This is a genomic window from Achromobacter sp. 413638 (genome assembly GCF_043119405.1).
Taxonomy (GTDB): Bacteria; Pseudomonadota; Gammaproteobacteria; order Burkholderiales; family Burkholderiaceae_B; genus Achromobacter.
Genome location: NZ_JBICCO010000064.1, coordinates 1 through 40,810, shown reverse-complemented (window position 1 = coordinate 40,810; position 40,810 = coordinate 1). Strand labels below are relative to the sequence as shown.

Below are 40,810 nucleotides of genomic sequence, written 5' to 3'. Positions count from 1 at the left end.
GTCGGTGCGCCGGACGGCGGCGCCGTCGCCGTGGCCTGCTGGCTGGCGGCGCTGCGGCCGCATGTCGGGTCCGTGTAAATAGCGGGTCCGTGTAATAATTTTGGGGACGTTTTCCCTTTTGGCGTATCTCCATTGACTGCAAGCGACATCGACCGGCGCCGGGCGCCGCAACGGGGCGGCCGGCCATGAAGGCGGAACGCGATGCGTCCGGCGCCCGCCGCGCGGCCTGGCCGGCGCCGCTGGGCGGCGCCATGCTGAGCGACGCGCGTCTGGGCGAGGCCGGACCGCAGCTGTTCGACCCCGCCCGCTATGGCGAGCGCGCCCGTCCGGTGGACGCCGGCGGCCGGCAGGCCGCCTGGTTCGTGCACGGCGAGGGCTGGCAGGGCGTGCTGCGCCGCTACCGGCGCGGCGGCATGATCGCCCGCCTGAGCCGCGACAGCTATCTGTGGGCCGGCGAGGACCGCACGCGCAGCTTCCGCGAATATCGGCTGCTGGCCGCCATGCGACGTCAGGGCCTGGACGTGCCGGCGCCGCTGGCCGCCGCCTATTGGCGCCAGGGGCCGGTCTACCGAGCCGCGATCCTGGTCGAACGCATTCCCGGCGTGAAGCCGCTGGCCCAGATGCTGGCCGAGCCGCTCTGGGAGCCGGTGGCCGCGGCCATCGTCCGCATGCACCGGGCCGGCGTCTGGCACGCCGACCTGAACGCGTTCAATATCCTGATCGGCGGCGAGGGCCGCGTCTGGCTCATCGATTTCGACCGGGGCACCCAGGGACGGCTGTCCGATCGCCAGCGCCAGGGCAACCTGGAGCGGCTGCGGCGTTCGCTGAACAAAGTGGCGGGGGACGCCGGCGAGCGCTTCTGGCTCAAGCTGCGCGACAGCTACTGGACGGCGTGGGGCGTGGGCATCCAGCCTTGACGCGGGCGAGGGCCGTCCGTCCGGGGCCGATGGGGCGCAGACGAGGCGATCGTCCCCCGATTTGCGGCAAAAAGCCCCCCAAAGTTGGGGAGGTCCGCGTTAAAAAGCTTTATCATTGCGCCTTTTGGCACTCCTGAAATACACGCATAGGGCAAGGGGGTTCGTATATGAAACTAGGGGCGGGAATGCGCTGGGCGCTCGGGGCGATGCTGGTCGCGGCGGCCGCGACGCCGGCGGTCGCGCAGAACAAGGTCGTCAACGTCTACAACTGGGCCGAATACACGGCGCCGGACACGATCCCGGGTTTCGAGAAGGAAACCGGCATCAAGGTCCGCTATGACGTCTACGACAGCAACGACACGCTGCAAGCCAAGCTGCTGGCCGGCAAGTCCGGCTATGACGTCGTTGTCCCGTCCACGCATTACGCCTCCCGCCAGATCGAGGCGGGCCTGTTCCAGAAGCTGGACAAGTCCAAGATCCCGAACTGGAAGTACCTGGATCCCGACGTGATGGCGCTGGTCGCCAGCGTCGACCCGGGCAACCTGTACGCCATCCCCTGGGGCTACGGCACCAACGGCCTGGGCTACAACGTCACCAAGGTCAAGCAGATCCTGGGCGACAACGTCGACCTGGGCAACTGGGACATCCTGTTCAAGCCCGAGAACGCCGCCAAGCTCAAGGAATGCGGCATCTCGATGCTGGACGAGGCCGCGCAGGTCTTCCCGGCGGTGCTGAAGTACCTGGGCAAGGATCCCAACAGCGCCAACCCCGACGACTACAAGGCCGCGCTGGACCTGCTCAAGCAGATCCGCCCGTACATCCGCCAGTTCAGCTCGTCCGGCTACATCGACGAGCTGGCCGTGGGCGACCTGTGCATGGTCTACGGCTTTTCGGGCGACGTGATGATCGCCCGCAAGCGCGCCCAGGAAGCCAAGAAGTCCTATGAAGTGAATTACTTCATTCCCAAGGGCGGCGCGCCGGCCTGGTTCGACCTGATGGTCATCCCGAAGGATGCGCCGCATCCCGAGGAGGCCCTGGCGTTCATCAACTACATCGAGACGCCCCAGGTCCACGCGGCCATCACCAACACCATGTTCTACCCGAACGCCAACAAAGAGGCGCGCAAGTACGTGGTGAAGGACGTGGCCGACAATCCCATGATCTACCCGTCGCCCGAGGTGTCCAAGACCCTCTATGTGATCAAGGCCCAGCCCTTGAACGTCCAACGCCTGCAAACGCGCATGTGGGCCGAGCTGAAGTCCGGAAGATAAGCGATCATGAGCGATAGCCGTTACTCGGCGCAGCACGCGGCCGATCCGGACGAGTTCGTCCGGATCGCCGACGTGGTGAAGATTTTCGGCGACGTGGTCGCCGTGCGTTCCGTCAACCTGTCGGTCAAGCGCAACGAGATATTCGCGCTGCTGGGCAGCTCCGGCAGCGGCAAGTCGACCTTGCTGCGCATGCTGGCGGGCTTCGAGGAAGCGACCTCGGGCCAGATCCTGCTCGACGGCGAGGACATCACCAGCACGCCGCCGTACCGCCGGCCCGTGAACATGATGTTCCAGTCCTATGCGCTGTTCCCGCACATGACGGTCGAGGCCAACGTGGCCTTCGGCCTGAAGCAGGAAGGCGTGCCCCGGGCCGAGATCCACGACCGCGTGTTCGAGGCGCTGGACCTGGTGCAGATGGCCGGCTACGCGCGGCGCAAGCCCAACCAGCTCTCGGGCGGGCAGCAGCAGCGCGTGGCGCTGGCACGCAGCCTGGTCAAGCGGCCCAAGCTGCTGTTGCTGGACGAGCCCATGTCGGCGCTGGATAAGCAGATCCGCCAGAAGACCCAGATCGAGCTGGTCAAGATCCTGGAGCAGGTCGGCGTGACCTGCATCATGGTCACGCATGACCAGGAAGAGGCCATGACCATGGCGCATCGCCTGGCCGTCATGACCGATGGCCAGATCGTCCAATGCGGCACGCCGCAGGATGTCTACGCCTTCCCGAACTCGCGCTTCGTCGCCAGCTTCATCGGCTCGACCAATATGTTCACCGGCACCATCGTGGTCGACGAACCCGACCACGTCGCCATCGAGTGCGCCGAGCTGACGCGCCCGCTGTACGTCAGTCACGGCGTGAGCGAGCCGCTGGGCATGGACGTGCACGTGTCGATCCGGCCCGAGCGCCTGGTGGTGTCGCGCAACCAGCCCGAGGGGGACTACAACTGGGCGCACGGCATGGTCAGCCACATGGCCTGGATGGGCAGCTACGCGCTGTACCAGATCCGGCTGGATTCCGGCACGATGGTCGAGGCCAGCGTGCCCAGCCTGCTGCTGGCGCAGATGGATGCGCCCGGCATCGACGAAGAGATCTTCGTCAGCTGGGACGCCGACAGCGCCACCGTGCTGTCGTCCTGAGCGCGGCGCGGAGGTCCATTCCATGAGCCGCTTTTCTCCCCGCGACTGGCTGCCTTCAGGCAAGACGCTGGCGGTGGTGCCGCCGTTCGCCTGGCTGCTGGTGTTCCTGCTGGTGCCGTTCCTGCTGGTCTTCAAGATCAGCTTCGCCGAACTGCAATTCGGCGTGCCGCCATACACGCCGCTGGCCGAATTCAAGGACGAGGCGGTGCAGTTCAGCCTGCACCTGCGCGGCTACATCCTGCTCCTGACGGACAGCCTGTACTTCGCCACGTATCTGAACTCGGTCAAGATCGCCGCCATCACCACGCTCTGTTGCGTGTTGATCGGCTATCCGATCGCCTATTACATCGCGCGTTCGTCGCCCTCGGTGCGCAACCTGCTGCTGCTGGGCGTGATCCTGCCGTTCTGGACCTCGCTGCTGCTGCGCGTGTACGCCTGGGTCGGCATCCTGCGCAACGACGGCCTGCTCAACAACCTGCTGCAGGCCCTGGGCATCATCTCCAGCCCGCTGGAAATCTATCGCACCGACCTGGCGGTCTATATCGGCATGGTCTATGCCTATCTGCCGTTCTTCATCCTGCCGCTGTACGCCACGCTGGTGAAGATGGACCTGCGCCTGCTGGAAGCCGCCTATGACCTGGGCGCCAAGCCCTGGCAGGCGTTCTGGCAGATCACCGTGCCGCTGTCGCGTCAGGGCGTGATCGCCGGCGCCATGCTGGTCTTCATCCCGGCGGTGGGCGAGTACGTGATCCCGGAAATGCTGGGCGGCGCCAACACGCTGATGATGGGCCGCGTGATGTGGAACGAGTTCTTCAACAACACCGACTGGCCGATGGCCTCGGCGGTGACCTGCGTGATGGTGCTGCTGCTCCTGGTGCCGCTGGCGCTGTTCCAGTACAACCAGGTCAAGCAGCAGGAACAGGCCGGCGGGGGGCGCAAATGAACGGTCCCAACAAGACGCTGCGCGCCCTCGCGCTAGGGCTGGGGTATTTCTTCCTGTATGTGCCCATCGTCAGCCTGATGGTCTTCTCGTTCAACGAGTCGCCGGCGGTCACGTCCTGGACCGGCTTCTCGATGCGCTGGTACCACTCGCTGTTCAACGACGACGCGCTGCTGCGCGCGGCCTGGCTGTCGTTCCGCATCGCCGCGCTGACGGCTACGGCGGCGGTCATCCTCGGCACCTGGGCCGGCTATGTGCTGGCCCGCATGGGGCGCTTTCGCGGCTTCACGCTGTACGTGGGCATGCTGAGCGCGCCGCTGGTCATTCCCGAGGTAGTGCTGGGCATCTCGCTGCTGCTGATGTTCGTCGAACTGCGCGGCCATCTGGGCTGGCCCGCCGAGAATGGCATGTTCACCATCTGGGTCGGTCACGTCACGCTGTGCATGGCTTTCGTCGCCGTGGTCATCCAGACCCGCATCCGCGACCTGGACCGCTCGCTGGAAGAGGCCGCGCTGGACCTGGGCGCCACGCCGCTGGTGGTGTTCTTCAAGATCACGCTGCCGCTGATCGCGCCGGCGCTGGCCTCGGCCTGGCTGCTGTCGTTCACGCTGTCGCTGGACGACGTGGTGCTGGCGTCCTTTCTGTCGGGCCCCAGCTCCAGCACGCTGCCGATGGAAGTGTTCTCGCGCGTGCGGCTGGGCCTGAAGCCCGAGATCAACGCCCTGGCCACGCTGTTCATCCTGGCGGTGGGCACCTGCGTGATCCTGGCCAACCGACTGCAATCGCGCAAAGAGACCGAATTCAAATGAAATCAACGACTTTGTATGGCTTGAGCAAGTGCAGCACCTGCGTCAAGGCGCGCGACTGGCTGAGCGCGCATGGCGTCGCGCATGATTTCGTCGACTACCGCGATCATCCGGTGGCTGCCGCCACGCTCAAGGCCTGGGCCGGCAAGGTGGGCGGCTGGGAAAAGCTGGTCAACCGCACGTCCATGACCTGGCGCGCGCTGCCGGACGAGCGCAAGGCCGCCAGCACCGACGCGCAATGGACCCAGCTGATCGCCGAGTACCCGGCGCTGGTGCGCCGCCCGGTCACGGTCACGCCGGACGGCGAGGTCACGGTCGGTTTCAGCGAAAAGCGCTACGGCGAACGCTTCGCCTGATCGCGCAGCGCCATGGCCGGCAAGGCAATTCCATCGGGCAGCGCCGCAGCGGCGCTGCCCGATGTTTTTTTCGACCGCGACGCCCGCGAGCTGGCGCGCGACCTCTTGGGCAAGGTGATCCGGCACCGCGTCGACGGGCTGTGGCTCTCGGCCCGCATCATCGAGACCGAGGCCTACTATCAGGCCGAGAAGGGCAGCCACGCCTCGCTGGGCTACACCCACAAGCGGCGCGCGCTGTTCATGGACGGCGGCGTCATCTACATGTACTACGCGCGCGGCGGCGATTCGCTGAACTTCAGCGCCGCCGGGCCGGGCAACGCGGTGCTGATCAAGTCCGGCCATCCCTGGGTCGACGCGCGTTCGGGGCCAGAGGCGCTGGCGCGCATGCAGGCGCTCAATCCCGACGCGGCGGGGCGCGCGCGTCCGCCGCACAAGCTGTGCGCCGGCCAGACCCTGCTGTGCCGCGCCCTGGGCTTGAAGGTGCCTGACTGGGATGCGCGCCGCTTCGATCCCGAGGCGCTGTACGTGGAGGACGTGGGCGAGCGTCCCGCCGCCCTGATCCGTTGTGCCCGGCTGGGCATTCCGGCCGGCCGCGACGAGCACCTGCCATACCGCTATGTGGACCCGGCCTATGCCGCGTTCTGCACCCGCAACCCGCTGCGGCGCGGCCAGGTCGCGGGTCGCGACTACGTCTGGGTGGATGGGCGGGGCAGGGAATTGCCACCGCCGGGCGGGGCGTAGCGGGCGCAGCCCTGTTCAGCGCGCCAGGCGCCGGCTGAGGTCAGGGCACTGCCGAAAGCGCCGTCTCAGGCGGAGCGGTCTGTGGCTACGCGCGCCCGGCGCTCCATCGAGGCCAGCATCTCGGCGTACTTCCGCCGCACGCGGCGGCGGTTCAGGCGCCGGCTCCAGGCGTACAGCGGAATCAGGGGCAGCGAGCCGAAGCCGTCGATCAGGTACAGCCCGGGCTTGCCGTCGGCGTTGCGGCCGCAGGCGATGTTGGAGGGCGAGACGTCATGCAGCACGACATGGGCGTCGGCCAGATCCTCGAAGAACTCGTCCAGCCGCGCCCGCAGGGCCTCGTCCAGCCGGCCCTGGCGCGCCAGGCTCGCCACCGTGGGCGCGATCCCGCCCGCGTCGTCGGTGATCTTCTCCACCAGCAGCCCCAGCCCCAGCGATGTCTGCGCCACGCCCACGATGCGGGCCAGCGGCACCTGCCATACACCGGAGGGGCGGGTGGTGGTGTTGACGTATTCGGTGATCTCGTTCAGGTAGACGCGGTAGGCGCTTTCACGCTGATACTGCTTGTACCAGCGCTTGAATGGCCGCGCTTGCAGGTAGCGGGCGCGCGCCTTCATGTCCATCACCTTGACGAGCAGGGAAGGGGCGTTCGGGTGCTGGAAGATGTGACGGTCGCCGCCGACCGCCAGGGGGGATTCCGCGTCCAGGTTCAGGGGACCGAAGATCGATTGAAACGAGACTGGGTTGCTACAGGATGGAAGATCGGCGGAGTTCAAAACAGTTGCGTGCTCATGCAGATTGTTAACAGTTTAAAGCTGTTGCGCGGAGCAGGCAGGCATACCCGACTGACGGGGCTGGCTTTTTATCCAGGGCCGTCCAGAGCCAAAATACCGGGCCGCATCCTAAAATCCCTGTTTTGGAGGCGAGTCCCTTGACCTTGAATGACATCCTGCTTTGGGTCGCGGCCGGTGGCGCCGTGCTGGCCTGCCTGCTTGGCCTCGCGGCCTGCCTGCGCCCGTCCGCCGGCCCCGCCCGCCTGGACGCGCTGCTCGAAGGGCTGGAACGCACCGAGCGCGCGCTGCGCGCCGACATCGCCGAGGGCCAGCGCGGCCTGCGCGGCGAACTGGCGGAGTCGGCCCGCGCCCTGCGCGCGGAGCTGGGGCAGGCCCAGGATGAGCTGCGCGCCGGCCTGGGGCGCGACGCCCAGGCCGCCCGCGCCGAGTCCGCCGAATCGCTGGCCCGCTTCGCCGCCGGTTTCGGCGAGCAGCTGCAGGGGCTGATCCAGATCAACGAGCGCCGTCTGTCCGAAGTGCGAGCCACCGTCGACCAGCGCCTGCAACTGCTGCAGGCCGACAACGGCGCCAAGCTCGACGAGATGCGCCGGACCGTGGACGAAAAGCTGCACGCCACGCTGGAACAGCGGCTGGGCGAATCGTTCAAGCTGGTCTCCGAGCGGCTGGAGGCAGTGCACAAGGGCCTGGGCGAAATGCAGGCGCTGGCCGCCGGCGTGGGCGATCTCAAGCGCGTGCTGACCAACGTGAAGTCGCGCGGCACCTGGGGCGAGGTGCAACTGGCCAGGCTGATCGAAGACAACATGACGCCGGACCAGTACGCCAGCAACATCAAGCCGGTGCCGGGCAGCGACGCGATCGTGGAATTCGCCGTGCGCCTGCCGGGCAGGGCGGGCGGCGCGCCGGTCTGGCTGCCGATCGACGCCAAGTTCCCCAAGGAAGAATACGAGCGCCTGATGGATGCCCAGGAAGCGGCCGACGCCGAGGGCGCGCGCGCGGCCGGCGCGGCGCTGGGCAAGGCGGTGGAAGCGCAGGCCCGGCTGATCGCCGCCAAGTACGTGGCGCCGCCGCACACCACCGATTTCGCCATCATGTTCCTGCCCACCGAAAGCCTGTATGCCGAGGTGCTGCGGCGCCCGGGGTTGCTGGACCGGCTGCACGGCCTGCGCGTCAACGTGGCCGGCCCCAGCAATCTGGCGGCCTTGCTGAACAGCCTGCAGATGGGCTTTCGCACCCTGGCCATCGAGCAGCGCTCGTCCGAGGTCTGGCAGGTGCTGCGCGCCGTCAAGACCGAGTTCGGCAAGTTCGGCGAGGCGCTGGCCAGCGTCAAGAAGACGCTGGACAACGCCAGCAACAAGATCGGCCAGACCGAGGTGCGCACGCGCGCCATGCTGCGCAACCTGAAGAGCGTCGAGGCCTTGCCCGAGGCCGATGCGCGGCTGGTGCTGGGCGGGCAGTCCGGTCAGGATGCGGACGATCCGGGCGACGCCGGGGAGGCGGACGCCGGCTATTCCGCTGTGGCGGCAGAGCCACCCCGGCAGGCGTGATTCCTAGCCGCCCGGCAGGAGGCAGCTTGTTGCCCCGCCATACAGTGGATATCCTCATGCTTGCGGCAATCCGCCGTCGATATCTGGAGCATCGCAAGCATGGGCACCGCTGAACGCCACGATCCTTCTTCCCTCGACGCGACCTGGCTGGCCGCGGCCATCGCCGATGGCCAGACCACGGCCAGCCAGGCCATGCGCGAGGCCCTGGAGCGGGTCGCCGCGCGTAATCCCGACATCAACGCGGTCTGCGGACTGCGGGAAGACCTGGGCCTGAGCCTGGCCGCCAGGACGGACGAGGAACTGGCGGGCCTGACGCGGGACGGGCGGCGCGCCCTGCTGGCCGAGCGTCCGTTCCTGGGCGTGCCGACCTTGCTCAAGGACCTGGGCACGGCCGCGCTGGGCCTGCCCAGCGCCATGGGCTCGGTGCTGTACGGCCAGGTAGAGTGGAACGTGGACGCTGAAATCGTCGTCCGCTACCGCCGCGCCGGCCTGATTCCCTTTGGCCGCAGCACCAGCGCCGAGCTGGGGCTCAGCCCCACTTCCGAATCGCCGGTCTACGGCGCGCCCACGCAGAATCCCTGGAAGCCCGGTCATAGCGCCGGCGGTTCCAGCGGGGGCGCGGGCGCCGCGCTGGCCAGCGGCATGGTGCATATCGCGCACGGCAGCGACGGCGGCGGTTCGATCCGCATTCCCGCGTCCTGCTGCGGCGTGCTGGGCCTGAAGCCCTCGCGCGGCCTGATGCCGCTGGGCCCGCTCAAGGGCGAAGGCTGGGGCGGGCTGGCCACCGAGCACATGATGACCCTGTCGGCGCGCGACTGCGCCGCCGCCCTGGACATCAGCGCCGGCGCCGACGTGGGCGCGCCCTATGCCGCGCCGGCCTTGCCCGCGCAATCCTTCCGCGCGATCGTGGCGGACGCGGCGCGGGATCCGCGCGCCGTCGCGCCGCGCCGCATCGCCTGGCTCAACACGACCTACGAAGGCGACGCGATCGATCCGGAAGTCGCGGCCGCGGTAGCCGAGGCCGCCAGCCTGTTCGCCTCGCTAGGGCACGAACTCGAGACCGCCGCGCCGCCCGTGGGCTCGGAAGAGGTCCTGTCGCCGATGCTGCCGCTGATCGCCAGCGCCGCGGCCAATGCCATCGACGCCTTCGTCGCCGCGCGCGGCCGGCGCCTAGCGGCCGACGAACTCCAGCCCACCACGCTGGGCGCGCGCGAGTACGCGCGCAACATTTCGGGCGCGCAGTACGTGTCCTGCGTCGACGCCTGCCACGAGATCACGCGCCGCGTCGGCCGTTTCCTGGACCGGCGCGACGGACAGGGCTACGACCTGTTCCTGTCGCCGACGCTGGCCGGCCTGCCCGCCGCCATCGGTCGTTACGCCATGGACAACGCCGATTACCTGGCCTACCGTCTGGGCAAGAAGGGCGTGATCGGCTATTCGCCCTTCGCGCCGCTGGCGAACCTGACCGGCATGCCCGCGATCTCCATTCCCTTCGGGCTGTCGCGCGATGGCCTGCCCATTGGCATCCAACTGATGGGGCCGTTGGGCAGCGAGGCCTTGCTGTTGGCGCTGGCGGCGCAGGTCGAGGCCGTCAAACCATGGCAGCGGGTGGCGCCGATGGCCCGCTAGCGGCAAGGCCGGGGCAGCGGGCGCGCCGCGCCCGCCCACGGCAACAGGGAGAGATCATGGCATCGTTTTCGACGCATACCGTGTTCAACCAGGTTCCGCCCCTGGAGGACTATTCCCTTTACGAGACGGATCCCGCGCTGCGCGCGGCGGTGGCGCGCGAAGGCGCGGCGGCCTGGGAGGGCGACCTCGCCGCCCATGGCGCCTGGCTCGGGCGGGCGCAGACGCTGGCCGCCGGGGACGAGGCCAATCGCCATCCGCCCAGGCTGATCAGCTATGACCGCGGCGGCCATCGCGTCGACCAGATCGAATTCCATCCGTCCTGGCGGCTGCTGATGGGCGGCGTGGTGGCGCGCGGCCTGCACAGCCGTGCCTGGGCGCAGCCGGCGCCGGGCGCCCAGGCCGCGCGCGCCGCCGCCTACCTGATGCAGGGCCAGGTCGAGGCCGGCACCTTGTGTCCGACCACCATGACTTTCGCGGCCGTGCCGCTGCTGCAACGCGAACCCGCCGGCGTGGTGGACTTCGGCGGCGACTGGCTGCCCGTGCTGTATTCGCGCGAGTTCGACGGCGCGGACGCGCCGCTGACCGCCAAGCGCGGCGCGCTGATCGGCATGGGCCTGACCGAAAAGCAGGGCGGTTCGGACCTGCGCGCCATCAGCACGCGGGCGACGCCGCTGGGCGCGCCGGGGCGCGGCTGCGCCTATCAGCTGGTGGGCCACAAATGGTTCTATTCGGTGCCGCAGGCCGATGCGCACCTGGTGCTGGCCCAGGCCGACGAGGGGCCCAGCTGCTTCTTCGTGCCGCGCTGGATACCGGGCGGGCCGCGCAACGCCGTGCGCGTGCGCCGCCTGAAGGACAAACTGGGCAACCGCAGCAACGCCAGCGCCGAGGTCGAGTTCGAGGACGCCTGGGGCGTGATGGTGGGCGAGCCGGGCCGCGGCCTGTCGGTGCTGCTGGAAATGGCCGCCACCACGCGGCTCGATTGCGTGCTGGGCAGCGCGGCGCTGTTGCGCCAGGCGCTGGTGCAGGCCGCGCATCACGCGCGTCATCGCCAGGCCTTCGGCAAGCCGCTGGCCGAGCAGCCGCTGATGCGCAACGTGCTGGCCGACCTGGCGCTGGAGAGCGAGGCGTCCATGGCGCTGGCGCTGCGGCTGGCGCGCGCCGTCGACGAGCGCGCCGACCCCGGCGCGCGGGCGCTGGCGCGCGTGGGCACGCCGGCCGCCAAGCTCTGGGTCTGCAAGCGCGCCGTGGCGGCGGTGGCCGAGTGCCTAGAGGCCTGGGGCGGCAACGGCTACGTGGAAGACGGTCCCATGCCCAGGCTGTACCGCGAGACGCCGGTGAATTCGGTCTGGGAAGGCTCGGGCAACGTCATGGCGCTGGACGTGCTGCGCGCGTTGCAGCGCGAACCCGAGGGCATGCCCGCGCTGGCGCGCGAGCTGGACGCGGCCGCCGGCCAGTACCGCGACTACGACGCCGCGCTGGCGCAATGGCGCGCCAGCCTGGCCGACCCGGCGCAGGCCGAGGTCCAGGCCCGCCGCATCGCCGCCGGGCTGGCCCGGCTGTGGCAGGCGGCGCTGTTGATCCAGCACGCGCCGGCCGCCGTCGCGGACGCCTTCGTGGGCAGCCGGCTGGCGGCGAGCGGCGGCATTTTCGGCGAATTGCCCGCCGGCGCCGATGTCCGCGCCATCCTCGCGCGCGCCTGGCCGGACGCAGCCGCATGCTAAATTTCCCTACTTCCCCGTACCGCCTTACCCATTTGGAACGCCATGCTTTCCCAGCAAGAACTCAAGCAGCAGGCCGCCGACGCGGCCCTGGAATTCGTTGAACAGGTCGCCGGCCCGGACGCCATCATCGGCGTGGGCACCGGCTCCACCGCCGACCTCTTCATCGACGGGCTGGCCCGTTTCAAGGGCCGCATCGCCGGCACGGTGGCCAGCTCGGAACGCAGCGCCGCCCGCCTGGCGGGGCATGGCCTGAAGGTGCTGGACCTGAACGACGTGCGCTCGATGCCGATCTACGTGGACGGCGCCGACGAGATCAACGCCGGCCTGCACATGATCAAGGGCGGCGGCGGCGCGCTGACGCGCGAGAAGATCGTCGCCTCGGTGGCCGAGCGCTTCATCTGCATCGCCGACGAATCCAAGCTGGTCCAGACGCTGGGCAAGTTCCCGCTGCCGCTGGAAGTGATTCCGATGGCGCGCGAGTCCGTGGCCCGCGCCATGACGGCGCTGGGCGGCCAGCCGCGCCTGCGCGAAGGCTTCGTGACCGACAACGGCAACATCATCCTGGACGTGTCCGGCCTGTCCATCACCGACGCGCCGGCGCTGGAAGCCCGCGTCAACAACTTGCCCGGCGTGGTGACTTGCGGTCTGTTCGCGCTGCCCGGCGCCGACGTGGCGCTGCTGGCGACGCAGAACGGCATCCGGCGGCTGGATCGCGCCTGATGATTTCCCCCACGGCTGCGTTTGCGCGGCTGTGGGCGACAGGCATGGCGCGCCGGCTCAAGCGGACGCGTGTTTTTCGGGCTCGACCGACAGGCGCAGGCCCAGGGTCTTGAGCACCGCCAGCAGCGTCTTCAATGTGGGATTGCCATTGGGCGACAGCGTGCGGTAAAGGGACTCGCGGCTGATGCCGGCTTGCGCCGCGACGACGGCCAGGCCACCGTAGGCTTCGGCTACGGTGCGCAGGGCGAGCAGGCCCGCGGCCCGGTCGTCGGGGTCGTCCAGCGATTCCAGGGCGGCCTTGAGATATTCGACGGCCAATTGGCGATCCGCTCGCAGTTCGGCGACTTCCGCGGCGTGGTGAGATACCGCGCCCTTGAGCTTGCTCATGCCTGCCTCCGTTTCCATTCCTGCCACAACGCCTGGGCGACCTTGATGTCGCCAGCCTGGCTGCCTTTGTCTCCGCCACACAGCAGCAAGACGACAGCCTTGCCGTGCCGGCCGCAGTAGACGCGATAGCCAGCTCCGGTATGTATGTGTAGTTCGATGACGCCCGCGCCCACCGGCTGCGAGTCGCCGAAATTGCCCATTTCGAGCTGCCGCAGGCGCACCCGGATACGGGCCTGGGACGACTTGTCGCGTAGCGTATTGAGCCATGCGGAGAAGGGTTCGCCGCCATCCTCGCGCTGATAGCGCAGCAATTCCAGCATGGTATGATTGTAGCTTGAAAGCTACTCCTTGTGGGTGAGAGCCACCGGTGGGCAAGCCGGCGAGGCCCGGGATCAGTGGGGAAGCGCAGCCTGGACGCTTGCGCCGGGCGCAGGCGTGTCCAAGGATCGTAATGCCTTCCTTGCAGCGGTTTGCCGGGGTGTTCATAATCCTGTCACACATGGGTCATAACCTTGCGGGCTGTGCAGGCCCATCACGAAAACGCTTACTTTCCGGGGCAATGCAATGAAACCAACCACGCAGGGAGCCCGGATGACCGAGCACACAAACAAGCAGTTCGACGCTGATCTGGAAAACGTCCGCTCGCAGTTCCTGCAGATGGGCGGCGTGGTGGAAGCCATGATCCAGGAAGCCATCGACGCGCTGGCCAGCGGCGACATGGCGCTGGTGGACAAGGTCCGCGAGCGGGAAAAGGAAGTCAACCGTCACGAAGTCGAGATCGACGAGAGCATCAGCCGCATCCTGGCCCGGCATCAGCCCACGGCCATCGACCTGCGCATGCTGATGGCGGTGTCGAAGATGCTGACCGACATGGAGCGTTCCGGCGACGAGGCCGAGAAGGTCGCCACCGTCGCGCGCCGCATCCATGAGGGCGAGCTGCGCCACTTCCCCGTCATCGAGCTGCGCCACATGGCCGCCAATGTGCGCACCATGTTGCACCAGGCGCTGGACGCCTTCGCCCGCCTGGATCCGATCCAGGCGGCCGCGGTGGTGCGCAGCGACAAGGAAGTCGACAAGGAATGGAAGGGCGCGCTGCGCCACCTGATCACCTACATGATCGAGGATCCGCGCACCATCTCGCGCTCGATCGACATGATCTTCATCGCCCGCGCGCTCGAGCGCATCGGCGATCATGCCAAGAACATGTCCGAGCGCGTGATCTACATGGTCAAGGGCGCGGATGTGCGCCACACCGGCGTGAAGAACACCGAGCGCCTGGCGCGCGGCGAGGAAGACGAACGCAACGAGGCCGAGTAAAGCGCGCGGGGGCTGGCGTCAGCCGGCCTCGGCCCTGATTCCCGATCGTCCGGCGCAAGCCGAAAAAACCCCTGGAGCGTGGGCTCCAGGGGTTTTTCATTTCCGGCTTGGCGCATGTCGCCGAAGGGGAGGCAGCGTCGTGCGCCAGTCGGTGCGCGGACGCCTGCCGCAGGCGGCTTTATTAAGACTTCTTGGATATTTGTATTAATGATTCAGCGTAAGTCTGATCATTAATCCATTGCCTTTTCTATTGATTTTTGCAGTTGTATTTTCGAACTTTTCAATTAAGAAATTTCTCGAAGAAATTCCATTTAAGTCTCCCCATCATAGCGACTGCCTGAATCGGGATGCTACCCAGCTACCCGGTCAGGTTGCTCCTTGCCTCGTGGCAAGGAACAACTTCAACCTTTGGCTGGTTCACTATGAAACTCAATAAAATCATTCTCGCGATCGGGTTGGGCGTGGCAGCGGTTGGCGTCGCCAATGCCGCCAACGTGTCCAAGAAAATCACCCTGACGGCCCAGATCAACGACGCCATCTTCGTTTCCAAGGCGGATGGCGCCACCTGGTACGGCACGGAAGAACTCGAGGCCGCCGACTATCGTCAGCAATCCTTCTCCAAGACGCTGCCTGTCCGCGTCTGGACCAAGAACTCGGACTTCAAGGTCTCGCTGCAGCAGCCGCTGAAGATGACCAACGGCGTCTACGAAATGAAGAACGCCAAGGTTTCGCTCACGTCCGGCGCTGGCACCGGCGAGGTGAAGTTTGGCTCGGCGCTGACAGTCAAGCAGGTGACGACGACCGCCGACGGCTTTGATGAAGTCCACAACGTCACCGTCCACGTGGACGCGCCCACCAAGACCACCGGCGGCCCGGATACCAACGGTAGCTACAGCGGCGATCTGGTCATGGTGTTCGAACCCGTTGCCGCGACCGGCACCGGCGGTTCCGGCGGCTCTGGCACCCCGACCCCGTAAGTCGCACTGCCTCGGGCGCGGCAATGCGCCCGTTCCCGGACCCCGGTCTCGCATCGGGGTCCGCGCGTTCTCTCTCCCTTCCTCCCGTGAGTCCTTCTGGGTATTCCAGGCGATATCAGCATGTCTGTACGACAGACTTCCTCTCGGCTATGCATGGCGTGGGCGTGCCTTTCGGTCATCGTCCCCGGGCGCGCGCATGCGCAGGCGGTCGTCAGCTACGGCGTGCCGGAAGGCTTCAGCGAGATCGAGCTGGACAACACGGCCAGCTATGTGGCGACCTACGACGGTAAAACGCTGCCCGGCCTGGTCAACTATTCGCAGAAGCGGGCGGCGCTGGGATTCGATGCGGAGCTGTACGCGGCCAATGGCATCTCGGTGGAAGAGATCAACGCCATCCGCAACGTCGTGTCCAGGATCGACTACAAGCAGTGCGTCAATGGCTGCGACATGCAGGTCGCGGGCCACTATGTCACCGTCGACAAGGTGCGTCGCACGCTGGATATTCGCAGCTCGCGGTCGGATTACCTGGCGCCGTCCACGTCGGTGGGGCTGGTCAGCAGCCACGCCATCGACCTGCGCGGCTCGTCGGACGGCTATCGCAGCGCGAACGTCTATGGCAATACCTGGCTGGGTTTGCCAGGGCGCAGCTTTGGCTACGCAAGCTGGTATGGCGGTCGCAGCCGCACGCAGGGCCGCAGCACCAGCAACCAGGGGCTGTCGTCGTATTACCTGCAAAAGAACTTCTCCGGCACCTATGTGCGGGCGGGCAAGCAGAACAGCATCGACTACGCGTCCGGCTCGGTCAGCACCGTGCTGACCCCCAGCTTCGACCGTTTCGTCACCATAGGCAGCCAGGACAATCTGCGCAATCAGCGCAACGCCGGCTCGCTGGTGCTGTATGCGACGGCCGAGGGCAACTACGAGTTCTACCGCAACGGTCGCCTGGTGTGGAAGCGGCCGGCCACGCTGGGCCGCAACGAGGTCAGCTATCTGGACCTGCCCGGCGGCTACTACCCGCTGGAAATCCGCCTGGTCGACCGCAACGGCAACGTGCTCAACAGCGAAACGCGGGACATCAATAACCTGAACTTCGCCAGCGGCCAGAATTCCTGGCACGTCACGGTGGGCCAGGAGATGAACACCGGTGAAAACCTGGTGCAGGCCTCGGTCAGCCGGAACCTGAGCCAGTTCTACCTGAACGGGTCCGTGGTTCGGAGCCAGCGCTCGGAATGGGCCACGGAAGTGAATCTGACTCGTCCTTCCAAGTTCGGCGAGACCGACATCACGCCGACCGTCGGCGTGCTGGCCGGCGAGCGCGGCAAGGGCGGCTACGCCAACCTGCAGGTGAGCGATCCGACCCTGGGCAGTCTCTGGGTCAGCCGCTATCTGAACAACGATGTATCGCGCTTTTACTGGGGTTCGCCCAGCACCAGCGTGTCGTACAGCCATCTCGTGCGCGGCGTATCGCTGGGCTACAACTACTACAAGCAGCCCTTCGGCGAAACCCATCAGGCCGAAGTGCGTTGGAACTACCGTCCCAACGGGCTATGGTCCACCTTCGCGCTGGGGGTGCAGAAGGGCGGCTACATGAGCCGCGACGGCGGCTACGCCGTCTACTTCAACATGACCTGGACGCTGGACAAGACGCAGGCCAGCTTCCGCGCGGCGCAGTATGGCGGGCAGACCCAGATGAGCGGCGACTACCGCCGCGATTTCCAGGACAGCTACGGCTCCACGTCGCTGGGCACGACCGTGACGCGCCAGGATCGCGAGACCAGCCTGACGGCCTATGGCAGCCGTTCCGGCACGCGTGGCGACACGTCGCTGAACCTGGGCCACAACGGCCGCAGCACCAGCGCGGACTTCAACTATCGCGGCATGGTCGCGGCCAGCGCCGACGGCCTTGCCCTGGGACGCTATAGCGGCGGCGGCAGCGCCTTGTTGCTCAAGACGCCGGAGGTGTCCGGCACGGACTACGGCTTCAACGTCGAGGGCCATCCGGTGGCCGGCGGCGGCACCTATGCGGTACCGCTCGGCATGTATGACGACGTGTCCTTCGCCCGCGTGGTCAGCGGCAACGACGGCCTGGACATGAACATCGAGGTGCCGGCCAACATCGTGCGCGCGCACCCGGGCCAGGTCTATCCGGCCCAGGCCAAGGTCGACATCAACATGGTCTACAGCGGCCTGCTGACCGGGCCGGACGGCGAGCCGGTGGGCGGCCGGATTCTCGAAACCGGCGACACGGCCCATCCGAACGGCCTGTTCTCGATATCGGCCAAGACCGTGTTGCCCAAGATCACCGTGCAGCAGGCCGGCAGGAGCTACGTCTGCGACCTGTCCGACGGAGGCAGCGACGGCCGCTACCGCTGCGAGTAACCGAACAAGGGATTCTTCTAGATGACGCCACGATCGATTTTCTTTCTTGCCCTGGCAGCCTTCATGGCGCTGCCGGCCGCGCGCCAGGCGCGCGCCGAGGGCGAACTCATGGTGATGCCGGCCAGCCTGCAGGTCGTGCCCGGGCACGACTACGCGGTGACGGTCAAGAACGTGGGCGATGGCCCGCTGTACCTGAACATCGCGCTGCAACAGGTGATGAACCCCGGCATGGAGCACGAGCGCAAGGTGCCGCTGAGCGAGATCGAGCGCCCCGGCCTGCTGGCCCATCCCGACCGCTTGTCGCTGGGTCCGGGGCAGTCGCGCAAGATCGCGCTCAAGTCGCTGGTCGAGCCCACTGCCGAGGCGCTGTACCGCCTGTACGTGATCCCGGCGAAGGTCATGCAGGTGGAGCAGGCGCCGCAGGACAAGATCACCGCGCCGATGTCGGTGGCGATCGGCTACGGGGTGCTGGTGCGCCACATGCCGCCGGTGGCCAAGCAGACCACGGGCTGGACGCACCGTTGCGAGGGGCGTGAGATGGTGCTGGAGACCACGGGCAATGTGCGCGTGGTGCTGCCGGATGCGCAGGCGGGCAAGTCCGCCACGGCGCGGAGTCTGGCCTTGTTCCCTGGGGTGCCGCAGCGCATCGCGGATGGCAGCCTGCGCTGGACCGAGAGCGGTGCCTCGCGCTCGCTCGAGTGCGGCTGATAGCGGGGCCGTCGGGATATCACGATGGAACACTTCAGCGGCATGCTCGCGCGCTCGATACGATGGCTTCCCCTGGCGGCGCTGGTCTTGGCATGCTTGCTGGATGCCGGCGCCTCGGCCCGGGCCTGGCCAGCGGTCTGGCCCACGGATTCAGCCGACGTGACCGACGCCGGTGCGTATTCGAATTGCAGTTACTTCGAAGACGCCACCAGAGCCAACATAACAGTGGACGTCAAGTTCAGAGGGGCCGCCGGCAATGTGGCCGGCAAGACTTTCATGAGCAGGGGCCTGCTGTTCCATTCCTACGACGCGCAGGGCAGGTTGAAGGTCATTGCCGGCAATACGAGTGGGGCGCTCAACGGCGTAGAGGGCAATGGGGCCCATACGGGCGGCAACTACCGTCTGTTTCACGCCATCGGTTCCAGGGATCCCTGGACCAACGCCAATCAGTTCACCGCAAAGGTCGTGATCACCGTTCCGCTCGCCCTGATTGCCGATTGGCCGGCGCTTGCCATCTATCCCGTCAACACGACCATCGACCAGACCGTGGTGTTGCCGAGAGCCGGCGCGGTGTACATCGGCAAGGGCACCAAGGGATGCCAGGTCATTACCGACCATACCAAGCCGCCGCCGCCGGCGGAGGTGACCGAGATCAAGGTCAGCGCGCCCGATTGGGATCTGGGCGAGCTTGCGCGCGGCAAGGAAACCAGCCGGACATTCGCCAATCCCAATGAGCAACTCTGTTTCACCTACGCGTCGAAGTACATCGGCTTCGAGAAGTACTTGATCAGCGCCAACAACCGCAATGGCGAAGATCTGGGCAAGTATCTGCTGGTCAATGCCGATGACGCTACGCAGACCGTTCCCTACACCCTTGGCCTGGTCGGTCCAAGGGAAACCGTGTCCCTGCCCAGCGCGACCCCGATCCAGTTCACGCTGAGCAAGGATGGCAGAACCTGTTTGAACGCCACGTTCAAGGCCTGGGCCAGCGACCAGGTCAAGGGCGGGGATTTTAGCGATGTGCTTACATTCACCATCACCACTCAGTCCTAGGCGCGTCCTGAAGGCGCGCTGGATCGGCCGCGCGGCGATGCTGGCCGCATTGCTGTGCTGCGCGCTGGCGCCGGCGGCGGGCATGGCCGCTGGCGTGCTCAAGCTGTCGCATGCCGAAATCTGGCTGCGCGGCGATGGCCGGACCAGCCGCCTGTATGCCGAGAATGCCGGCGATACCACGCTGTATCTGGATGTGGAGCAGCGCCTGCTGCGCAATCCCGGCGAGCAGCCCGAGGAATTGACGCCAATTGGCGAGGTGCGCAATCCGACGCTGCTGGTGGCGCCCGTGCGCCTGGCGCTGGCGCCGGGGCAGCGCGCGCCGATCACGTTGAAGGAGCTGGCGCGCCCGGACAGTCCGCAGGTCTGGCGGGTGACGTTCCGGCCCCGGGAAAAGCTGCTGATGGAACCGGATCCGACCCAGGCGATGGCTGCGCCGCTGGTGGTGAGCATCGGCTACGGCGTGTTGATTTATCAAGTGCCGACGCCCTGATCGTTGATGTCGTTGTTATCGAAGGAGCTCGCATTCATGAAACCCGGAGTTTTCCCGCGATTCACGTGGCGCGCCGTCGCGCGCAGCAGTTTGTGGGCGGTCTTGCTGGCGGCGCTGTGCTTGTTCGCGGGTCGGTCGGCATGGGCTGCCACTTACGCTGCCGACGTTATCGACGGCAGCTACCGCGACTGCCGCATAATCTGGAGCGGCGATCGGCTTACCGTCAGCTTCACCGTTGATTTCAAGGCCGCGTCCGGGAATATGGCTGGCAGGACGTTCTTGTCCCGGGGGATAGCCATTTATGCATACGATGCAGCGGCCAAGCCGATGATCCCGGCGGCTACTATCGTGGCGATCAATGGCACTCAACGCAGCAACACGACCACAGTCGGCGACTTCACGATGGCGTTTGCGGTTCCAGCCTACCCTAGAGATCACTGGATGAATGCCGGGGCATTCACCGCCAAGGTCAGTGCCGATTTATACATGGGCACGTCGAACTACTGGCCGGCCGTCTCGGTGCAGGCGGCGAATGTGACAACGGGTAGTTGGGATTCCGTGCTCTCAAGAACCGGCGCGCTGTACATCGGCCCGAACATGTCGGGCTGCCGAACCATCGATCCGACCAAGCCGCCGCCATCGCCGGTCACCACCGAGATCAAAGTCACGGCGCCGGACTGGGACCTGGGTGAATTGGAGCGGGGCAAGGAAACGACGCGGACCTTCGTCACCGACGCGCAGCGGCTGTGCCTTGCCTATGACGCCAAGTACATCGAATACGACAAATACCTGATCAGCGTAAGCAACCTCAATGGCGTGGCCGATAACAAGTTCCTGCTGGTGAATGCGGCGGATGGCAGCGAGACGGTTCCGTATACGCTGAGTTTCACGGGGGGCGGCGCGCCGATGGCGTTGCCCAGTATCAATGGACTGCCGTTGACGTTGGGCAAGAGCGGGCGGACGTGCCTGACGCCCACGTTCAAGGCATGGGCCGATGCCAAGATCAAGGGCGGCGATTTCAGCGATGCGCTTACGTTCACCATCACGACCCAACCCTAGGCGTTCGAGGGCGCACGCGACTCGCGGTCTGGCGGTGCCCGTGGGCCTGGCGCTGGGGCAGCGCGCGCATATCACGATAAAGAACCCGGCGAGCCCGGGAATGGCGAGGTAGAAAGGAAAATGAACTTATCTCGCGGCGCCATCTGGCGTCCACTAATGGCGGTTTTTCTGGCCGTGCCTGGGCTGGGCGCGTGTCCGGCAATGGCTATGGCGCAGCGGGCCTTACCCTTGCTTGAGGGCTGCCATGCCTATTGCGGCATGCCGCCGCCATGCTTTCATCGAGGGGAATGCCTGTGAAATCAATCCGCAAAGTCATCATGCGCTGTTCGATGCCGGGCTTGTTGGCCGTGTTGTGGCTATGCACGGGCCGGGTGGCTTGGGCAGCCTCCTATGCCGAGGTCATCGACGGTACCTATGAAAATTGCAGCCTTGTGCAATCTGGCGACAGGGTAGCGGCTTCCTTTACCGTCAGGTTCCAGGCCGCGTCTGGAAATATTGGCAACTCACTTTACTTTATGTCGAGGGGCTTGGCAGTATTCTTTTTCGATGAAAAAGGCAATAGAAAGCGCTCGGACGGGACGGTGGCAGTAACGATGAATGGCATGAACCCAACCAACAGCCTTACTGAGTTCAATTCCAACCACACCTACTATCGGTCGAATGTGGGCGTCGCACACTGGTCCAATGCTGGGAGATTCACTGCCACTATCAGCGCAGAGTTCGCTGCCAGCGAGCTAAACAAGTGGCCGGCCGTCGGCTTTCACGTGTCGAACGAGTCCAACCTCGATCGGTTTTATGTGCAAAAGGGGGCGCTCTACATGGCCCTCAAGCTAGGGGGGTGCCGACTCATCAAGGCGGGCGAGGCGACGCCGCCGTCGCCGGTCACGACGGAAATCACGGTTAGCGCGCCGGATTGGGACCTGGGGGAGTTGGCCCGGGGCAAGGAAACGACGCGCACGTTTGTCACCGATGAGCAGCGGCTGTGCTTTGCTTACGATCCGAAGTTCATTGAATTCGACAAGTATTTGATCAGCGCGAGCAATCGCAATGGCGTTGCCGAGAGCAAGTTCCTGCTTGCCAGCGCGGAAAATGGCAACGAGACAATTCCCTATACGTTGAGCTTGGCGGGGGGCGGCGCGCCGGTGGCGTTGCCCAGTATCAATGGATTGCCGTTGACGCTGAGCAAGAGTGGCAGGACATGCCTGACGCCCACGTTCAAGGCCTGGGCTGGCGCAACGCTCAAGAGTACGGATTTCAGCGATGTGCTTACGTTCACCATCGTTACCCAGCCCTAGGCGCGGCATTCGTCGCTTTGATATGGGAGTACATATGAGAGTATTCATGAAGACCCCGCTTTTTTCTCGGCCGGAGTCCGGCGCGTGCGCGCATTCTCCTGACGTGCCGCGCCCGTCCTATTGGCGCGTTGTGGCGATCAAGCCTCTCATTCTGGCCTGCCTGTGGGTGCTGCCCATCATGATGCCGGCGCTGGCCTTGGCCGATATCACCGTCACGGGCAAGACCTCCAGCACCATCAAGGCCTACGTCAGGCCGCTGGAATTCATCGAGGTGACCAACGAGCTGGGCGGCTGGCAGGACAACCTGGAAATGCAACAGCTGGGTGGCTGGAACACGCCCTATGAAGTGGCGCTGCGCCTGCGCGTGACGTCCTTGCCGAACAAGTTCCAGGTGCGCCTGGACGCGCCGCTGGTGCTGCAGAACGCCAAGAAGCAGGTGTTTCGCCAGCCCACGGTGACGATGGGGCCCGAAGGCGGCGCGCTCAAGCCCCTGCAGGTGGCGCAGAATGCCGAATTCGAGAACCCGGCGCCTGCTGTCGCGGGGACGAATTCCGTCGGCATGTACGCGCTCAAGGTTGCCGCCTTGCCTCCCGAAGGCGATTTCCGGGATGTCGTGGGCACGTATCAGGGCGTCTTGTCGATGACGTTCGAGGCTGTCGCCATCAAACCCTGAGGACCAGCCGCTGGCGGCGGTATTCACGATATGCCAACTCCCATGAAAGCAATCGCCTTATTGCCAAGCGCCCTCCTGGCCCTGCTGTGCAGCGCGCCGGCCTCGGCGCTGATCGATGTCTATCCCAAGGAGATCGAGGTGCGCGACGAGGCCGTGCAGGTCACGGTATCGAATCAGGGCGACCGTCCGGAGTACGTGTCGGTCTCGCTGTCGCGGCTGCTCAATCCGGGCGTGCCGCTGCGCGATGAAAAGCTGGAGCCCATTGGCCAGACGACGGCGCCGACCCTGTACGCGGCGCCGTTCCAGATGAGTCTGTCGCCAGGCCAGAGCAAGCGCATCGCGCTCAAGCCGCTGGATGGCGTGAAGGTGGAGCAGGTGTACCGGCTGGTGGTCAAGCCTGAGGTTGGAAAGATGGAAACCGGCCGTCAGCAGGTGGCCGGCATGGTGGTGGTCAACATCGCCTACAGCGCGCTGGTGCGCCAGGTGCCGGAGGACCGGGAATCCGCCATCCAGGTCGAATGCGTGGCCGAGGGCGCGCGGATCACGGCCACGGGCACGGTGCGTCATCGGGTCGAGCGCGCACAGGTGGATGGGCGCGAGATCGACGCCTTCAACGTCTACCCGGGCACGCCGAGGCTGCTGCGCGGCGCGCGCGTCGCCGTGCCCGGTCAGCCGGCCTGCGGCCCGGGCTGATTCATGCCGGCGTCGGCGTCCACGGCGCCAGCGTCCAGCCGCGCCGCAGCCTCGGATCCGGCACGCCGGGCTTGCCGGACGCGATGCGACCCGCCAGCCGGCGTCCGAAGGCCGGCATGTCCGGCACGGTGATCTCCAGGTCGTACCAGCCTTCGCAGCCGGCGTACTTGAGCTCGATCGCGCCGCCGGCCTGCACGTGCGCCACCGCGCGCCAGCCGTCGCCGATGCGCGATTCCACTTTCATGGGCTGGTGCGCCTCGCCATGGTTGATCAGCCGCAGGCGCAGGCCGGCGCTGACCGGCACCAGCTGCGCCTCGAGCAGGCCGCCGTCCCGGGCGTCGCCGCGAAATTCGCGGTGGAATCCGTCCGGGCCCAGCAGCCACAGTCCGTAGTCGCCGCGAGCCGACAGTCGCCAGCCATCGTCCAGCCGCGATCCCGCGCCCAGCGTGTAGCGCCGGGGCGGCGTGCTCAGGTCCAGGCGATCGTACACATGCAGCACGGCCCCCGCGCTGCCCGGATTGCGGAAGGTCAGGCGGTAGCTTTCGCCATCGGCCGTCATGCGGCCCACGGCTTCCAGCGCGTAGGGCAGGGCGCAGTTGCGGCGCGTCGAGATGGCGTGGCCGCCGGGCGGCTCGCCCGCGTGGTCGCGCTCGCCGCTGAAGTCCAGCGCCGAGGTCAGGTCGCCGGCGACGGCGCGGCGCCAGGCGCTGATATTGGGTTCCATGACGCCATGGCGCGCTTCCAGGAAACGGATCACCGAGGTGTGGTCGAACACCTGCGCGTTGACCCAGCCGCCCCGGCTCCAGGGCGACACCACCAGCATGGGCACGCGCGGCCCCATGCCGAAGGCGCGGCCGTGCAGGGCGGCGGGGTCGTCGGGCGTGCCGGCGCTGGGGCCGGTGCGCGCGTCGTGGTATTCGCCGTCCAGCTCCACGGTGGACAGGCCGCCCGATTGCGCGCCGTCGTTGCGCGCGGGCGGGGCCGGCGGCGGCACGTGGTCGTAGAAGCAGTCGTTCTCGTCGTAGGTGACGAAGAAGACGCAGCGGCTCCAGACCGCCGGATTGCGCGTTAGGATGTCCAGCACCCGTTCCGTGTAGGCGCCGCCGGCGCGCGGCGACGAGACTTCCGGATGCTCGGAGTCGGCGGCGGGCGCGATGATCCACGAGACCTGGGGCAGGCTGCCGGCGGCGACGTCGCGTGCCAGGTCTTGCAGCGTGCGGGTCGACAGGGCGCGCTCGCGCAGCGGCGCGTCACCGCCGGCGGCATGCGCCGCGCGGTATTGGCGAAAGCCGGCCAGGGGATTGTCGTTGAAGTTATCGGCCATGTCCTGGTAGATGCGCCAGTCCACGCCGGCCTGCTGCAGCCGTTCGGGATAGGTGGTCCAGGCATAGCCCTCGGCGGCGGGGCCGAGGCGGTCATGGGTGTTGACCAGGGCCGGGCCGCCGGCCTCGCCGCGCGGATCGTTGGCGCCGGTCCACAGGAACAGCCGGTTGGGATTGGTGCCGGCCTGCATCGAGCAGTGATAGGCCTCGCACAGCGTGAAGGCGTCGGCCAGCGCGGTCTGGAACGGCAGCTCGGCGGGGCCGTAGGCGCCCATGCCGAGACGGCCCTTGGCGGGCAGCCACTGGTCCATGCGGCCGTCGTTCCAGGCGCGCTGGGCGTCGTCCCAGGTGTGCGGCGTGATGTAGCCCACCGGCGTGTCGCTGCGATGCTCGGGCTGCAAGGCATAGGGACCGGTGCGGATGCCGTCGCCGGCCTGCGTCAGCACGTCGCCGCCGGGCGTGGGCGCGGGATGCGGATCGGCGAAGCCGCGCACGCCGGGCAGCGTGCCGAAATAGTGATCGAAGGAGCGGTTCTCCTGCATCAGGATGACGACGTGGCCCACGTCCCGGATCGTGCCGCTGCGGCGATCGGGCTCGATCGCCAGCGCGCGCTTGATGGCGTCCGGGAGGTCCTGGAAATGGGGAGAACGCGGTTCGACTTTCATGACGGCATTAATACGGCCTGCGACAGGCGAATCTTAAGGCCATCGGCGCATCGCGCCACGATGCGGCGCGCGCGTCGCGACTGATGCCGGTCAGATGTTTGCAAGTCGTTACCCTTTTCCGGGACGGCGGCGCGCGATTTCTATAGGATGGGGCCCCGCGTACCCACTATCGCGGCCCCGGATGGGGCCGTCCGCCCGCGATGCGAATCAAAGTGCTTGCCTGGTCTGTCGTGACGCTCGCCGCCGTGGTGCTGGCGATCTGGGCCGCCGCCTATGCGTGGCTGTTTTCCCAGGAGGACTACGCGCCCAAGCCCGGCACGCTGGCCTACTACGTGGGCATGTCCTCGCTGGTGCGCCATGCGCCCGTGGCGAACGCGGCCGGCGCGCCGGACTACTTCGGCTCGGTTGGCGATGGCGACAAGGCGCCGCGTTCCGAGGTGTCTTACGCGGTGTCGCCTGGCAGCGTCGATGACGCCTATGCCTCGCTGGACGCCTATTTGCAGAGCCGCGGCTTCCAGCCGCGTCCGGCCGAGGCCGCCGGCATGGTGGCGGCCGCGCTCGCGGACGGCGAGGAACTGGTGCGCCACGCCGAGTACCTGTCCGGTTCGGGCGAGCTGGTGGTGCTGGCGGTGTCCAGGACCGCCGATCCGGCGGATGGCTACCGGATCACGCTGACGCACTGGGACTGAACGACGCGCGGGGGTGACGCCGCGCAATGGAAAAGGCCCGGACCCGGCGCGATGCCGGATCCGGGCCTTTCGACACGCCTGGCGCGCGGCCTCAGGCCGAGGGCGGCACGTAGCCCTGGGCTTCGACGCTGCCGTCTTCGAACAGGAAACGTTCCATCTGCTGCTGCAGGTACTTGCGGGCGCGCGAGTCGGCCAGGTTCAGGCGGTTTTCATTGACCAGGCGCGTCTGCACCTGCTTCCACTCTTCCCAGGCTTCCTTCGAGATGCTTTGCCAGATGCGCGTGCCCAGCTCGCCGGGATAGGGCGGATAGTCCAGTCCCTCGGCTTCACGCTTCAATTTCAAACAGTTGACGGTACGGGCCATGATTTCGCTGCCGGAAAGTGACGATAACGCCGCATTTTAGTTCATGCCGGCAACGGTCATGCGAGATGCCCTCCGCATCGCAAGGTTGTCGCGATCGAGGCCGCGCGGATCCGGCTTTGCCGGTCCGCGGCGGCGCTCCCTGGAGGGGAACGCGCATGGCGCTTCCCGGGGGTCACAACTTCTTGATGAAGACCAGGCTGTTGCGCGAGCGGTTGTAGTTGTGCTGCTTTTCGCGCGGCAGGTCGGCGATGCCGCCCTGCACGAAGCCGCGCTTGATGAACCAGTGCGAGGTGCGGGTGGTCAGCACGAACAGGCGCTTGGCGCCAGCCGCGCGGGCGCGCGACTCCATGTGGCGTAGCAGGATCTCGCCTTCGCCCGAGCCCTGCCATTCCGGATGCACGATCAGGCAGGCCATCTCGGCCATCTGCTCCTCGGCGAAGTTGTGCAGCGTGGCGCAGCCGTAGATCACGCCGTCGTGCTCCAGCACGGTGAAGTTCTCGACGTCGCGCTCGATCACGCTGCGCGGGCGCGGCACCAGCGTGCCGTCGGCTTCCAGCGGCTCGATCAGGCTCAGGATGGCGCCGACGTCGTCGATGGTGGCCGGGCGCAGGTCGTCCAGCGTGTCCTCGACCACCATGGTGCCCACGCCGTCGTGGGTGAAGATCTCCAGCAGCACGCTGCCGTCCAGCGAGAAGGGCAGCAGGTGCGAGCGGGCCACGCCGCGCTTGACCGCCAGCGAGGCGAATTGCAGGAAGTAGCTGGTTTCCTCGTCCAGCGTGCCGGCGGCCAGCAGCGCGTCGGCGTCCACGCGCGCCAGCTCGGTGTCGGGCGTGCCGTCGTCGTTCAGCACGCCGTGCGAGCTGGACAGGAAGATGAGTTTCTCGGCGCGCAGCGCCACGGCCACGCTGGTGGCCAGGTCTTCCATCGCCAGGTTGAAGGCGTCGCCCGTGGGCGAGAAACCCAGCGGCGACAGCAGCACCACCGACGAACCCTTCTCGATGGCGAACTTCAGCGCGTCCACGTCGATCTTGCGGACCTGGCCGGTGTGCTTGTAGTCCACGCCGTCCAGCACGCCGGTGGGGCGGGCCGTGACGAAGTTGCCCGAGATGACCCGGATGTGCGAGTGCGACATGGGCGTGTTGGGCAGGCCCTGGCTGAACGCGGCCTCGATGTCCAGGCGGATCTCGCCGGCGGCTTCCTTGGCGCATTCCAGCGCGGCGGCGTCGGTGGGCGACAGGCCGCGATCGAACTGCTGGGTATAGCCCTTCAGGCGCAGCTGCTCATTGACCTGCGGACGCGAGCCGTGCACCAGCACCAGGCGGATGCCCAGCGCGGACAGCAGCGACAGATCCTGCACCAGCGTGTTCAGCGCGCCGGCCTGCACCAGCTCGCCGCCGAACGCCACCACGAACGTCTTGCCTCGGAACGCATGCACATAGGGCGCCACCTCTCGGAACCATCGGACGAATTGGGCGGGCGCGAATTCGGGGGCTTCGAGGGCGGAGACGGTGTCTGGTTCCAGGTCGGGCATGATGGGTGGTGAGGTTCCTGATATATGGGACGGGCGCGGCGCCTGGCCGCGCCATGGCGCCGTCCGCGCGGGGGCCCCGGCATCGGGGGCGGCCTGCCGCGCGGGCGGCGTGGCGAAATTATATGACTGCCGGGGCCGGCGGGCAGCGGAAAAATCGCCCGCGCCCCGCCGGGGTTTCGCCGGGGCGCGCCGGCCGGCGGCCCAGGCGGGGCGCGGGACGCCGTGGAAATTTATAATGCCCGGCTAACCGGATAAATCCCACATGTCTGAATCATCCCGTCCGCGCGCGCCGCAAGCGGCCCGTGGCCCCGGCAGCCCCGACGCGCCCGCGTCCGGCGGCGCCCGTCCCGCGCGCGCGCCGCGCGCCGAGCGCGGCGAACGTACAGAACGCACCGAACGCACCGAACGCACCGAACGCACCGAACGCACCGAACGCACCGAACGCACCGAACGCGCCGCGCCGGCGGACCGTCCCGAGCGGCCCATTCCCGTCGTCACCTATCCCGAGGATCTGCCCGTCAGCGCCCGGCGGCAGGAGATCGCGCGCGCCATCGCGGCCCATCAGGTCGTGATCGTCAGCGGCGAGACCGGCTCGGGCAAGACCACGCAGCTGCCCAAGATCTGCCTGGAACTGGGACGCGGCCGCCGCAAGATGATCGGCCACACCCAGCCGCGCCGCCTGGCCGCGACCTCGGTGGCCAAGCGCATCGCCGAGGAACTGAACACGCCGATGGGCGAGGTGGTCGGCTACCAGGTGCGCTTCAATGACCGCACCGGCCCCAACGCGGCCATCAAGCTGATGACCGACGGCATCCTGCTGGCCGAGTCGCAGCGCGACCCGCTGCTGCGCCGCTACGACACCATCATCATCGACGAGGCGCACGAGCGCAGCCTCAACATCGATTTCCTGCTGGGCTACCTGAAGCAGCTGCTGCCGAGGCGGCCGGACCTGAAGGTCATCATCACCTCGGCCACCATCGACGCCGAACGCTTCGCGCGCCATTTCGGCGCGGCCGAGGACAAGCCGGCGCCGGTGATCGAGGTGTCGGGCCGGCTGTACCCGGTCGAGCTGCGCTACCGCCCGGTGCGCCAGGAGCTGGCCGAGGACGAGGACGCGCCGGCGCCCGCGCGGTCCGGCCGCGAGCGCGACCGCGAACGCATGTCCGGCGACGAGGAGCGCGACCTGATCGACGCCATCGTCGACGCGGTCGATGAGTGCGCGCGCCACGGCCCGGGCGACGTGCTGGTGTTCCTGCCCGGCGAGCGCGAGATCCGCGAATCGGCCGAGGCGCTGCGCAAGCATCACCCGGTCGGCACCGAGGTGCTGCCGCTGTACGCGCGCCTGTCGCAGGCCGAGCAGGAGCAGATCTTCCATCCGCGCGGCAACGCGCGCCGCGTGGTGCTGGCCACCAACGTGGCCGAGACCTCGCTGACCGTGCCGGGCATCCGCTACGTGGTCGACAGCGGCCTGGCGCGGGTCAAGCGCTATTCCTGGCGCAACAAGGTCGAGCAGCTGCGCATCGAGCCGGTCAGCCGGGCCTCGGCCAATCAGCGCGCCGGCCGTTGCGGCCGGGTCGGGCCGGGCGTCTGCATCCGCCTGTACGACGAGCTGGATTTCAACGCGCGCGCGCCCTTTACCGATCCCGAAGTGCTGCGCTCGTCGCTGGCCTCGGTGATCCTGCGGATGAAGGCGCTGAAGCTGGACGACATCGAACAGTTTCCCTTCGTCGAGGCGCCGCCGGGACGCGCGGTGGCCGACGGCTATCACCTGCTGCAGGAGCTGGGCGCGATCGAGCAGTCGGCCGCCGACGATGGCGCCGAGGCCGCCTCGGGCGCGTCCTTTACGCTGACCCGCAGCGGCCAGGAGCTGGCCAAGCTGCCGGTGGACCCGCGCATTGGCCGCATGATCCTGGCCGCGCGCGACCAGCAGTGCCTGGCCGAGATGCTGATCATCGCCTCGGCCCTGTCGGTGCAGGATCCGCGCGACCGTCCCATGCAGGAGCGCGAGGCGGCCGAGGCCGCTCACGCCAAGTTCGCCGACGACAAGTCGGAGTTCATTTCCTTCCTGAAACTGTGGCGCTGGTACGGCGAGCAGGTGCAGCACAAGGGCTCGCAGCGCAAGCTGGTGGCGCTGCTGCGCCAGAATTTCCTGTCGCCGATCCGGCTGCGCGAGTGGCACGACGTGCATACCCAGCTGTCGGCGTTGGTGGGCGAGCAGGGCTGGCGCGTCAACCAGACCGAGGCCACTTTCGAGCAGCTGCACCTGGCGCTGCTGTCGGGCCTGCTGGGCAATATCGGCTTCAAGAGCGACGAGGGCGGCCACTACCAGGGCGCGCGCGAGATCCGCTTCCATATCCACCCCGGCTCGCGCCTGGTGAAGAAAGCGGGGCGCTGGGTGGTCGCGGCCGAGCTGGTGGAAACCACCCGGCTGTACGCGCGCTGCGTGGCGCGCATCGAGCCGACCTGGCTGGAACGGGTGGCCGAGCACCTGCTGCGCAAGAACTGGTCGGACCCGCGCTGGGAAAAGAAGGCCGGACAGGTGGTCGCCAACGAGCGCGCCACGCTGTACGGCCTGACCATCTATACCGGCCGGCGCATCCACTACGGCCGGGTCAACCCCAGTCACGCGCGCGAGCTGTTCATCCGTCAGGCGCTGGTGCCGGGCGAGATCGATACGCGGCTGGCCTTCGTGGCGCACAACCGCAAGCTGATCGCGGGCATCGAGAAGCTGGAGCATCAGACCCGCCGGCCGGACATCCTGGTCGACGACGAGCTGATCTACGCCTTCTATGACCGCCAGCTGCCGGCCGACATCTCGCAGACCGCGACGTTGGAAAAGTGGGTGTCCGGGCTGGACAAGGCCGCCGCCGCCAAGCTCATGCTGACGCGCGACGAGCTGATGCGCCACGAGGCCGCCGGCGTCACCACCGAGGTCTTCCCCAAGAAGGTCGAGTGGCAGGGCGTGAGCATGGCGCTGGACTACCACTTCGAGCCGGGCTCGCCGCGCGATGGCGTGACGCTGTCGGTGCCGCTGTTCGCGCTGAACCAGCTCGATCCGGCGCGCTGCGAATGGCTGGTGCCGGGCATGCTGAAGGAAAAGGTGCATCTGCTGCTCAAATCGCTGCCGCAGAAGCTGCGCCGCCATTGCGTGCCGCTGCCCGACTACGCGGCGGGATTCTACGAGCGCTGGTTCGAGCGCCTGGCCGAGCCGCCGAGCGGGCTGGTCGACGCCGTGATCGCGGACATGTGGGACCAGGTGCAGGTGCGTCCGGCCCAGGCCGACTTCAAGCTGGAGACGCTGCCGGCGCACCTGTTCATGAACTTCCGCGTGGTCGACGAGCATGGCCGCATGCTGGCCGCCGGCCGCAACCTGGCGCAGCTGCGCGCCGAGTTCGGCAAGCAGGCCCAGGCCACGTTCCAGCAGCTGGCCGCGCGCGACACCGAGGTGGCGCAGGCGCTGGCGCACGAGAACCTGACCGGCTGGACCTTCGGCCCCTTGCCCGAGATCATGGAGATCAAGCGCGGCGGGCAGTCGGTGATCGGCTATCCGGCGCTGGTGGACAAGGGCGCGCATTGCGACCTGGACGTGTTCGACGATCCGGACGAGGCGCGCAAGCATCATCGCGCCGGCCTGCTGAAGCTGTTCCGGCTGGGGCTGCGCGAGCAGGTCAAGTTCCTGGAAAAGAACCTGGCCGACCTGACCAAGATCAGCATGCTCTATATGACGCTGGGCACGCAGGAGGAATTGCGCGACCAGATCATCGACTGCGCGCTGGGCCAGGCCTGCCTGGCCGAGCCCTGGCCGGTCAACCAGCAGCAGTTCGAGGCCCGGCGCGCCGACGGCAAGGGCCGGCTGGGCCTGCTGGCCCAGGAAGTGGCGCGGCTGGCCGGCGCGGTGCTGACGGAATACGCGGCGCTGCAACGCAAGCTGCCCCAGGCCAAGCCGCACGCGGCCGCCTATGCCGACCTGCAGCAGCAGCTGGGCGCGCTGATGCCCAAGTGGTTCATCCGCGACACGCCCTATGCCCAGCTGTCGCACTATCCGCGCTATCTGAAGGCGGCGGTGGCGCGCATCGACAAGCTGCGCGCCGACCCGGCCCGTGACGCCAAGCTGGTGGCCGAGATGGCGCCGCTGCTGACGCAGTACCAGCGCGCGCGTTCGGCGCTGAAGGGCGCGCCGGATCCGCGCCTGGACGAGTTCCGCTGGCTGCTGGAAGAGCTGCGGGTGGCCCTGTTCGCCCAGGAGCTGCGCACGCCGATGCCGGTGTCGGTCAAGCGGCTGATGAAGAGCTGGGAATCCATAAAGAGATGACCCCCCCGAGCGCTGCGCGCTTCCCCCAGGGGCATGCCGACGGACCGGCAAAGCCGGCTCCGTGGCATCCCGATGGGGGAGCGTCTGTTGCTTGCGGGGCGTGAGTGTTGTGGCAGCGTGACAACCTGGGGGGCGGGCATGGTGGAAGTGGAGCGCCCAGAAGGGTTGTGGGCTCCGCGAGGTCTCGTTTTTTGGGTCGTGCGCAAGTGGGTTGAAAGTGGCTTGAAAGCAGGGTGAAATAGCCAGGAATTTCAAGCGCCGGCGTTCAGAAATGCGTCATCTGGTTATGCTTGAATGCTCGGGCTTTTCGACTCCCTCCGCCTTGGAGCCCTGCCGCCATGTTCGAGCTGTTCAGCAACCGGACCCGCCCATCGTCCCTGTCCCGCTCGGCGCCCAATCGATGGGACTGGGCCCTGCTGCCGCTGGTGCTGGCGATCCTGGCGCTGATGGCCTACGGGGCCTCGCAGATGAGCCGGCCCTTCGCCGTGGGCGAGGAACTGCCGATCTCGCTGGATCCGGTCTACCTGCCGTACTACCTGCTGCGCACCATCCTGCGCATGTTCACGGCGCTGGCGTTCTCGCTGCTGTTCAGCTTCGTCTTCGCCGCCATCGCGGCCAAGTACCGGACGGCGGAAAAAGCCATGGTCCCGATGCTGGACATCCTGCAATCGGTGCCCATCCTGGGTTTCCAGGCCATCGCCATCGCGCCCTTCATCGCGCTGTTCCCCGGCAACCTGCTGGGCGTGGAATGCGCCGCCATCTTCGCCATCTTCACCTCGCAGGCCTGGAACATGGCGTTCAGCCTGTACCAATCCATGCGCACGGTGCCGCCCGAGCTGCACGAGGCGGCGCGCGTGTTCCGGCTGTCGGGCTGGCAGCGTTTCTGGCGGCTTGAGCTGCCCTATGCCACGCCGGGCCTGCTGTGGAACATGATGATGTCCATGTCGGGCGGCTGGTTCTTCCTGGTGGCGGCCGAGGCCATTTCGGTGGCGGGCCAGGACATCAAGCTGCCCGGCATCGGTTCCTACATCGCGGTGGCCATCGAATCGGAGAACGGCGCCGCCATCGCCTGGGCCATCCTGGCCATGATGGCCGGCATCCTGCTGTACGACCAGCTGTTCTTCCGCCCGCTGCTGGCCTGGGCCGACAAGTTCCGCTTCGAGGAATCGCAGGGCGACGCCGCGCAGCAGTCCTGGCTGCTGGACTGGACCCGCCGCAGCCGCTGGATGATGGCGCTGTCGAACCGCTTCTGGGCGCGCATGCGCCGGGCGCTGGGCTGGTTCAGCGTGCCGTATGACGGCACCTCGATCCGCGCCCGCGCCAAGGCGCCCGATCCGCGCTGGTCGCGCGTCTGGGATTCGCTGCTGGCCGCCGGCGCGCTGCTGGCGACCTACAAGCTGGTGGTCTTCGTGCACGAGGACGTGGGCTGGAGCGAGGTGCTGCACGTGGTGGGCCTGGGCGGCATCACGCTCGCGCGCGTGCTGCTGCTGATCGGGCTGGCCTCGCTGTTCTGGGTGCCGGTGGCGGTCTGGATCGGGCTGCGGCCGAAGTATTCGCAGAAAGTCCAGGCCGTGGCGCAGTTCCTGGCCGCCTTCCCGGTCAACCTGCTGTTCCCGCTGGTGGTCTTCGTGATGGTGGCCTGGAAGCTGAATCCGGACATCTGGCTGAGCCCGCTGATGGTGTTCGGCACCCAGTGGTACATCCTGTTCAACGTGGTGGCGGGCGCGTCCACCATTCCCAACGAACTGCGACTGGCCTCGGCCAACCTCGGGCTGAAGGGCTGGCTGCTGTGGCGCCGGGTCTATCTGCCAGCCGTGTTCCCCAGCTTCATCACCGGCGCCATCACCGCCAGCGGCGGCTCGTGGAACGCCAGCATCGTGTCTGAGTACGTCAGCTGGGGCGACACTTCGCTGATGGCCACCGGCCTGGGCAGCTACATCAAGCAGATGACCGAGCAGGGCGACTTCCACCGCATCGCGCTGGGCATCGGCGTGATGTGCGTGTTCGTCATGCTGCTGAACCGGTTCTTCTGGCGCAAGCTCTATCTGTTGGCCCAGGACCAGGGCCGCTAGGAAACCTCATGAACGCCAATACCCTGATCGAACTGCATGATGTGGGCAAGTCCTTCCGCGCCGCCGACGGCACGGCGCGGCATGTGCTGGAGCATGTGGATTTCATCCTGCACGAAGGCGAGATCGTGGCCCTGCTGGGCAAGTCCGGCTCGGGCAAGTCCACGCTGCTGCGCATCATGGCGGGCCTGGTCAATGCCGACCAGGGCACCGTCATGTACCGGGGCCAGCCGGTGTACGGCCCGGCGGCGGGCATCTCCATGGTGTTCCAGTCCTTCGCGCTGTTTCCGTGGCTGACGGCCCAGCAGAACGTGGAGCTGGGACTGGAGGCGCAGGGCGTGGCGCCGGCCGAGCGTGCCCGCCGCGCCGACGAGGTGCTGGACCTGATCGGCCTGGGTGGCTTTGGCGGGGCGCTGCCGCGCGAGCTGTCCGGCGGCATGCGCCAGCGCGTGGGCATCGCCCGGGCGCTGGTGATGAACCCGGACGTGCTGCTGATGGACGAGGCATTCTCGGCGCTGGACGTGCTGACCGGCGAGACGCTGCGCGACGACATGCTGGAACTCTGGGACGAAAGCCGCATCTCGACCAAGGGCATCCTGATCGTCTCGCACAATATCGAGGAAGCGGTCATGATGGCCGACCGCATCATCGTGTTCGCCAGCGATCCGGGCCGCATCCGCAGCCAGGTGCAGATCGGGCTGCCCCGGCCGCGCAACCCGGATTCGGCCGAGGTGCGGGCGCTGATCGACGAGGTCTATGCGCTGATGACCTCGCGTCCGGCGCATGGCGCGCCCACGCCGCGCCAGCAGGGCCTGGGCTACCGCTTTCCGCAGACCGAGGTCGAACGCATGGAGGGCGTGCTGGACGTGCTGGCCGAGGCGCCGTTCAACGGCCGCGCCGACCTGCCCAAGCTGGCCGAGGAAGCCGAGATCTCGGACGACGACCTGCTGCCGGCCTGCGAGGCGCTGGGCCTGTTCGGCCTGGCCCAGATCGACCGGGGCGACATCTTCCTGACGCCGCTGGGGCAGCGCTACGTGCTGGCCGACCAGGGCCAGAAGCAGCTCATCTTCGGCCGCCAGCTGCTGGCGCACGTGCCGCTGGCCGCGCATATCCGCCACAGCCTGGAGCAGGAACCGACCGGCCAGCTGCCGGAAAAGAACTTCCTGGATTCGCTGGAGGAATTCCTAAAGCCCGACGAGGCCGAGCGCGTGCTGAAGATCGCGGTGGAGTGGGGGCGCTATGGCGAGATCTACGGCTACGACTACCGGACCGGCGTGCTGACGCTGCCGGAGCAGGAGCCGGCGGCCTGAGATGCCCGATCGGGGGCGCGCAAATGAAAAAAAGCCGGCGACCGCGCCGGCTTTTTTCTTCGCGCCCTGGATGTCAGAGCGCGATGAACGCCACCACCACCAGCACGATCAGGCCGTACTTGACCGCCTTGTAGGCGTTGCGGTTCCAGGCCTTGAAGGCCTTGCGCTTCTGCTCGAACACCCAGTGCGCGTGCGTCAGCTTGTTGATGGCGCCGGTCTGGTCGCCGCCGTCGTTGGGCGAGCTGGCGGCCGACATCACCACGCGGCCGAACCAGCGGTTGAAGGCCTCGGCCCAGCGCCACTTGAGCGGACGCTCGACGTCGCAGAACAGGATGATGCGGTTCTGCTGCGTCTTGTTGTAGGCCTCGTGCACATAGGTTTCGTCGAACACCACGCTTTCGCCGTCGCGCCAGCTGTAGGGTTCGCCGTCCACGATGATGTGGCAGCCGTCGTCGTTGGGCGTGGACAGGCCCAGGTGGTAACGCAGCGAGCCGGCGAAGGGGTCGCGGTGCGGGTTGAGCTGGCCGTCCGGCGGCAGCTCTGCGAACATGGCGGCCTTGACCTTGGGCAGCGTCTTGAGGATGGCCACGGTCTTGGGGCAGAGCTCCTCGGCCGAGGGGTGGCGGGCGTCATACCACTTCAGGTAGAAGCGCTTCCAGCCGTACTTGAAAAAGGAGCTGAAGCCGATGTCGTTGTGCCCGTCGGCCGCGCGGATGCGGCGCATCTCGGCCATCTGCAGCGCTTCGTCGCGGATCGTCTCCCAATTGTCATCGAGCACCTTCAGCTCGTCGATCTCGCGCGACGGCAGGTAGGGCGTGGTGGGCACGCGCGAGGCCAGCACCATGAAGGCGTTGACCGGCGCCAGCAGCACGGAGTGGTCCAGCAGCTGGCGGCTCAGCGGCAGCTTGACGCGGCCTCGGAAGTGCGCAAACAGGATGGCGGCGAGCCAGATCCCGGGAATGAGCCATTTCATACGTGAATCTCGTCCTGGAACAGGATTTCGGGTGCAAGGCGTATTGTTACACAGGGTTGCGGGGCGCCAGGATCGGGATCCCGGCGAGAAAGGGGTTTTGACCGATATGACTGGGTACAATTCCGGCCATGTCCGAAGCCGCAACAACTCCGTCCCCCTTTGTCCACCTGCGCGTCCACTCCGAGTTCTCGGTCGTCGACGGCATCGTGCGCATTCCCGACCTGATCAAGCGGGTCGCCAAGCTGGGCCAGCCGGCCGTGGCGCTGACCGACCTGTCGAACCTGTTCGGCCTGATCAAGTTCTACAAGGGCGCGCGCGGCGCCGGGATCAAGCCCATCGCCGGCTGCGACGTCTGGATCACCAACGACGACGATCGCGACAAGCCGTTCCGCCTGCTGTTGCTGGTGCGCAATCACCAGGGCTACCTGAACCTGTGCGAGCTGTTGACCCAGTCCTTCCTGGTCAACCAGGGCAAGGGTCGGGCCGAGATCCGGCGCGAATGGCTGCAGGGCCAGGAAGGCCTGATCGCCCTGTCGGGCGGGCGCATGGGCGACGTGGGCCAGGCGCTGGACGCCGGCAACGCCGTGTCGGCGCTGGCGCTGGCGCGCCAGTGGGCGCTCCTGTTTCCGGGCAGCTACTACATCGAGCTGCAGCGCGCCGGTTTCGACGGCGACGAAGCCTACACCCAGGCGGCCATGCGGCTGGCGGCCGAGGCCGGCCTGCCGGTGGTGGCCACGCATCCGGTGCAGTTCCTGGACGAGCACGAATTCCAGGCCCACGAGGCCCGCGTCTGCATCGCCGAAGGCGAGATCCTGGCCAATCCGCGCCGCGTGCGCCGCTTCACCAAGGATCAATACCTGCTCAGTTCCGAGGAAATGCACCGGCGCTACGCCGACGTGCCCTCGGCGCTGGCCAACACGGTCGAGATCGCCAAGCGCTGCAACCTGAGCCTGGTGCTGGGCAAGCCGCGCCTGCCCAACTTCCCCACGCCCGATGGCGTGTCGCTGGACGACTACCTGGTGCAGCTGTCCGAGCAGGGCCTGGAAAAGCGCCTGGCCTTCCTGTTCCCGGACGAGGCCGTGCGCGAGTCCAAGCGCGAGCAGTACTACGAACGCCTGCGCTGGGAGTGCAAGACCATCATCCAGATGGGCTTCCCGGGCTACTTCCTGATCGTGCAGGACTTCATCAACTGGGGCAAGAACAATGGCGTGCCCGTGGGCCCCGGCCGGGGCTCGGGCGCCGGCTCGCTGGTGGCCTACGCGTTGGGCATCACCGACCTGGACCCGATCCGCTATGACCTGCTGTTCGAGCGCTTCCTGAATCCGGAGCGGGTGTCCATGCCCGACTTCGATATCGACTTCTGCCAGGACAACCGCGAACGCGTCATCGACTACGTCAAGGAAAAATACGGGCGCGCGGCCGTGAGCCAGATCGCCACCTTCGGCACGCTGGGCGCCAAGGCCGTGGTGCGCGACGCCGGCCGGGTGCTGGACATGCCCTATATGTTCTGCGACGGCCTGTCCAAGCTGATCCCGTTCAACCCGATGGATCCGTGGTCGCTGGAGCGCACGCTCAAGGACGAGCCGGCCTTCAAGGAACGCTACGAGCAGGAAGAGGAAGTGCGCGGACTGGTGGACCTGGCCAAGCCGCTCGAGGGCCTGACCCGCAACATCGGCATGCACGCCGGCGGCGTGCTGATCGCGCCAGGCAAGCTGACCGACTTCTGCCCGCTGTATTGCCAGCCCGGCCAGGAAAACAGCGCGGTCTCGCAGTTCGACAAGGACGACGTCGAGGCCGCCGGCCTGGTGAAGTTCGACTTCCTGGGCCTGCGCAACCTGACCATCCTGGACTGGGCCGTGCGCTACGTGCGCCAGTTCAACGCGGACAAGCGCGACTTCGACGTGATGGCGCTGGAGCTGGACGACGCGGCGGCTTACAAGATCCTGTGCGACGCCAACACCACGGCGGTGTTCCAGCTGGAATCGCGCGGCATGAAGGAGCTGCTCAAGAAGCTGCGGCCCAACACCTTCGAAGATATCATCGCCATGCTGGCCCTGTACCGTCCGGGGCCGCTGGAATCGGGCATGGTGGACGATTTCGTCAACCGCAAGCACGGCCGCGCCTCGGTGGACTACTTCCACTCCGACCTGGAGAGCACCCTCAAGAGCACCTATGGGGTCATCGTCTACCAGGAACAGGTGATGCTGATCTCGCAGATCATCGGCGGCTACTCGCTGGGCGGCGCCGATCTGCTGCGCCGCGCCATGGGCAAGAAAAAGCCCGAGGAAATGGCCAAGCACCGCGAGCTGTTCGAGCAGGGCGCCAAGGAAAAGGGCCATGACCCGGACCTGGCGGTCAAGCTGTTCGACCTGATGGAGAAGTTCGCGGGCTACGGCTTCAACAAGTCGCACTCGGCCGCCTATGCGCTGATCTCGTACCAGACCGCCTGGCTCAAGGCGTATCACCCGACCGAGTTCCTGGCCGCCACCATGTCTTCCGACATGGACGACACCGACAAGGTGCAGATCTTCTGCCGCGACGCCCAGGACAACGGCGTCGAGGTGCTGCCGCCGGACGTGAACCACTCGGGCTACCGCTTCGAGCCGGTGGCCGACAAGCACACCGAGAAGGGTAAGCCGCCGCGCACCATGCGCTACGGCCTGGGCGCGGTCAAGGGCACGGGGCAGGGCGCGGTCGAGGAAATCCTGCGGGCGCGCAAGGAAGGCGGCCCGTTCCAGAACCTGTTCGACTTCTGCCGCCGTGTCAGCAAGCATTCGGTCAACCGGCGCACCATCGAGGCGCTGATCAAGGCGGGCGCCTTCGATGGCATCGAGCCCAACCGCGCCGCCATGCTGGCCTCGGTGCCCACGGCCATGGAAGCGGCCGAGCAGGCCGCGCGCAGCGCCAACCAGGCTTCGCTGTTCGGCGACGACAGCGGCGACGTGGTGGCCGGCGAGCTGGCCAAGGTCGCGCCCTGGGACCTGCACAAGAAGCTCACCGAGGAAAAATCGGCGCTGGGCTACTACTACAGCGGCCACCTGTTCGACGCCTGGCGCGACGAAGTGCGCCGCATCGTGCCCATGCAGCTGGCGCGCCTGGAGCCGCAGCGCGACCTGCAATGGATGTGCGGCGTGCTGGCCGGCGTGCGCACCATGATGACGCGCCGGGGCAAGATGGTGTTCGCCGTGCTGGACGACGGCACCGCCCAGGTCGAGATCTCGGTGTTCAACGAACTCTACGAAAAGCACCGCAACCGGCTGCGCGAGGACCAGCTCATCATCGTGCAGGGCAAAGTCAGCAACGACGATTATTCCGGCGGCATGCGCATCGTGGCCGACCAGTTGTATGACCTGCAGCTGGCGCGCGAGGCGCGCGCCAAGTCGCTGCGCGTCAAGCTCAACGGCGGCGCCGACGCCGCGCGGCTGCGGCAGCTGCTCAATCCGTTCCGCGCCGAGCCCGAGAACGGCATCCCCGGGGTGCCGGTCGATATCGTCTACACCAAGAACAATTTCCTGTGCACGGTCCGGCTGGGCGAGGAATGGCGCGTGCGCATGGCCGACGCGCTGTTCGAGAACCTGAACGCCTGGACCAAGCCCGACGGCGTCGAGGTCACCTACTGATGCGTAAGCTGCGTATCGTCCACTCCGAAGCCGCCACCAGCTTCGGCGGCCAGGAAGGCCGCATCTTCAAGGAAATGAATGCCATGCGCGCGCGCGGGCATCATGTCGAGGCCATCTGCCAGCCGCAGGCGCTGCTGGCCACGCGCCTGTCCGAGGCCGGTTTCACCGTGCACACGCTGGAAATGGACGGCCCGCTCAATTACCTGAAGGGCGTGGCCATCATTCGCGGCATTCTGCGGGCGGGCCGTTTCGACGTGCTCAACACGCACAGCCGGCGCGATACCGTGATCGCGGCGGCGGCCGGCCGGCTGGCCGGCACGCCGCTGATCGTGCGCACGCCGCATCTGTACAACA

At 67.2% G+C, this 40,810-nt stretch carries 34 protein-coding genes; 27 read left to right on the top strand and 7 right to left on the bottom strand.

Annotation, left to right across the window (positions count from 1 at the left end; all coding sequences use genetic code 11):
* Positions 1-185 precede the first annotated feature (185 nt).
* From ACEU5R_RS22480 to ACEU5R_RS22450, 7 genes are all read left to right on the top strand, one after another.
* The gene (locus ACEU5R_RS22480; protein WP_392411740.1) at positions 186-917 is read left to right on the top strand and encodes a 3-deoxy-D-manno-octulosonic acid kinase; all 732 of its coding nucleotides are present in this window, start codon (positions 186-188) and stop codon (positions 915-917) included.
* Positions 918-1,084: 167 nt separating this feature from the next.
* Positions 1,085-2,188 carry a polyamine ABC transporter substrate-binding protein gene (locus ACEU5R_RS22475; RefSeq protein ID WP_103273590.1) on the top strand — a complete coding sequence of 368 codons (1,104 nt, stop codon included), beginning with the start codon at positions 1,085-1,087 and terminating at the stop codon, positions 2,186-2,188.
* A gap of 6 nt (positions 2,189-2,194) precedes the next feature.
* Entirely contained in the window at positions 2,195-3,322 is a 1,128-nt protein-coding gene (locus ACEU5R_RS22470; RefSeq protein WP_392411738.1) for an ABC transporter ATP-binding protein, read from the top strand.
* A 22-nt stretch (positions 3,323-3,344) separates the two neighbouring features.
* On the top strand, positions 3,345-4,265 hold the full coding sequence (locus ACEU5R_RS22465; RefSeq protein ID WP_392411736.1) for an ABC transporter permease subunit: 921 nt from the start codon (positions 3,345-3,347) through the stop codon (positions 4,263-4,265).
* Positions 4,262-5,071 (top strand): ABC transporter permease subunit, encoded by an 810-nt coding sequence (locus ACEU5R_RS22460; protein ID WP_392411734.1) that lies wholly within the window; start codon positions 4,262-4,264, stop codon positions 5,069-5,071. The genes ACEU5R_RS22465 and ACEU5R_RS22460 overlap by 4 nt, the downstream gene beginning before the upstream one ends.
* Complete coding sequence (locus ACEU5R_RS22455) at positions 5,068-5,424, top strand: arsenate reductase (protein ID WP_103273594.1); 357 nt, start codon at positions 5,068-5,070, stop codon at positions 5,422-5,424. Before ACEU5R_RS22460 ends, ACEU5R_RS22455 begins: the two co-directional genes overlap by 4 nt.
* Positions 5,425-5,436: 12 nt before the next feature.
* On the top strand, positions 5,437-6,165 hold the full coding sequence (locus ACEU5R_RS22450) for a DNA-3-methyladenine glycosylase (protein WP_392411732.1): 729 nt from the start codon (positions 5,437-5,439) through the stop codon (positions 6,163-6,165).
* A gap of 65 nt (positions 6,166-6,230) precedes the next feature.
* On the opposite strand, the gene ACEU5R_RS22445 is transcribed toward ACEU5R_RS22450, so the two are convergent.
* On the bottom strand, positions 6,231-6,938 hold the full coding sequence (locus tag ACEU5R_RS22445) for a YrbL family protein (RefSeq protein WP_392411730.1): 708 nt from the start codon (positions 6,936-6,938) through the stop codon (positions 6,231-6,233).
* 161 nt (positions 6,939-7,099) lie between these two features.
* Between ACEU5R_RS22445 and rmuC the strand changes: the two genes are divergently transcribed.
* The 4 genes from rmuC to rpiA all read left to right on the top strand — a co-directional run bounded on the left by rmuC (position 7,100) and on the right by rpiA (position 12,570).
* Positions 7,100-8,500, top strand: coding sequence for a DNA recombination protein RmuC (rmuC, locus tag ACEU5R_RS22440; protein WP_392411742.1), 1,401 nt, complete (start codon positions 7,100-7,102; stop codon positions 8,498-8,500).
* A gap of 99 nt (positions 8,501-8,599) precedes the next feature.
* A complete protein-coding gene (locus ACEU5R_RS22435; protein ID WP_392411727.1) occupies positions 8,600-10,129 on the top strand; it encodes an amidase in 1,530 nt (509 codons plus the stop codon).
* 56 nt (positions 10,130-10,185) lie between these two features.
* Positions 10,186-11,850 carry an isovaleryl-CoA dehydrogenase gene (locus ACEU5R_RS22430; protein ID WP_392411725.1) on the top strand — a complete coding sequence of 555 codons (1,665 nt, stop codon included), beginning with the start codon at positions 10,186-10,188 and terminating at the stop codon, positions 11,848-11,850.
* 42 nt (positions 11,851-11,892) lie between these two features.
* Positions 11,893-12,570, top strand: a complete 678-nt coding sequence (gene rpiA / locus ACEU5R_RS22425) for a ribose-5-phosphate isomerase RpiA (RefSeq protein WP_103273600.1) — start codon at positions 11,893-11,895, stop codon at positions 12,568-12,570.
* 57 nt (positions 12,571-12,627) lie between these two features.
* Here the strand turns inward: rpiA and ACEU5R_RS22420 are convergent, their stop codons facing one another.
* On the bottom strand, positions 12,628-12,957 hold the full coding sequence (locus tag ACEU5R_RS22420) for an addiction module antidote protein (RefSeq protein WP_103273601.1): 330 nt from the start codon (positions 12,955-12,957) through the stop codon (positions 12,628-12,630).
* Positions 12,954-13,277 (bottom strand): type II toxin-antitoxin system RelE/ParE family toxin, encoded by a 324-nt coding sequence (locus ACEU5R_RS22415; protein ID WP_392411723.1) that lies wholly within the window; start codon positions 13,275-13,277, stop codon positions 12,954-12,956. Before ACEU5R_RS22415 ends, ACEU5R_RS22420 begins: the two co-directional genes overlap by 4 nt.
* A gap of 271 nt (positions 13,278-13,548) precedes the next feature.
* Here ACEU5R_RS22415 and phoU point away from each other — a divergent pair, with 271 nt between their 5' ends.
* The 10 genes from phoU (at position 13,549) to ACEU5R_RS22365 (ending at position 23,601) form a co-directional block, all read left to right on the top strand.
* On the top strand, positions 13,549-14,274 hold the full coding sequence (phoU, locus tag ACEU5R_RS22410) for a phosphate signaling complex protein PhoU (RefSeq protein ID WP_103273603.1): 726 nt from the start codon (positions 13,549-13,551) through the stop codon (positions 14,272-14,274).
* Between the two features lie 422 nt (positions 14,275-14,696).
* Positions 14,697-15,251 carry a fimbrial assembly protein gene (locus ACEU5R_RS22405; RefSeq protein ID WP_103273604.1) on the top strand — a complete coding sequence of 185 codons (555 nt, stop codon included), beginning with the start codon at positions 14,697-14,699 and terminating at the stop codon, positions 15,249-15,251.
* Positions 15,252-15,371: 120 nt separating this feature from the next.
* Complete coding sequence (locus ACEU5R_RS22400) at positions 15,372-17,630, top strand: TcfC E-set like domain-containing protein (RefSeq protein WP_199770827.1); 2,259 nt, start codon at positions 15,372-15,374, stop codon at positions 17,628-17,630.
* Positions 17,631-17,651: 21 nt separating this feature from the next.
* Positions 17,652-18,338: a pilus assembly protein gene (locus ACEU5R_RS22395; RefSeq protein WP_392411720.1), complete on the top strand. Its 687-nt coding sequence runs from the start codon at positions 17,652-17,654 to the stop codon at positions 18,336-18,338.
* A gap of 24 nt (positions 18,339-18,362) precedes the next feature.
* Positions 18,363-19,391 (top strand): hypothetical protein, encoded by a 1,029-nt coding sequence (locus tag ACEU5R_RS22390; protein WP_392411718.1) that lies wholly within the window; start codon positions 18,363-18,365, stop codon positions 19,389-19,391.
* A gap of 37 nt (positions 19,392-19,428) precedes the next feature.
* Entirely contained in the window at positions 19,429-19,881 is a 453-nt protein-coding gene (locus tag ACEU5R_RS22385) for a hypothetical protein (protein ID WP_392411717.1), read from the top strand.
* Between the two features lie 36 nt (positions 19,882-19,917).
* Positions 19,918-20,940, top strand: coding sequence for a hypothetical protein (locus tag ACEU5R_RS22380; protein ID WP_392411714.1), 1,023 nt, complete (start codon positions 19,918-19,920; stop codon positions 20,938-20,940).
* A 293-nt stretch (positions 20,941-21,233) separates the two neighbouring features.
* The gene (locus ACEU5R_RS22375; RefSeq protein WP_392411712.1) at positions 21,234-22,235 is read left to right on the top strand and encodes a hypothetical protein; all 1,002 of its coding nucleotides are present in this window, start codon (positions 21,234-21,236) and stop codon (positions 22,233-22,235) included.
* Positions 22,236-22,281: 46 nt separating this feature from the next.
* The gene (locus tag ACEU5R_RS22370; RefSeq protein ID WP_392411711.1) at positions 22,282-22,908 is read left to right on the top strand and encodes a hypothetical protein; all 627 of its coding nucleotides are present in this window, start codon (positions 22,282-22,284) and stop codon (positions 22,906-22,908) included.
* Between the two features lie 42 nt (positions 22,909-22,950).
* A complete protein-coding gene (locus tag ACEU5R_RS22365) occupies positions 22,951-23,601 on the top strand; it encodes a hypothetical protein (protein ID WP_392411709.1) in 651 nt (216 codons plus the stop codon).
* 1 nt (position 23,602) lies between these two features.
* Here ACEU5R_RS22365 and ACEU5R_RS22360 read toward each other — a convergent pair whose 3' ends face one another.
* Positions 23,603-25,588 carry a phosphocholine-specific phospholipase C gene (locus tag ACEU5R_RS22360; protein ID WP_392411708.1) on the bottom strand — a complete coding sequence of 662 codons (1,986 nt, stop codon included), beginning with the start codon at positions 25,586-25,588 and terminating at the stop codon, positions 23,603-23,605.
* A gap of 212 nt (positions 25,589-25,800) precedes the next feature.
* Here ACEU5R_RS22360 and ACEU5R_RS22355 point away from each other — a divergent pair, with 212 nt between their 5' ends.
* Complete coding sequence (locus tag ACEU5R_RS22355; protein WP_392411706.1) at positions 25,801-26,277, top strand: hypothetical protein; 477 nt, start codon at positions 25,801-25,803, stop codon at positions 26,275-26,277.
* A 91-nt stretch (positions 26,278-26,368) separates the two neighbouring features.
* On the opposite strand, the gene ACEU5R_RS22350 is transcribed toward ACEU5R_RS22355, so the two are convergent.
* Together ACEU5R_RS22350 and argA are read right to left on the bottom strand one after the other, a co-directional pair.
* Entirely contained in the window at positions 26,369-26,641 is a 273-nt protein-coding gene (locus ACEU5R_RS22350) for an oxidative damage protection protein (protein ID WP_103273613.1), read from the bottom strand.
* Between the two features lie 172 nt (positions 26,642-26,813).
* Positions 26,814-28,172 (bottom strand): amino-acid N-acetyltransferase, encoded by a 1,359-nt coding sequence (argA, locus tag ACEU5R_RS22345; RefSeq protein WP_103273614.1) that lies wholly within the window; start codon positions 28,170-28,172, stop codon positions 26,814-26,816.
* 262 nt (positions 28,173-28,434) lie between these two features.
* Between argA and hrpA the strand changes: the two genes are divergently transcribed.
* From hrpA to ACEU5R_RS22330, 3 genes are all read left to right on the top strand, one after another.
* Entirely contained in the window at positions 28,435-32,484 is a 4,050-nt protein-coding gene (hrpA, locus tag ACEU5R_RS22340) for an ATP-dependent RNA helicase HrpA (RefSeq protein ID WP_392411704.1), read from the top strand.
* A gap of 338 nt (positions 32,485-32,822) precedes the next feature.
* Positions 32,823-34,556 carry an ABC transporter permease gene (locus ACEU5R_RS22335; RefSeq protein WP_392411702.1) on the top strand — a complete coding sequence of 578 codons (1,734 nt, stop codon included), beginning with the start codon at positions 32,823-32,825 and terminating at the stop codon, positions 34,554-34,556.
* Between the two features lie 8 nt (positions 34,557-34,564).
* The gene (locus ACEU5R_RS22330; RefSeq protein ID WP_103273617.1) at positions 34,565-35,863 is read left to right on the top strand and encodes a nitrate/sulfonate/bicarbonate ABC transporter ATP-binding protein; all 1,299 of its coding nucleotides are present in this window, start codon (positions 34,565-34,567) and stop codon (positions 35,861-35,863) included.
* Positions 35,864-35,936: 73 nt separating this feature from the next.
* Here ACEU5R_RS22330 and lpxO read toward each other — a convergent pair whose 3' ends face one another.
* Positions 35,937-36,836: a lipid A hydroxylase LpxO gene (gene lpxO / locus ACEU5R_RS22325; RefSeq protein WP_392411700.1), complete on the bottom strand. Its 900-nt coding sequence runs from the start codon at positions 36,834-36,836 to the stop codon at positions 35,937-35,939.
* Positions 36,837-36,964: 128 nt separating this feature from the next.
* Between lpxO and dnaE the strand changes: the two genes are divergently transcribed.
* Both dnaE and ACEU5R_RS22315 read left to right on the top strand, forming a co-directional pair.
* Positions 36,965-40,456 (top strand): DNA polymerase III subunit alpha, encoded by a 3,492-nt coding sequence (gene dnaE / locus ACEU5R_RS22320; protein WP_103273619.1) that lies wholly within the window; start codon positions 36,965-36,967, stop codon positions 40,454-40,456.
* Positions 40,456-40,810: glycosyltransferase (locus ACEU5R_RS22315; RefSeq protein ID WP_392411698.1), on the top strand; the 355-nt coding region annotated here is incomplete at its 3' end. The genes dnaE and ACEU5R_RS22315, both read left to right, overlap by 1 nt.

What these genes read in the sequence shown, in the direction of transcription:
- ACEU5R_RS22370 (WP_392411711.1), top strand. Translation starts at nt 22,282, where the DNA reads ATGAAGACCCCGCTTTTTTCTCGGCCGGAGTCCGGCGCGTGCGCGCAT.
- ACEU5R_RS22455 (WP_103273594.1), top strand. Translation starts at nt 5,068, where the DNA reads ATGAAATCAACGACTTTGTATGGCTTGAGCAAGTGCAGCACCTGCGTC.
- ACEU5R_RS22360 (WP_392411708.1), bottom strand. Translation starts at nt 25,588, where the DNA reads ATGAAAGTCGAACCGCGTTCTCCCCATTTCCAGGACCTCCCGGACGCC.
- ACEU5R_RS22350 (WP_103273613.1), bottom strand. Translation starts at nt 26,641, where the DNA reads ATGGCCCGTACCGTCAACTGTTTGAAATTGAAGCGTGAAGCCGAGGGA.
- ACEU5R_RS22415 (WP_392411723.1), bottom strand. Translation starts at nt 13,277, where the DNA reads ATGCTGGAATTGCTGCGCTATCAGCGCGAGGATGGCGGCGAACCCTTC.
- dnaE (WP_103273619.1), top strand. Translation starts at nt 36,965, where the DNA reads ATGTCCGAAGCCGCAACAACTCCGTCCCCCTTTGTCCACCTGCGCGTC.
- ACEU5R_RS22335 (WP_392411702.1), top strand. Translation starts at nt 32,823, where the DNA reads ATGTTCGAGCTGTTCAGCAACCGGACCCGCCCATCGTCCCTGTCCCGC.
- ACEU5R_RS22365 (WP_392411709.1), top strand. Translation starts at nt 22,951, where the DNA reads ATGAAAGCAATCGCCTTATTGCCAAGCGCCCTCCTGGCCCTGCTGTGC.
- ACEU5R_RS22395 (WP_392411720.1), top strand. Translation starts at nt 17,652, where the DNA reads ATGACGCCACGATCGATTTTCTTTCTTGCCCTGGCAGCCTTCATGGCG.
- ACEU5R_RS22435 (WP_392411727.1), top strand. Translation starts at nt 8,600, where the DNA reads ATGGGCACCGCTGAACGCCACGATCCTTCTTCCCTCGACGCGACCTGG.
- ACEU5R_RS22420 (WP_103273601.1), bottom strand. Translation starts at nt 12,957, where the DNA reads ATGAGCAAGCTCAAGGGCGCGGTATCTCACCACGCCGCGGAAGTCGCC.
- ACEU5R_RS22405 (WP_103273604.1), top strand. Translation starts at nt 14,697, where the DNA reads ATGAAACTCAATAAAATCATTCTCGCGATCGGGTTGGGCGTGGCAGCG.
- ACEU5R_RS22330 (WP_103273617.1), top strand. Translation starts at nt 34,565, where the DNA reads ATGAACGCCAATACCCTGATCGAACTGCATGATGTGGGCAAGTCCTTC.
- hrpA (WP_392411704.1), top strand. Translation starts at nt 28,435, where the DNA reads ATGTCTGAATCATCCCGTCCGCGCGCGCCGCAAGCGGCCCGTGGCCCC.
- ACEU5R_RS22475 (WP_103273590.1), top strand. Translation starts at nt 1,085, where the DNA reads ATGAAACTAGGGGCGGGAATGCGCTGGGCGCTCGGGGCGATGCTGGTC.
- ACEU5R_RS22380 (WP_392411714.1), top strand. Translation starts at nt 19,918, where the DNA reads ATGAAACCCGGAGTTTTCCCGCGATTCACGTGGCGCGCCGTCGCGCGC.
- phoU (WP_103273603.1), top strand. Translation starts at nt 13,549, where the DNA reads ATGACCGAGCACACAAACAAGCAGTTCGACGCTGATCTGGAAAACGTC.
- ACEU5R_RS22400 (WP_199770827.1), top strand. Translation starts at nt 15,372, where the DNA reads ATGTCTGTACGACAGACTTCCTCTCGGCTATGCATGGCGTGGGCGTGC.
- ACEU5R_RS22480 (WP_392411740.1), top strand. Translation starts at nt 186, where the DNA reads ATGAAGGCGGAACGCGATGCGTCCGGCGCCCGCCGCGCGGCCTGGCCG.
- ACEU5R_RS22390 (WP_392411718.1), top strand. Translation starts at nt 18,363, where the DNA reads ATGGAACACTTCAGCGGCATGCTCGCGCGCTCGATACGATGGCTTCCC.
- argA (WP_103273614.1), bottom strand. Translation starts at nt 28,172, where the DNA reads ATGCCCGACCTGGAACCAGACACCGTCTCCGCCCTCGAAGCCCCCGAA.
- ACEU5R_RS22430 (WP_392411725.1), top strand. Translation starts at nt 10,186, where the DNA reads ATGGCATCGTTTTCGACGCATACCGTGTTCAACCAGGTTCCGCCCCTG.
- ACEU5R_RS22465 (WP_392411736.1), top strand. Translation starts at nt 3,345, where the DNA reads ATGAGCCGCTTTTCTCCCCGCGACTGGCTGCCTTCAGGCAAGACGCTG.
- ACEU5R_RS22470 (WP_392411738.1), top strand. Translation starts at nt 2,195, where the DNA reads ATGAGCGATAGCCGTTACTCGGCGCAGCACGCGGCCGATCCGGACGAG.
- rpiA (WP_103273600.1), top strand. Translation starts at nt 11,893, where the DNA reads ATGCTTTCCCAGCAAGAACTCAAGCAGCAGGCCGCCGACGCGGCCCTG.
- ACEU5R_RS22385 (WP_392411717.1), top strand. Translation starts at nt 19,429, where the DNA reads ATGCTGGCCGCATTGCTGTGCTGCGCGCTGGCGCCGGCGGCGGGCATG.
- ACEU5R_RS22460 (WP_392411734.1), top strand. Translation starts at nt 4,262, where the DNA reads ATGAACGGTCCCAACAAGACGCTGCGCGCCCTCGCGCTAGGGCTGGGG.
- lpxO (WP_392411700.1), bottom strand. Translation starts at nt 36,836, where the DNA reads ATGAAATGGCTCATTCCCGGGATCTGGCTCGCCGCCATCCTGTTTGCG.
- ACEU5R_RS22450 (WP_392411732.1), top strand. Translation starts at nt 5,437, where the DNA reads ATGGCCGGCAAGGCAATTCCATCGGGCAGCGCCGCAGCGGCGCTGCCC.